The sequence below is a fragment of the Streptomyces sp. NPDC001381 genome, from assembly GCF_042895685.1.
Lineage (GTDB): Bacteria > Actinomycetota > Actinomycetes > Streptomycetales > Streptomycetaceae > Streptomyces.
The window spans coordinates 1,212,010-1,268,205 of the sequence record NZ_JBIAWO010000002.1; the positions used below are offsets into that span (position 1 = coordinate 1,212,010).

Genomic DNA, 56,196 nt, shown 5'->3' on the forward strand with positions numbered 1-56,196 from the left:
GGTGGAGAGCGTCGAGGTGACGCCGTCGGCGTCCTGCGCGAAGTCTTCCAGGGCGACCCCGTACTCGATGTGCAGTCCGAGGCGTCCGAGCAGGCGGTGCAGGATGGCGTCGGTGCGGTGCTGCGGGAGCAGCAGGATGTTCGGGTAGGGGACGTCCGGGGTCGGCTTACTGCGCTGCTGCATCTTCCACGGCGCGGTGACAGGCCCGACGTGCAGTCCCGCCGGCGGGTAGGGACCGCCCTCCGCCAGTGCCTCGCGCAGCACGCCGAAGTCCTCGAACACTTCCTGGGTGCGGGGCTGGACTCCCTTGGCCCGGGAGCCCTCGAAGGCGTGCGGCGCCTTGTCGACGACACGGACCCGCAGGCCGCGCCGCAGCAGGTCGGCCGCGAGGGTGGAGCCGGTCGGGCCGCCTCCGGCGACGAGGACGTCGATGGCGTGGGCTTCTGTCATGGTGATCGACCTCAGGGGACTCTCTCGACCGGTATTACGGCTACGGCGTATCCGTAACTTTCGGATGCACCGTAGCCGTTTATGGAGGAGGGGGCAAGCGCTCGGGCCGTCGGCCGGTGGCACCGCCGACGGGGTCCCGTCGTCAGTCGCGTGCGCTCGTCGCCGGAGCCAGCCGGGGGAAGAGCGCCGCCGCGGCACCGTGCGGCAGCGGTTCCCGTCGATTGCCGGTCAGGCAGTCACTGCCGGCCAGGGCCTCGGCCAACCCGTGGACGACCCAGTCCGGGGTGTACGGGTAGTCGCTGACGTAGAGGAGGTGGTCGGTGTCCGTCAGGGTCAGCAGGGCGGGGAGCAGCCTCGGCAGGGCGAAGCTGGCGCGTCGTAGTAGAGCCCGCGCAGGGCGCCGAGGACATCGACCGGAGGGCCGCCGCTCGCGAGGGCGAACGCGGCGATCCGGTCGGCGAGGGCCGGCAGCGTCCCGCCCGCGTGCGGAACGATGAAACGGATGCCGGGATACCGTTCGAGCACCCCGCCCAGGACGAGGTGGGTCACCGCGCGCGTGGTCTCGAACGGGAACTCCAGCATGGGGCGAGGGCGGCCCAGGCCGGTCGCCTCCCAGCACGGTGGCGAGGTGGGGTGCAGCAGGACGACCGCGGAACGCCGGTCGAGTTCGGCCATCAGCGCCTCGTAGCACGGGTCGCCCAGATGCCGTCCGGCGTACGAGGTGAGCAGGGTGATGCCGTCGGCCCCGAGATCGTCCAGTGCGTGTCGCGTCTCGGCGAGCGCACCCGGCAGGTCCGGCAGCGGAAGCGAGGCAAGCAGTCCGAAACGCCCGGGGTGGGCCTGGACGAGGGACGCGCCCTCGTCGTTCACCGCGCGGGCCAGCGCCCGGGCGTCGTCGTCGTCGCCGTAGTGCACTCCGGGCGAGGACACCGACAGCAGGGCCGCGGCGATACCCGTACGGTCCATCGCGGCCAGGGCCGCCTCGGGGCTCCAGTCGGGAAGGGCGGGCATCCCGTCGGGCTGTCCGTGGCCCGCCGCTTGCATGGCCGCACGCAGTCGCGGGGTGATGTAGTGGGCGTGAACGTCGATGGCTCCGGCCAGGGGTGGCGGCGGGGCCACAGGAGTGGTCGGTGGTGTCATGCGCTGTTCCTCGCCGCCCGCCGTCCGGCGCCCAGACGAGCGAAGTGCGCCAGGAGCTCTGGGCTGTCGACGGCCGCCGGGCTGACGACCTGGTCGGTGGGAACGCCCTGGAGAAGGCGTTTGACGGGGACTTCGAGCTTCTTGCCGGTACGGGTGTGGGGGATGCCCGGGACGGTGAGGATCTCGTCGGGGACGTGCCGGGGTGAGGCGCCGCTGCGGATGGCGTGGCGGATCCTGTCCCGCAGGGCGTCGTCCAGCTCCACTCCGTCCGCGGGGACCACGAACAGGGGCATCCAGTAGCCGCCGTCGGGTTCCTCCGCGCCGATGACGAGGGCCTCGGTGATCTCGGGGAGGCGTTCGACGGCGGCGTGGATGTCGGCACTGCCGAGCCGTACGCCGTTGCGGTTGAGGGTGGAGTCGGAGCGGCCGTGCACGATCACCGAGCCGTGCCCCGTGGCCGTGATCCAGTCGCCGTGCCGCCACACCCCGGGGTACGTGGTGAAGTAGGCGTCCCGGTAGCGGCTGCCGTCGGGATCGTTCCAGAAGTACAGCGGCATGGACGGCATGGGGCGGGTGACGACCAGCTCGCCGACCTGGTCGACGACCGGCCGGCCCTCGGCGTCGTACGCGGCCAGGGCGACCCCCAGGCAGGGGGCGGACAGTTCGCCCGCCCAGACGGGTGTGGTGGGGGTGCTGCCGGCGAAACCGGAGACGACGTCGGTGCCGCCGCTGCTGGAGGCGAGCTGGACGTGCTCGCCCAGGTGGTCGCGGACCCAGGGGTACGCGGAGGCGGGCAGGGTGGAGCCCGTGCAGCCGACGGCGCGGAGGGACGAGAGGTCGTGGACGGACGGATCGATGCCGAACTTGGCCATGCCCAGGAGGTATTGGGGGCTGGTGCCGAAGAGGGTGACACGGTGGCGTGCGGCCAGTTCCCACAGGACGCCGGGGCGGGTGAGCGGGGCCGGGCTGCCGTCGTACGTGCAGATGGTCGCTCCGGTCAGGAGTGTGGAGACGGCCAGGTTCCACATCATCCAGTGCGTGGTGGTGTACCAGAGGAGGCGGTCGCCGGGGCCCAGGTCGGACTGAAGGCCCAGGGTCTTGAGGTGTTCCAGCACGACACCGCCGTGGCCGTGGACGATGCCCTTGGGCAGACCGGTGGTGCCGGAGGAGAACAGGACCCACAGCGGGTGGTCGAACGGCACCGGCGTGCAGACGAGTTGCTCGGTGCGGGTGGACGCGTCCTCCCACGGGACGGTCTGCGCCGGGTGGTCGTCCTGAGACCAGGGCAGCCCGACGTGGTCCACCAGGACGGTGGCCTTCAGGGTGGGCAGCGCGCGGGCCAACTCCCGTACGGCCGGACGCCGGTCGTGGACGGTGCCGTTGAAGAGGTAGCCGTCGGCCGCGACCAGCACCGTGGGTTCCAGCTGGGCGAAGCGGTCGGCGGCGGCCGTGGGAGCGTAGTCCTGGCCGCACACCGACCAGACGGCGCCGAGGCCGGCGGCGGCCAGGAAGGCGACGACGGCGTGCGGGGTGTTGGGGAGATAGCCGACGACCCGGTCGCCCCGGCCCACGCCCAGATCGCGCAGGGTGGCGGCGACGGAGGCGACCTGGGCGCGCAGTTGCTCCCCGGACACCTCGTGGCCGGCCCCGGTCTCGTCCAGTGCGACGATCGCGGGCCGGTCGTCACCGAGGTGACGCAGCGCGTGCCGGGTGTAGTTGAGGGTGGCTCCGGTGAACCAGCGGGCGCCGGGCATCCTCTCCTCGGCCAGCACCTGCTCGTACGGGGTGGCCGCGTCGACGTCGAAGTACTCCCACACCGCGCTCCAGAACCCTTCGAGGTCCGTGACGGACCAGCGGTGCAGGGCGGCGTAGTCGGTGTGGTCGTGGGCGGCTCCGACACCCCGGTGCCGGGCGACCCAGCGACCGAAGTCCGCGATACGGCTGTGGGTGCCGGCCTCCGGGTCAGGGGCCTGGAAGGGCTTCCCCGGCGGGGTGAGCTGGGCTCTGGTCATCGCGGTGCGCTCCTCGACAGGGGGGCGGTGGTGAACGGTTCGGTGGGGGAGGGGAGCCGGGTGCTGCACAGCAGCGGCGCCCAGGCGGCGGTGTCCGTGAAGTCGGCGGCGCCCGCCGGGACGACGTCCACGACGACCCGGTCGGGACGCAGCAGGACGGCGTCCGCCCGGCCGCCGCGCAGCCAGGCGGCGAGGACGCCGTCGTCGCCGAGGCCGTCCGTGGCGACGATCCGTGCGCCGATCGCCTCGGCGGCGGCTCGCAGCCAGGGTGCGGCGGGGACGGCACTCAGGACGGCGAAGGAGTCGCCGAGCAGCTCGTCGAAACGGATCCGCCCGGCACCGACACCCACCCAGGGCTGCGGACAGCACCTGCCCGCCAGATCCCGCCGGCCCGGGCGGGGGCGCCGCCGTACGAGGGCGCTCCGGCTCAGGGCCGGAACGAGGTCGCGGCCGGCCGCCTCCCGCAGGGCGGGTATCCGGCTGGCCGTGCTCATGAGGCTCCGGCGCAGCGCGGCGGCACGGTCCTGGCCGCCGGTCATGGCCCAGCCCATCGCGACGGCGAGGCGGATCATGTGGCGGGCGTGCGGCTTGCGTTCGTTCTCATAGGTGTCCAACAGGCTTTCAGCGGCGCCCTGTCGGAGGACGCGGGCGATCTTCCACGTGAGGTTGTACGCGTCCCGCATCCCCGCGCACAGGCCCTGGCCGATGAAGGGCGGGGTGAGGTGGGCGGCGTCGCCGAGCAGGAAGACACGCCCCCGGCGCCAGCGGTCGGCGACACGAGCCCGGAAGACGTACTCGGCCTGCCGGATCACTTCGACGTCGCCGTCGTACGGCACCTCCACCCAGGGGGCGATCAGCTCCCGTACGCGTCCGGCATCCAGCTCCTCGCCGTCCCGCAGGCGGAACTCCCAGCGGTAGCGGTCCTCGCCGATCCGCATGAACGTCGCGGCCCGGGCGGGGTCGCAGACCTGCTCGACACCCTCCCAGCACCGGACGGGACGGTCCGTGCGGACATCGATGACGGTCCAGCGCTCCTCGAAACGCAGGTCCTCCCATACGGCGCCGATGGCCTCGCGGGTGAGACTGCCGGCCCCGTCGCACCCGAGGACGGCGTCCGCCTCCAGATACTCGGGACTCTCCGTGCCGTCACGGCGGAACGCCACCCGTACGGGACCGTCGCCGCTCTGGTCGATGCCGACCACCTCCACGCCGCCCCGCAGTTCGCACTCGGACCGCCGGGTCAGGGCGTCGCGCAGCAGCCTCTCCAGCTCCGGCTGGTCGAACATGCTGGTCTGCGGGTAGCCGTGGTGTCCGTGCCCGGAGCGCCGGAACTCGCTGATCACCCGGTGCCGGGCGTCGAGCAGCCGCAGGCCCCTGGCCGGGCGGGCGAGTGCGGCGAACTCCTCGTGGACGCCGGCGGCCTGGAGGATCCGCCGGACCTCGTCGTCCGTGGCGACGGCGCGCGGCAGCGGGTAGACGTCCCGGTGACGTTCGAGGACGACGGTCCGCACACCGCGGCGGGCGAGCAGGAGCGCGGCCGTCACCCCCACCGGTCCCGCACCGATGATGACGACGGGTACCCGGGAGACGGCGCTCATCGGGCGTCCGTGACGGGGGTGCGCTGTTCGCCGAGGTCGATGCGCCCGTCCGGGGTGGCGATGGTGGCGGTGACGACGTCGCCCTCGTGCAGGTAGTGCGGGTTGCGGGCCTGGCTGTTGAAGAACGCCTTCCACTTCAGGGCGGGCGGCAGCAGCGCGCCGATCTTCTCGACCGGTTTCGGGGGTGCCTTGAGGGCTGTGCCGCCCGGGGTGCCGGTGAGCAGGAGATCGCCGGGCCCGAGGTTCTGGAAGCGGGCCAGCAGTGTCAGCGCCCGTGCCGGCCGCACGATCATGTCGGCGAGGGTGCGGTCCTGGCGCGGGCTGCCGTTGACCGACAGTGTCAGCCGCAGGTCGAGGAGGTGGGGGAAGTCCTCCGGTTCGAGCAGTGTCAGGTACGGTCCGGTCGGTGTGAAGGTGGGGTACGACTTGCTCTCGTAGAACTGGCCCTTGGTCAGCTGCACGTCACGGGCGCTGACGTCGTTGGTGAGGACCAGCCCGGCGACGTAGGAGGGCAGGTCGGGCTCGGCGACCACGGTGCCCACCGGCAGGGGTGCGCCCATGACCAGGCCGAGCTCGACTTCGTAGTCGAGGAACCTCACGTGCGCGGGCTTGACGACGGTGTCGTGCGGGCCGCTGACGGAGCCGGAGGCCTTGCGGAAGAAGGTGGGCGGGATCTCCCCCGTGAAGCCCGAATCGCGGGCGTGACTGCGGTAGTTGACCATCTGCGCGACCACCCGGCACGGGGTGGTGACCGGGGACAGCGGGGCCAGCTCCGCGACGGGCGTGCCCGTCGCGCCGGAGACCTCGGTCTCCCGTGCGGCCTCCCGTACCGCTTCGCGGTCCGCGAGCAGCTCGGCGGTGGTGACGGCCTTGGTCTCGACACGGACGGCGTGCTCGTCGCGCACCACCCACCAGCCCTCGGCGGTACGCAGGACGTTGGTGCTCATGAGTTCATCGCTTTCAGCAGGCCCAGCAGCCGGGCGGGGTCGAGTTCGTTGTCCTCGCGCAGGGCGCGCAGCAGCTCGCGGATCTTGGCGGGTGACGGATGCGTGCCGAGGAACTCGCGGGTGACGGGCGGCCCCCACTGCGCCAGCCCGCTCGCCGACAGCGGAGCCCACCCCGGCTCGACGTCGCGGGAGAACAGGTCGCCGTCCGCGAAGTGCTCCATCATGAAACGGTCGGGGTCACGCCAGTAGTCGAAGATCTGGCTGCCCTGGATGTGCCGGCCGATCCCCCAGGTGCGCTGGTAGCCGCGCTGGGTCAGGTACTCCCCGCCCGCGGCGATCGCGTCGAGGTCGGTGACCTGGTAGGCGGAGTGGACGTAATGCGTTCCCGGCCCCAGGTGCATCGCCAGCGTGTGATGGTCCACGGGGACGCTTCCCCGGTCACAGCGGAAGAACGCCATGACCGGGCCGCGTTCCCGCTGTCCGTCCAGGAAGTGGAAGTCGCTGACGATCATCCCGAGCGTGTCGAGATACCAGTTCATGCTCCGGGTGAACGTCGGTGTCTCCAGCACCAGATGCCCCAGTCGCTGGATCCGTGACGGCTCCCGCGGCGGACGCTGGGTGGCGTTCGTACGACGGTGATCCGCCCCGAAGTTGAGCAGGAGCGGCCGCTGGTCGGGCAGCGCGGGCAGCTCCTCGGCGCAGTGCACCACCCGGACCGGGAGGCCCGAGGGGTCCAGCAGGTCGACCAGCCTGCCGCCGCCCGGGACGTCGGCGTCCCGCACGGTGGTCCCCGTCGCACGGGCCAGCCGGTCCAGATCCGCCCGCTCGGCCGCGCGGAACGCCTGGCCGATGAAACGGGACGTACGCCCTCGGCGGATCACCGCGCAGGGAGAGCCGGCGAAGGTGCCGCGCAGCCAGAGGGCGTCCGGTGTACGGGCGGCGACGGAGAAGCCGAAGTCACGCGCGAAGACCTCGGCGCGGTCCAGATCGGGCTTCTCGAATTCCAGCCAGGCGATGTCGGCCACCTTGATCACCGGGTTGCGGGCCCGCCCGGGGTGCTCCCCGCGCAGGGCACCCTGCTCGCTGTGCAGGTCCTGATGCGCGGTCGTGACGTCGGCCTGGGAGGCATGGGTTCGGGACATGGCGTCCTCCAAGCAACATTGCTGTAATGAGGGAATCATCAACCCTGTGCATCTCATCGTCAATAGATGGCACCCGGTCACCTGATGAAAAGCTCAGAGATGCCGACCCGGTCGGATGCTGTGGGACTCCGGCGGCCCGCGTTCGTGTGGGCATGGGCATGCCGGACAAGGGCGTCCGGAGCAGTGGTCTGAACCTGAGAGACTGACCGGTATGGACATCGCCCGCAGGAACAACGTCACCGTCCTCGGCAACCCTCGGGGGCGCACGGTGGTGCTGGCCCACGGCTTCGGCTGCGACCAGAACATGTGGCGGCTGACGGTGCCTGCGCTGAGCGAGGAGTACCGGGTGGTGCTGTTCGACTACGTGGGCTCGGGCCGCTCGGATCCGTCCGCGTTCTCGGAGAATCGTTACGCCTCACTGGGCGGGTACGCCCGGGACGTGGTCGAGGTGTGCGAGGCGCTCGATCTGCGCGACGCGGTGTTCGTCGGGCATTCGGTCAGCGCGATGGTCGGGGTGCTGGCCGCCGGCGCGGCTCCCGAGCGGATCGGGGCGCTGGTGATGGTCGCTCCGTCGCCCCGGTACGTCGACGACGAGGGGTACCGGGGCGGGTTCAGCGCCGACGACATCGACGAGCTGCTGGCATCGCTGGAGTCGAACTACCTCGGCTGGTCGGCGGCGATGGCACCGGTGATCATGGGCAACGGGGAGCGCCCCGAGCTGGGGGAGGAGCTGAAGAACAGTTTCTGCGCCGCCGACCCCGACATGGCGCGCGTCTTCGCCCGCACCACCTTCCTGTCGGATTCCCGGGGCGACCTGCACCGGGTGAAGGTGCCGACACTGGTGCTCGAATGCACCCAGGACGTCATCGCCCCCAGGGAGGTCGGCGCCTTCGTCCACCAGGCGATCCCCGGCTCGACGCTGGTCACGCTCGACGCGACCGGGCACTGCCCGCACCTGTCCGCCCCCGAGGCCACGAACGAGGCGATCACCGGCTTCCTGGCGGCCCTGCGGTGATGTGCCGGACCGGGGCACAGCCGGACCCGTACGACGCCGACGACGAGAAGACCTCGGACGCGACCTTCGCCGCGCTGCTCGAGGACAGCGCCGAGGAGCTGTACGACAGCGCGCCCTGCGGATACCTGTCCACGCTGATGGACGGCACGGTCGCGAAGATCAACGCCACCCTGCTGGGCTGGCTCGGCCTCGACCGGCGTGCGGTGGTGGGCCGGATGCGGTTCGCCGACCTGCTGACCGTGGGCGGCAAGCTGTACCACGAGACGCATTTCGCGCCGCTGCTGCGGATGCAGGGGGAGATCGGCGGGATCGCCCTGGAGATCAGACAGGCCGGCGGTGACCGGATGCCGGTGCTGGTCTCCTCCGCGGTCAAGCACGGCAGCACCGGCGAGCCCCAGCTGATCCGTACCACGGTCTTCGACGCCCGGGACCGCCGCGCCTACGAGGAGGAACTTCTGCGCGGCCGGAAGGCGGCCGAAGAGGCACGCAGGCAGGCCGAGGCCGACCGCGCCCGGCTGCAGGACGCCCTCGCCGTGCTCCAGCAGTCGCTGCTGCCGGACACCCTGCCGCCGATATCCGGTGTGGAGACGGCCGCCCACTACCACACCGCCTCCCCGGACCGGCTCGGCGGCGACTTCTACGACGTCTTCCCCATCGACGGCAAGCGTTTCGCGTTCTTCCTCGGTGATGTGTGCGGCAAGGGTCCCCAGGCCGCCGCCGTCACCTCGCTGACCCGCTACACCCTGCGCGCCGCCGCCCTGCACGACCCCGACCCCGTCAGCGCTCTGTCCACCCTGAACAAGGTGCTCCACGAGCGCTACGCCGGCGGCGGCGACCCGCGCTACTGCACCGCCGTCTTCGGCACGCTCGAACCGGACCCGGTGACCGGCCACGTCACCGTCCACCTCGCCTCGGGCGGCCACCCTCCGGTCCTCGTCCTGCGCGCCGACGGCACGGCCGGCTTCCTGCACACCCCCGGGGGTCTCCTCGTCGGCGTCCTGCCGTCCGCGCAGTTCTCCGCCGCCGCCACCGTCCTCGCCCCCGGCGACACCCTCCTCCTCTACACCGACGGCCTCACCGAAGCCCGCACCGGCGAGGACCGCACCACCTTGTACGGCGACGAGGGCCTGCTCGCCTTCGGCACCGCCCACGCGGGCCGACCGCCGCACGCCGTGATCCAGGCCCTGACCGGCCTGCTGGCCACCTTCGGGGACGGTCTCGACGACGACACCGCCCTGCTCGCCCTCGGCGTTCCCCAGCCCCCTTTGGAGACGAAGAAGACGCCATGAGCCCGCTGCGGATCACCACTCGAGACGCTGCCACCGGTCCCGTTCTGGAGATCACCGGCGCACTCGACCACGCCACCGCCCCCCAGCTGCGCGAACTGATCACCACGCTCACCCTCGGTCCAGGACAGCGCCTCGTCCTGGACCTGGCCGGCATGGAATTCTGCGACTCCAGCGGCATCACCGCCCTGATCGCCGCCCGCCACCACGCCCACGCCGCCCAGGCCGACATCGCCCTGGCCGCCGTCCCCGCGAACACCCTGCGCATCCTGCGCATCGTCGGTCTCGACCAGATCTTCCCCCTCCTCCCCGACGGAGGGTCCGCCACCCGGACCTGACCCACGACCGCTGCAAGGGCGCACGCAGGAGCTTTCGAAGCTCGTTACGGGCCGTACGGCGACATCAACGCTCGCGCGCCCCGCCATACGGGTGATGTTCCGTCAGTTCTCTTGTCGCGTCATCACCCGCATGGGCCAATGGGGATGTCCGGTGGGCAGCCCATCCCATTCGGGACAGCGCGTATCGCTGGTACTCGCGACCTGTACGCGCGTCAGCAGCACATGCAGCTGCGCCCGCAGCCCATGCCGAGAGCTGAGCGACGCGTCTTCGACAGCTCAGCGAAGACCGTCACAGCCGACAGAAGTCGTGGCCCTCGCCCGGCACTGTGATCTCTCAACGCCGCACCCGGGCCATCTCCCCCCGCCGCCGCAGCCGTGCCGCCCCGGCACGAAGCCCTGCGGGCATCCGCGCGGGGAGCGGCTGCCGCGCTCCGCACACCGACAACCCGATCCAGGAGGACAGTCATGTCTCAAGCCACTCTGCTCCCCGTCCTGTCGCAGCCGACGCTGATCGCCGCGGTCCCCGGCTTCGGGCCGACCACGGGCGGCAACTCCGTCCTGCTCATCGGCACCAACCTCGGAGGCGCGACCTCGGTGACCTTCGGCGGCACGCCCGCGACCATCGTCTCCCAGGACCTCTTCGGCTTCCTGATCACCGTGACCGCGCCGCCGCACGCCGCCGCCAACGTTCCCGTCGTGGTCACCACCCCGGCCGGCGCCAGCACTCCCGCGAACTACACCTACGTGGGACCCGTCGTGCCCCCGCCCCCGAGCGTCCTCGCGTTCACCCCGCCCGCCGGCCCGACGACCGGTGGCACCCCCTTCACGATCGTGGGGACCAACCTCACCGGCGCGAGCGTCACCTTCGACGGCGTCCCGGCCATCGGGGTGAACGTCATCGCGGGCGTGGTGCTGACCGGTGTCACGCCGCCGCACGCCGCCGGGAACGTTCCGGTCGTCGTGACCACCCCCGCCGGCAGTGCCACCGTCGCCGGCGGATTCACCTACGTCAGCCCGCCGCTGCCCACGGCGGTCTCCATCACCCCGGCCACCGGTCCTGTCGTCGGTGGTACGCCGGTCGTCATCGTGGGCACCAACCTCGCCGGTGCGACCGTGACCATCGGCGGTGTCCCGGCCACCAGCGTGGTCGTCGACGTCACCGGCACCATCCTGACGGCCGTCACCCCCGCCGGGGTGGCCGGGAACGCGGCGGTCGTCGTGACGACCCCGGCCGGCAGCGCGACCGTCGCGGGCGGATTCACCTACATGTGACCGATGCGGGTGCGGGCCGGACGGCGACCGCTGTCCGGCCCGCACCCACGGAGGGACGGAAAAGAAGATTCAAGCGGCATTCGTCACGGCAACGAGCGGGATATAAAAGCATATTCTCGGTCATTATTGCGGTGATTCGCCCGGGAAATACGCTCCTTGGTGCGCCCCCACCGATCGGGTGACAAGAGAGGGAATCTCTTGCGGCATATTCCATGCCCTGCGTTACTAAAAGTATCCAACCGGTGGGCAGCCCAGCCTCTCCGGGGGGCGGGGTATCCGGTCCGGCCGCTGCCTGCCTTGCGCGTAGGGCGGCAGCGTCGAGCTGGTGCCCCGATGGGCACCCCCTCAGAGGCGTGGATCCCCCAGCCGGTGCCATTCCCATGGCGTCGGCTGGGCGGTTGGTTCCCTCGGTGCCGCAGCAGGAGCTCGCGGGCCGGCCGGCGCGTACGTCTACCGGGTGGGCGCGTATCTCTACCGGGCCGGCCGAGAAAAGAAGTCCGGCCGGATGAGGAGCAGGGCGCGGTCGTCCGGATATTCGGTACCGGGCTGGTGGTCGAGAAAAAGCTCGCACAGGTCGTGCACGTCCAAGCCGGTGCCCCGGCGGGCCGTCTCGGTGAGACGCTCCAAGCCCACGTCCAGGCGTTTCCTGCGGCGCTCGATCAGACCGTCGGTGTAGAGCAGCACCGCCGCGCCATCGGCCAGGGTGGTCTCGCCCTGGCGGTAACGGGCGTCGGGGACGGGTCCCACCGGCGGCGAGACGGGTCCGTCGAGATAGCGGCTGGAGCCGTCGGGGCACACCACGAGCGGCGGAGGGTGTCCGGCCTTGACGTAGGTCAGGGTGCGGGTCGGCCGGTGGTGGAGCAGATAGGCGGCGGTGGCCATCTGGCCGCGGTGGTAGATGTGCAGCGCCTCGAGGTACATCTCGTCGATCTGCGTCCCCACCGCCTGGCCGACCAGGCTGATGTAGCCGGACGCCTCCTGGAGTCCGATCACCGACTCCAGCGACGTCGCCAACTCGCGCACCAGCGTCCGCAGGAACACATCACGGTCCAGGTCGATCTTCACATCCACCGGGTGGCCCATGGCGCCGCCCCTCCTCATCTCTGCACGCCCCGTAGACCGCGCGGGCCGTCCGGTCACGTCCGGACGCCCGCGGACGACTCGTGGCAGGCGCTGGAGCGTACCGCGAGCCGGCACCGTCGCGGGGGCGCCTTCGGGCGACTTCGACGGTAAGGGATACTGGCAACCCGGCAGCAGGGAATCCAGGGGTGACGGCGTGGACGGTTCAGGGGAGACGGCTGCGCCGCCCGCAACGCCCACCCGGTCCGCGGGCGCCCTGCGCGTGCACCCGCTGGCGGACCGGCCAGGCTGGCAGGTGGCCGGCGAGATCAGCCTGATCACGCGCCGGGCCTGGGAACAGACGCTGCACCAGCTTGCCCTGAGCGACGAAGAGGCGTGCCACTTGGAGCTTTCCGCGATCACCTTCGTCGACGTGGCCGGTGTCTCGGTTCTGGCGGTGGCCGCCCAGAGCCTTCCGGAGGGACGACGCATCGTGCTCGAAGAGGCGCCCGCCGCCCTGCGGCGCGTGCTGGGCATGTTCTGGCCGGACCTGCCCTCGGTCGAGGTGGTGACGGCGTGACGACCGCTCCGACCGCAGAACCGTTCGTCCATCCAGCCCTCTTCTACCGAGGAGAGGAAGAGTACCTGCGGGGCACCGTGCCCTTCGTCCGTGACGGCCTGCGGGCCGGAGAACCGGTGGCGGTCGCCGTACCCGGACCCAACCTGGCGATCCTCAGGACGGCCCTGGGCGGGGATGCCGCGGACGTACGGTTCCTCGACATGACCGAGGTCGGGCGCAACCCCGGACGCATCATCCCCAAGGTGCTCCGCGCCTTCGCCGACGCCCATCGCCGGACGCGGGTGCGGATCATCGGCGAGCCGATCTGGGCCGGCCGCAGCAGTGTGGAGTACCCGGCGTGCGTCCAGCACGAGGCGCTCATCAACCCGGCGTTCCAAGGCCGGGACGTCACCATCCTCTGCCCGTACGACGCCGACCGTCTCCCCGAGCAGGTCCTCACCGACGCGTACGCGACGCATCCCGTCGTCATCTGCGGCGGGAAGGAGCGCAGCAGCTCTGCCTACGCTCCCGAGCAGGTGATCGCGCGCTACAACGAACCCCTGGCCCACACGGCGCCGGCCGACGAACTCGACTTCGACGCCGACGGACTGCCGGGCGCCCGGCAGTTCGCCGTCGAGCGGGCCGCGCGATACGGCCTGTCCGGTGTCCGCCTGGAGGACGTCGCCCTCGTCGTGGCCGAGCTGACCACCAACAGCGTCGTGCACGGCGGAGGTTCGGGCACCGTGCGGGTGTGGTCCGAAGGCGACCAGGTGGTGTGCGAGGTCCGCGACCGCGGGCAGCTGAGCGATCCGCTCGCCGGACGACGCCCACCGTCACGGGACCAGCTGGGCGGCCGGGGCCTGTTGCTGGTGCACTGTCTCGCCGACCTCGTACGCGTCCACACCGGCCCCGAGGGGACGACCGTCCGCTGCTACGTCGGCCGCTGATCCGCCCGCCGAGGGGTCACTCGGCTCGATCAGTGCGTGCGCGCAGCCGCTGCCAGCAGCGGTGGACGTGGTCCTCGGCCTCGCGTACGGCCGAGAGGGCGGCGTCGGACGGCGCCGCCGCGGAGGGCGCGTACCTGTCACCGCCGGATGCGGTGCGCCGGCCCGCGCGGGCGGCGTGTCCTCGGCAGGCCTGGTGGAGGACGGCGGCTCGGGCGACCAGGATCATGACGATGAGCGCCGCGGCTGTCACCGCCGCGGCCGCCTGCTGGTCCGACATGGCTGTGAGAGTCCTTCGTGCGGGAACGGCGGGGAGGCGGGAGAGCCGGTGACCGCGTCGTGCGGCGCTCCCGCCTCCCGGTGCGCGTCGGGCGGGCGATCCTCGACGCATCTGTCCGGCTCACTTGGTCCGGCGTCGGCAGGCCAGCCACACCACGGCGGCCACCCCCGCTGCGGTCAGCAGCACCTTGCGGTTGTCCCGCGCCATCCGGGCTCCCTCGGCGGTGGTGTGCCGCACCGGCCCGGGCGCGTTCTCCTGCCACGTCCGTCCGGCCCGGGCCGCCTTCGCCCGGGCCTGTTCGGCGGCCTTCGCGGCCGTGTCCCTGACCGGGGCGGGCACCCTGTCCTGCGCCTGGTGCGCCAAGTCGGCGGCCCTCGCCTTCAGTTCCCCGGCCTTGACCGTGGCCCGGTCCTTCAGCTCGTCGGCCTTCGCGCCGGCCTGTTCCCTCACCTGGGCGGCCTTCTCCTGAGTACGGGCCTTGACATCGGTCCTGGCCGCCAGCGCCTCGACCGTCCGCCCGAGCTCGGTCCGGGTCTGTTCGACCTGCTCGCGCAGTTCCTCGGGGCCTTCGGCGGTGGGTTCGTCGTGCGGCGGCTGCGTCATCGGTGTGCGCTCTCCTCGATTTCGGCCACGTCGGCCTTCACGTACTCGGCCGTCTGCTCGGGTGCGAGCGGAGCGGCCCGTTCGGTCTGCTTCCTTCCCCTCATGGCCGGCGGCGGGGGACGGTCATACGTCGTCCAGCCGGCGCACGTCCTCCTCGTCCCACGTCCGGGTGTCGCGGGGCTCGGTGTAGGGCTCGGTCTCGGGCGGCAGGCCGCCCGCGATGGACCGCTGGCGCACGGTCTCGGCGTCGAACTCCAGGCCCAGCAGGATGGCCACGTTGCTGATCCACAGCCAGACGAGGAAGACGATGACACCGGCCATGGTGCCGTAGGTCTTGTTGTAGGAGGCGAAGTTGGTCACGTAGAACGCGAAGGCGGCGGAGGCGATCATCCAGATCCCCAGGGCGAGGAAGCTGCCCGGGGTGATCCACCGGAACCCCTTGACCTTGGCGTTCGGGCTGGCCCAGTACAGGACGGCGATCATGATGGTGACCAGGACGACCAGGACGGGCCACTTGGCGACCGACCACACCGCCAGCGCGGTGTCCCCGACGCCGAGGGCGGCGCCGGCCTGGCGGGCGATACCGCCGGTGAAGACCACGATCAGCGCGCTGATCACCGCCAGCACCATCAACACGACCGTCAGCACGATGCGGAGGGGGACGATCTTCCACGCCGGGCGGCCTTCCGGCATCTCGTAGACCTTGTTCGCCGCGCGGATGAACGCCGCGATGTAGCCGGACGCCGACCACACGGCCAACGCCAGGCCCAGGACCGCCATGACGGACCCGACGCCCGCGTTGCCCTGCAACTGCTCCACGGCCCGGGTGATGATGTCGCGCGCCGAGCCGGGCGTGAGTCGCCTGAGGTTGTCGAGCACCGTGTCGGTGGCCGACTCGCCGGCGATGCCCAGCAGGGAGACCAGCACCAGCAGCGCCGGGAACAGCGACAGCACCCCGTAGTACGTCAGGGCCGCCGCGCGGTCGGTCAGCTCGTCGTCCTTGAACTCCCGCAGGGCTCCCTTGAGCACCGCACCCCAGGCCCGTCCGGGCAGCTTCGTCGGTGCCGCCGGTGCCCGCCGCTCCACCTCGGGCCCGGGCCCGACGTCGTCGGGTGCCGGTACCTCGTCGTGGTGGGACTTCCGCCCTGGAAGATGCAAACTCGCCATGGGCGCCGGGTAACCCGTCGGGCCTCGTCTACGCCACCGGTGTCGCCCGCGGGCGCGGCGTCAGGCCTCCAGGGCGTCGCGGACGGTGGCGTGGCAGTCGATGACCTCGTCGAGTCCGACGAGCCGCATCGTGCGCAGCACGGACTCGGTCGGTGCGGCCAGGCGCAGCCAGCCGCCGGCGCCGCGGGCGGCGTTGTGGGCGGCGACGAGGATGTTGATGCCGCTGGAGTCCATGAACGTCACCCCGCCGAGGTCCACCACGCTCCGCGGGGGCGTCGTGCCCCCGGGGACGATGAGCGCCTGGCGCAGAGAGCCGCCGCTGTCATGGTCGATCTCCCCACGCACGGTGATGACGTGGACGCCGTCGATGGGGGTGCAGGTGACCGTCAGACCGTCTGACCCTGCTGTCCCGCTGTTGTCTGTCACACTTCCCTCAACAACGCTCAGTGACTTCGGCCGGCCGTTTCCCGCCGGAAGGCTGCCTGGATACTACGGGGCGTCCGGCGATGCCGTGCCGAGTGGGGGCAGGCAGGCGTGCACGGGGCGAGGGCGGGTACGCGCGGGCGTATGAACGGGGTGATGAAGACAGTGGGGATGGAATCAGTCCCTGTCGGCGAGGAGGGTCCCATCAGTGTGAACCGGGATCCGTGGCAGGTGTCCGCCGCGCTGGACGGTGACGGAACGTGCATCGCCGAGGCCCGCCGTCTCGCGGTCGATTTCCTGACGCGTCTCCAGGCCGACCGCGGGATACCCGTCTCGTCGCGCGCGATGGACCTCACGCAGCTGGTGGTCAGCGAACTGGTCACCAACGCCCGCAAGTACGCACCCGGGCCGGTGCTGCTCGATCTGCGTGTCACCGGCGCCGTCGTGGAGGTGGTGGTCTGGGACAGCGACCCGGTGCTGCCGGTCGCCCGTGCCGCCGACCCGGGCCGGGTGGGCCAGCACGGGCTGGAGATCGTGATGGCGGTCGCCGAGGGCTTCGAGGCACAGCGCGAGCCGGTGGGCAAACGCATCACCGCCCGTATCGCGCTCCTGGACGATCACGGCGGCGTGGCCGGCCGTCACCGGGCCTGACCCCCGCCCCGGCTCGCGGCGTGGACGTCGGCCACGACCGCCCCGGGCGGGGCCGCCTGGGGGGACGGCCAGGGGAACGCCGCGTCCGGCGGCCGGTTGCCGACGGGCGGCGGGCATGCAATCGCCGCGGCGGTGCAGGCGTGAAGCATGAGGTGTGTCATCTACCGCGAGTCAGCGGACGAGCCGGAACAGGTGGACTGCCGACAGGCCGACGGCGGTCGTGCGGCGGTGCTGGACAGTCTGAAGCGGGTGACGGGAGGCGAGTTCTGCTGGGTGCATCTGGACGATCCCGGTCCGGGGGATGTGCAGGAACTGGCCGGCCCTCTCGGGCTGCATCCGCTGGCGGTCGAGGACGCCGGTGAGGCGCATCAGCGGCCCAAGCGGGAGCGGTACGGGGACGTGCTCGCGGTGGCGCTGAAGACACTGTGGTACGTCGAGGACGGCAGCGAGGTGGAGACCGGCGAGGTCATGGTCTTCACCGGCCCGCGGTTCGCCCTGACCGTCCGTCACGGCGCGGCCGACCCCACCGCCGAGGCGGCCCGGCGGCTCCGTGCGGACCCGCCGCTGCTGCGCTTCGGGCCCGCCGCCGTGCTCCACGCCGTGCTCGACACCGTGGTCGACTCCTACACCGAGGCCGCCGTCCAGATCCGCACCGGGCTTGCCGCGCTGGAGCGGCGCGTGTTCTCCCCGGAGCGCGAGGACCTCACCGAGGAGATCTACTCCCTCAAACGGGAGGTGCTGGAATTCCGGGACGCGGTCCAGCCCCTGGTCCCGGTGGCGCAGGACTTCGCCGGCCCCCACGCCGAGTGGTCCGAGGAGATGCTGCCGTACTTCCGCGACGTCGCCGACCACCTGCACCGGACCGACACCGAGGTGCGCTCCCAGGACGAGCTGCTCAACTCCGCCCTCGACGCCCACCTCGCCCGGGTCGGCACCTGGCAGAACGACGACATGCGCCGCATCTCCGCCTGGGCCGCCATCCTGGCCACCCCGACCCTCGTCGCCGGCGTCTACGGCATGAACTTCGCCCAGATGCCCGAACTGAGCTGGGCCTACGGATACCCCCTCGCCATCGCCGTCATGGTGGGCGCCGCCGCCCTGCTGCACCGGGCCTTCCGCCGCAACGGCTGGCTGTAGACGCCGGGCGACTACGCCGGCCGGGCGGAATCGGCCCGGTGCCGCGGCCGGCGTCGCCCCCGAAGGCGTCAGTCCTGGACGAGCTGAGCGGCCAGACGGCGGGCCTGGGCCAGCAGTTCGCCGTGCGTCGCCAGCGCCTCGGGATCCTCCCGCACGGTCCCGGGCAGCCGCCGCTGGAGCTCGTCGAGGCTGCGCCGCAGCTCCGCGACAGCCTCGCGCAGCGCTCCGTCGGCGGACCGCTCAGAGCCGGTGCCCGCCAGCCGGGTCCCGCCGTAGAGACCGATCGCCCGGGCGGTGTGGCGCAGGAAGTCGGCGTAGGGGCCGGTGATCTGCGGGGCGGGACGGGCCTCGCCGTCCTTGCGGCTCGCGATCTCCAGCACGGTGCGGGTCACGCCCGCGGTGTGCACGGCGACATGGTCCAGTACGGCCAGCGCGTCGTCGTACGCCTTGCCGGGCGGGGAGACGGCAGCCGTACCGCGGCCACGGTGATTGCCCCGCATGCTTTCGCGGCTCCAGCCGATCGCGGAGCGGGCCTGTTCGACCAGACGTCCCAGCCGCAGCGCGCGCTCGTGCCACTCCCCGGCCGCGTGGGTGCCCCCCTCACCGCCGGCCAGCCCCTCGGCCACGTCGGCCAGAATGTCCCGCGCCTCGCGAGCGGCGTCCTGGAGGGCGGCGCGGGTGTCCCGCAGATAGAGCGGGGGCCGGATCAGCGCGTTGACCGCGAGGCCGACCACCGCCCCGAAGACCGCCTCCACGATGCGCGCGCCCGAGGTGAGGACGGTGACCTGTCCGCTGGTCAGGACGAACAGCGCGCCGGTGGCGGCGTAGATGCCCTGGCTGCCGAGGCGCTGCCACTGCGCCAGCAGGAGGACCGCCGGAAGCACGAGGACCATCGTGATCATCGTGCTGTCCAGCAGCAACGCGACGGCCGTGGCCACCACCGTGCCCACCGCGATCGCCGCCAGCTGCTGCAGACCGTGCGCGAGCGACCGGTACACCGTCGACTCGACCAGCACGACCGCCACCCAGGGAGCGACGAACGCCATCGGAGCCTGCAGCCACCACCCCGCCACCGCCCACGCCGCACAGGCGGCCAGCGCCGCCTTGCCGGCCTGCATCACCAGATCGCGTTCACGGCCCGGTTCGCTCCACGCCCGCCGTACCGCCCCCACGACGGCCCAGCCATGCCGCCGAACCGCTCCCGTCGTCCTCGCCCACCACTCCATGGCACAGCAAGTGCCACACCAGGGACGACGGATGCGCCGCTGTGGGCACCCTCACGGCCGGCGGTTCCCCGGCATCGGCGACCGGTGGGCCGGCGCCGTGCGGATCTCCGTCGGCGAGGCGGCGGTCCGCACGGCCGCCGCGGGCATCCATCCGGGTGTGCCGTCGCGCATGGCGGTGTCAGGCCCGGGAGGCGGCCCGGTGGATCAGGCGGGAAACCCGGCCGCCGGGGCCGGTCTGCCTGACCTCGACGAGGTGGGGGCACCGCTCGCGCAGCAGACGTTCCAGGCGGTGCTGGAGAGTGATCCAGGCGGCGGGACACCCGTCACAGGTGCCGCCGAGACGGACGGTGACGACTCCCTCGCGCACCTCGACCAGGTCGATGGTGCCGCCGTGCGAGCGGGCGTACCGGCCCGACGGTCCGGCGAGGAGCTCCCGGGCCGCGGCATACAGCGCCGCGTCGCCGGCGGCGTGGCCATCGCCGGCGGGCTCGGCCGAGGTGCGCCAGTCCGCCGGGTGTTCGAGGGACCGGTGCAGCGCGGTACGGATTCTGGCTCCGTCGCCGGACCAGGACCGGTTCTCGCCGAGATCGGTGACGACGGCGGAGGGCTCGACGACGACCCGGGTGAGGGTGCCGTCGGCCAGCAGTGCCGCCAGCGGTGCGGGCACCGCGGTGGCCGGGCCCGTGCAGGCGAGGGTGCCGGCGGGGACGATCCAGCGCATCTGGCGGGGACGGCCGGGGAGGGGCTGGGGGTGCAGGGGAATCACCGGCGCTCACCCGCCCGTCAGCGCGGCGGTGACGGTGCGCGCCAGAAGGGCCATGAGCCAGGCCGTCACGGTCAGATAGCCGAAGGCGATCGCCGGCCATCTCCAGGTGCCGGTCTCCCGGCGGATGACCGCGACGGTGGCCATGCACTGCAACGCGTAGGCGAAGTAGACCAGCAGCGCGGCGATCGTGGGCGCGGTGAGGACCTGCTGCCCGGCGCGGGGCCCGTCCGGGTAGGTCATGGCGCGCAGGGCCCCGGCCGGATTCTCCGCGTCCTCGGCCGCGGCGACCTGCCCGAGGGTGGCGACGAAGGTCTCCCTGGCGGACTGGGCCGACAACACGCCGACGTTGACCCGCCAGTCGAAGCCCAGCGGATCGAAGACGGGTGCGACGGCCCGGCCCACGGTCGCGGCGTAACTGTGGTCGATGACATAGGCGGACACGGCCACGGAGTTTGTGGTGTCGACACCGGCCGCCCGCATCTGCGCGGCGGAGTGCAGCGGCAGGTTCAGAGCCAGCCACAGGGCGAGGGAGGTGACCACGATGACGGTCGAGCACTTGCGCAGAAAGGCCCGGGCGGACGACCACATCGCCAGCAGCACCGCGCGAGGCGCGGGCATCCGGTAGGGCGGCATTTCCATGAAGAACGGCATCGGCGTGCCATGGCGGTCCGTGAGCTTCTTGACCGCCCAGGCGGCGACCATCGCCGAGACCGCGCCGAGCAGATAGAGGCCGAACATGATCAGGCCCTGCGCGCCGAACGGGCCGATCCGGCTGGACGGGTCCACCAGCAGGCCGATGAGCAGCACATACACCGGGAGGCGCGCCGAACAGGTCATCAGCGGGGCCGCCATCATCGTGGCCAGGCGGTCCTTCGCCGAGGGCAGGGTGCGCGTCGCCATGATGCCGGGGATCGCGCAGGCGAACGACGACAGCAGCGCCACGAAGGCCCGCCCCTCCAGCCCGGCCCGTGCCATCACCCGGTCCATGAGGAACGCCGCCCGCGACAGATAGCCCACGCCTTCGAGCAGTGCGAGGAGCAGGAAGAGCAGCACGATCTGCGGGACGAAGACCAGGACGCCGCCGACGCCCCCGATGACGGCGTCACCGAGCAGTCCGGACAGCCACGGGCTGCCGACATGGTCGGCGACGAGGCCGGACAGCCATCCGAACAGCGTCTCCACACCACCCTGCAGCGGCGCCGCGAGGGTGAACACGGTCTGGAAGAAGACCATCATGACCGCGAAGAACACGATCAGGCCCCACACGGGGTGCAGCAGCACCGCGTCGAGGCGCTGGGTGGCCCGATGCCGCTCGGCCGGGCGGTAGCCGGCGAAGACGAGCACCGACTCCGCCCAGGCGTCCAGTTCGGCGGGGTCGGTGGGCGGGGCGAGGACCGGGGCCGGCCAGGACCGCCAGGAGGCGATGCGCTCCCGCAGCTGCGCGATGCCGAGCCTGCGGTGGCCGACCACGGCGAGCACCGGTACGCCCAGGGCCCGGGACAGCGCGTCGACGTCCAAGCGGCCCTGTCTCAGAGCGAGTTCATCGGTGAACGTCAGCACCACGCAGGTCGGCAGCGAGCGGGCCAGGACCTGCGCGACGAGCAGCAGCGAGCGCCGCAGAGTGGTGGCGTCCACGACGACGAGCAGCGCGTCCGGCCGGGGTGCGCCGTCCAGCCGGCCGTCCAGGACGTCCACGGTGATCCGCTCGTCCGGACTGATCGGCTCCAGGCTGTAGGTGCCCGGCAGATCCTCGATGAGCTGGGCGCGGCCGCCGGCCCGGCAGGTGCCGACGTACCGGGCCACGGTCACGCCCGGGTAGTTGCCGGTCTTGGCGCGCAGACCCGTCAGGGCGTTGAAGACGCTGGTCTTGCCCGCGTTGGGGCTGCCGACCAGCGCGATGCGCGCATCCTCGGTCACGCCCGTGGCCACACCCGCGGGCCCGTGACAGCCCGCGGTCACCGGTCGGCCCCGATGGTGCGCACGTACGCGGCCTGTGCCCGCCGCAGACACACCTCGTAGTCCTTCAGCCGGTAGACGACCGGGTCCCGCAGCGGCGCCCGGCGCACGACCTCCACCACGGTGCCGGGAGTGAACCCGAGGGCGCCCAGCCGGCGTACCGTCTCGGGCTCTCCGTCCGCGACGACCTCGACGACCGTGGCGCGAGCACCGGGCGCCAGGTCGGCCAGGGAACGCGGCGCGCGCCCCACCACAGCCGTCGCCCGGCGACCCGGGGCTCCGGCGTACTCATCACCCATGCTCATCCGCGTCTCCGCCACGCCATGCCGGACGCGTGCCGTCCGGTCACCCAGATGTCAGTGAGGCTAGCCTTGCCTGCTCTCGGTGATGGCTGGAATCCGGCCTGTACGAAGGCACCGTCCGGCCCGGCTCACAGGGCCGTACGGCCCTTGGCCCAGCCGATTCGGTCCCCCCCCGCACGGCGGAGCCGGCCTCGGGCCGTCGTCGAGGCGGCAGGTTCGAGCCGACCACGGCGCCGCTGCGCCGCCGATCCGCCCGCCGGGCTGTTCAGTCCGCGCCGAACGGGACGGGTGGGCCGCCGGTCGCGCCGAACGGAACGGGCAGGCTCCCGGTCGCGCCGACGGGACGGGTGGGCCGCCGCTCGCGCCGAACGGGACCGGCGGGACACCGGCTGGACGGGTCCCGAGGCGGCGGCCGCCGACCGGGCCGTCCGGTTCGGGCGACGCACGAGGGGCGCCCGAGACCGGCGCCCTGGACGCGCGTACCCGATCGTCCCCGGCCTCCCCGGCACGCTGATCCGCCCGCCACGGCCCTCGGACGGTCACGTCCGCCCGCGCAACCGGGGCCGATGGTCCCGGCAGCCGGTGCCGGACGGATCGAGAACCTGCCCTGTACGGCGCTCCCTCGATCAGTCCCGGACGGCGAGCATCGACGGCGAGACGAACGCGCACGAGAGGAACCGTGATGACCACGACCGTGACAGCCGGCGGCCGGACCGCCGCGGCCCGGCGGCAGATCGAGGCCCTGTGCCCGACCGGTTCCACGGACCGTGGGCGGCGGTTCCACGTGACCGGCCACACCCTCGGAGGAACGCTGTGAGTACCGCGACCGACCCGGCGGCGGGCCGCGCCGCGGGATGCGAGCGGGCGACGGCCCCCGCGCCGACCACGGGCCGGATCCACTCCTGGGACCTGTCCACCGGCGTGGACGGTCCCGGGACCCGGTTCGTGCTCTTCGTCAGCGGCTGCCCCCTGCTCTGTCTGTACTGCGCCAACCCCGACACCTGGCACATGCGGGACGGCCGGGAGGCGACGGTGGACGAGGTGATGGCGGAGATCGAGAAGTACCGGGCCTTCGTCACCACCGCCGGGGGAGGGGTGACCGTCACCGGCGGCGAACCCCTGCTCCAGCCGGCCTTCACCGGCGAGGTGCTGCGCCGCTGCAAGGAGGCCGGACTGCACACCGCCCTGGACACGTCCGGCTACCTGGGTTCCCGCGCCACCGACGAACTCCTCGCCGACACCGACCTGGTCCTGCTGGACATCAAGTCCTTCGACGTCCGCACCTACCGGGAACTGACCGGCGGCGAACTCGCCCCCACGCTGGACTTCGCCAGGCGCCTGGACCGGCTCGGCAAGCGGGTGTGGATCCGCTACGTGCTGGTGCCCGGCTGGACCGACTCGCCCGACGCCGTGTACGGCCTCGCCCGCTTCCTCGCCGGTCTCGGCACCATCGACCGCGTCGAGGTCCTGCCCTTCCACAAGCTCGGCGCCGCCAAGTACGACGCCCTCGGCGTGCCCTTCCGCCTGCGGAACACACCCACCCCGGGGCCGGACCTGGTCGGGCGGGTCCGGGACCAGTTCCGCGAGCTGGGCCTGAACGCCTACTGAACGCCCCGCTCACCGGCTCGAATCGAAGAGACGCGGGACCGCGCATCGGGGGCCGGTGGGGCCCAAGGTCCCTCATCCAGGCCCCGTGAGGCCCAAGCCCCACCCGCTCCCGCCCAACAGACTGGCAGCACAACCGGAACACCACCGGGCATCGATCGAGAGGCGACGGACATGACCGTGCGCGTGGGCATCAACGGCTTCGGCCGCATCGGACGGAACTACCTGCGCTGCGTGCTCGAGCGTGCGGAGACGGCGGCGGGCTCGCCGGTCGAGGTGGTGGCGGTCAACGACCTCGCCTCGCCGGCCGCGCTGGCCCATCTGCTCGCCTACGACTCGACCTACGGCCGCCTCGACCGTACCGTCGAGCACGACGAGACGTCGTTCACCGTCGACGGCCGGCGCATCGCCGTGACGGCCGAGCGCGACCCGGCCGCACTGGCCTGGGGCGACCTCGGCGTGGACATCGTGATCGAATCGACCGGCCGTTTCCGCACCCGTGAGCAGGCCGGCCTGCATCTGCGGGGCGGCGCCCGCAAGGTGCTGCTGTCCGTGCCCGGCAAGGACGTCGACGCCACGATCGTGATGGGCGTCAACGAGGGCACGTACGACCCGCAGAGCGACCACGTGGTCTCCAACGCCTCCTGCACCACCAACTGCGTTGCCCCCATGGTGAAGGTGCTCGACGAGAACTTCGGGATCGTCAAGGGGCTGATGACCACCATCCACGGCTACACCAACGACCAGGTGGTCCTGGACGGCCCGCACAAGGACCTGCGGCGTGGCCGCAGCGCCGCCGTCAACATCATCCCCACGTCCACCGGCGCCGCCCGTGCCGTCGGTCTGGTCCTGCCCGAACTGGCCGGCACCCTGGACGGCATCGCCGTACGGGTGCCCGTCGAGGACGGGTCGCTGACCGACCTCAGCGTGGTCCTGGACCGGCCGGTGACCGCCGACGAGGTCAACGCCGCCTACCGGGAGGCCGCCGACGGACCGCTGAAGGGCGTCCTGCGGGTCTCCGACGCCCCGATCGTCTCGCGCGACGTCGTCGGCGATCCCGCCTCGTGCGTCCTGGACGCCCCGCTGACCCAGGCGCACGGCGATCTGGTCAAGGTCTTCGGCTGGTACGACAACGAGTGGGGGTACACCAACCGGCTGCTCGACCTCACCGAGTACGTCGCCGCCCGGCTTCCGCAGAGCTGATCCGGTCCGGCGGGTCCCCGTCCCCCAACGCGTCGGCGGAAGGACCGCCCGGGATCAGGTGATCAGGTGTACGTGTACGGCGTGGGGGACGTCGCCGTGGCTCCCGTGGAGGTCGTCGCGACCACCGCCACGGGACCGGTGGTGGGCATCGGTGGGGTGACCGCCTGGACCTTGACGGCGGACATGACCTTGAACGAGAGGGCCGCGACGCCGCCGAAGGTGACGCCGTTGACCTGGGACAGGAAGGTCCCGTTGAGATTCACGATACGGCTGCCGGCCCGCGGCCCCGAGACCGGGCTGATGCTGGTGATGGTGGGACTGCCGATGTAGGCGTAGGAGAGGCTGTTGGAGACGCCTCCCGGGCTGACCATGTAGACGGGGACGCTGCGGGCGAGGCCGGACGCCGGGACGGTGACCCTGAGCTCGGTGTCCGAGACGACGGTGGCGGGCACCTCCAGGTTGCCGAACCGCACGGACTTGACCCCGACGAACCGCTGTCCGGTCAGGGTGACGACGTTTCCGCCGTTCATCGATCCGGAGGCGGCCGAGAGGTGGCTCACGACGGGCAGCCGGCGGTAGTAGTAGTGGCCGACGATCGCCGTCCCGCCGCTGGCGGTCACGGTGACCGGCACGGCCGACCTGATGGCGGCCGGGGTGACGACGGTGAGCGTGGTGTCGCTGACGACGGCGAAGTCCTTGGCCTGCCGGACCCCGAAGCGGACGTCGGTGGTGCCGAGAAAGCCCCGCCCTTTGATGACCACCGTCGTTCCGCCGCCGCGGGGGCCCGTGTTGGGGGAGATGCCGGCCGGCCTCCGCTGGACGTGGACCGTGTCGTCACCGTGGTCGACGGCGTAGAGATACCCGCCGTCCGGTGTGGTCGCCACCTCGTGGGGCTCGGCCAATCCCGGGATCGTTCCGCTGACGCTGTTGCTGCTCGGGTTGATCACGGTCAGCGAGCCCGCGCCGGTCAAGGAGGCGTAGACGAGCGTCCCGTCCGGGGAGGCGGCCAGATAGTGCGGGTTGGCGGCGACGGAGACCGTGTCGGTGACGGTGTTGGTGCCCGTGCTGATGACGCTCACCTTCCGGGCACCGGAGTTCGCCACGTACACGCGGGTCCCGTCGGGCGTGACGGCCAGGCCCAGGGGCGTGCTGAAGCCGGTCACGGTGGCCACGACGTTGTTGCCGACCGTGTCGATCACACTGACGGTGCCGGCCACGGAGTTGCTGACGTAGGCACGCAGACCGTCGGGACGGAGGGCGACGACCTGGGGGCCGCTGCCCACGGGGATGGTGTTCGTGACCGTGTTGGTGGCCGTGCTGATGACACTCACGGTGTTCGCGCCGGAGTTCGCCACGTACACGCGGGCTCCGTCGGGGGTGACGGCCAGCCCGCGCGGCGCGGTCAGGCCGCCGACGCTGCCGACGAGGGTGTCGGTCACCGTACTGACGATGCCGACGGTGCCCGAGCCGGGCCTCGTCACGTAGAGGCGCAGGCCGTTCGGGGTGACCGCGACGGACCACGGGCCGGACCCCACACCGATGGTGGCGACGACGGCGTCGGCGGCGGTGTCGATCACGCTCAGCGTGTCGGCACCCGAGTCGGTCACGTAGGCGCGCAGCCCGTCGGGCCGCATGACGACGGAGTGGGGTGCCGCTCCCACCGGGATCGTGTCGGCGTCGGCGACCAGGGCGTGCGACGGAGCATTCCCCAACTGCCTTGTCTCCGGCCCGGCTTGACTGACGGACATGCTGGATCCTCTCGACCGGACTCCCGAATTCGGTAAGTGTCAGAGCGAGTCGAGGATTTCATGCCCTGAGATTCAATGACCCGGCGCCCGTGATTTCAGGAGTCGTTTCCCTATGCTTCCTGGATCGTCCCATCAACTGCCCCTCCATATAAGAGGTGCATGGGGGCACTCGGGCGCATATTCCGGTACTGAGGATTAATTCATCTCATCGTATTCACCACTCAGTGCATCATATGGGCCCTACTCCATCCGCGGAATGCCTGCTTCGCTTTTCGTACGAGGGACGCCCTGCGTGAGAGTCCGACTCCACTGAAATGGTGCCGGCGACACAGGCCCATTGCTCCCGCATGCGGGGCCGCCTTCCCGGAGAAGAAAGCACCCAGCGCGGAGGAGAAGCCTCGTGGTCACTCTCAACCCGAACCAGGGACCCACCTCGGGCGGCAACCAGGTCGTCATCACCGGCACGAACTTCACGGGCGCCACCAGCGTGAAGTTCGGAACCAAGTCGGCAAGCTTCACCGTAGACAGCGCCACCCAGATCACCGCTGTGGCGCCGTCGAACAACGCGGCGGTCCAGGTCACCGTCACCACCCCGGGCGGAACGACGGCCCCGGTCTGGTACTACTACATCACGCCCCCGACCAAATCGAGTCTCAGTGAGACCGTGGGGCCACTCGACGGCATCCCGGTCACCCTCACCGGTTCGAGCCTGACGACCGCCACGTCGATGTCCTTCGGCTCCAACTCCGTCGTCCCCACGGTGGTGAACGACACCACGCTGAACGTCACGGTGCCGCCCGTGACCACCCCCCAGACCGTCCCCGTCAGCGTCACGACCAAGGGTGGCACCACCAACGGGCTCACCTTCACCTACGTGGCCGCCCCGACGGTGACCAGCATGGACCCCACCACCGGACCGGACTACGGCGGCACGGCCTCCACCATCACCGGCACCCACCTCAGTGACGTCGTGGACGTGTCGTACGGTCCCGACTCGACCTCCTACAACGTCATCGACGACACCACCATCGTCGCCTACTCGCCAGGCGGCACGGGCACGGTCACCGTCACCCTCACCAGCGCGGGCGGCAGCGACTCCTCGCAGACGTTCACCTACACGGTCACCCCCGGCTGAGCCGCCCGGCCCACACCAGAGTCCGCAGTCCGTCCGACGGAACCGGGGAACAGGCCCGGCTCCGTCGGACGGACCGTTCGGTGAGGCATGCGGGCACCGCGGGGCCCGCGCCGAGTCGGCGCGGGCTACTCGGCGTCGAGCTGGTGGTCGGCCCAGACGTAGCTCTCGGGCAGCAGGTCGGTGATGAGGACGGTGCGGACGCGGTCGCCGCCGCCCACGATGACCTCGAGGGCGGGAAAGTAGTCGAGAAGGACCTGACGGCACCGGCCGCAGGGGGGAACGACTCCCCGGTCGCGGTCGCCCACGGCGACGATCGTGTCCAGTTCGTAGGCGCCCTGGGCGGCCGCCGCGCCGATGAGCACCAGTTCGGCGCAGGGTCCCCCGGTGAAGTGGTAGGCGTTCACCGCGGTGATGATCCGGCCGTCCCGGGCACGGGCCGCGGCCGCCATCGTGTGGTTGTCACCCCGGCAGCGAGTGCCGGCGACGTGCGCCGCGGCCTGGACAAGTTCGTGGTCGACGTGGTGGATCTGCGTGGTCATCTTCTCTGCCTTCGTCGGGTGTCAGCCGACGGTGACCCGAGTGACGGCGGTGTGCAAGCGAATATCGGCACCTCGTGGACGACCCCGTCCCGGACGCTCTGCGCACGACGCTCGACGCTCGTCACCCAAGCCTCACCGAAGGCCGCAGGCGCCGGACTGGTGGGGCGGCTGGAAGCAGGCGGTCACCTCCTTGCCGCGCGGGCAGCGGTAGGCCTGCCAGTCGTCGGCCAAGGCGTCGACCAGGAGCAGACCCCGCCCCCCTGGCGCCCCCTCACCCGGGGAACGCTGCTCGGGCAGCCGGGGCGAGGCGTCGTGCACGGTCACGTGCAGGCACTCCTCGTCCCAGGTGAGGATGAGCTGCGCCGCACTACGGGCGTGGACGTGGGCGTTCGTGACCAGCTCGGACACGGCCAGCAGAACGGAGTCCACCAGATCCGGGGCCGTCCGCGACCAGCCGAGCGTCTCCAGATGCGCACGCGTCCAGTCCCTGGCCGCCTTCACGCCGCTGTTCACCGGCAGGGAGCGTGCCCATCCGACAGCCCTCATCGACGAGTCTTTTGCCACGGTCTCTCCTTGAGCGAACCAGCGGGGGCCTAGGGGGTGTTTCGAAAGTCCCGTGTGCCCGCAAACCGCGTGCTCAATAGGGCGACCTCCGTTCGCGGCCGGACCGTAGCGCCGGCCGGCGCGATCGGGCGATCTGCTCGACGGCCTCGGGGAACTCGGGGAGGCAGGCCCCCGACGGTGCGCCGGGGGCCTGCGACCGGTCAGCAGGTCGAGTTGGTCTGGGTGAGCAGGCCGAGCCGCCACGGGAGGGTGTTGTAGTCACCGGTCGCGTTGGGGTTCAGGCCCTGGTACAGGTACTGGAGCCGGCAGGAGGGAATGGTCAGCGTCTGGTCGTAGCCCGCGCGGATCATCTCCCCGTGGCTGATGTCCCGGGTCCAGGAACCGGCAGGGAACGTCACGTTGCCCGACTTCGCGAACGGGTTGCTCTCGGACGCGGCCAGGGGTGTCCACGACCCGGCGAGACTGCTCGTGGTCCAGGAGCGGAAGTAGCGCCGGCCGTCCGTGCCGATGGCCTCGACGAGGAGCAGGTACTGGTTGGCGCCCTGCACCTTGTAGACGTTGCTCGCTTCGAACAGCGCGTACCTGTTGGAGTCCTGGGCCGCGATGACGGTGTTGGTGAAGCCGTTCGGGAACTGGCCGACGGTGGTCTGGGAGCGGTACAGGTGACCGTTGTCGTCGGAGGAGAACAGATAGCAGTTGGCGCTGTCGCAGATCACCCACATGTCGACCCAGTAGCCGTTGCCGATGTTCTGCCGGATGATGTCCGGCATCGAGGAGTAGAAGTTGCGGGGCGCGCTCCACCCGTTGGGGTTGCTGATGTCGGGGTTGGTGGAGTACGAGGCGTTGCCGGTCTGGTAGACGAGGTACCACAGGCGCTGCGGCGCGTAGTAGAACACCTGCGGCGCGGCCCGGTACCCGGTGCCGACGGCGGTGCGGTCCAGGTAGTGGTGCGTGGCCGAACCCGCCTGCGACCAGTCGGAGAAGTTCAGGTACACCAGGTTGTACCCGGAGGCGCTCGCGGTGCTCGCGAAGACGTGGTACTTGCCGTTGTAGTAGACGACCGACGGGTCCTTGATCCCCGCGATGTTGTGGGTCGCGTCGGACTTCGGGGAGATCAGGGCACCGCTGGAGCTCCAGGAGAAGCGGGAGGGCAGCGCGGCGGCGGACCGGGACGACCGGGTCGTGGCACTCTCGGCGGCGGCTGCGGGACGTGCGGCCGCCGTGCCGCCCAGCGCGGTGAGCGTCGACTGGTAGGCCGACTTCTTGTTTCCGCCGCGGTCGAACAGCAGGGGGTTCTCCCCGCTGCGCCAGGAGTCGCTGTCGCGGATGCCCCAGACCGTGATGCCGGTGCAGCGGGCCACGTTCATGCAGGCCCGTACCGTGTTCGCGTACGCCGTCGTCGGCGCCTGGGCGATGTCCAGCTCCGTGATCTGGACGTCGACGCCGAGGGCGGCGAAGTTCGACAGCGTGGTCTGGAAGTTCGACGGCGGGCCGCCGGTGCCGAAGTGGGCCTGGAAGCCCACGCAGTCGATGGGCACGCCGCGCGCCTTGAAGTCGCGCACCATGCGGTACACGCCCTGGGTCTTCGCGGCGTTCCAGTCCTCGATGTTGTAGTCGTTGTAGCAGAGCTTGGCCGCCGAGTCGGCCGACCGCGCGGTGCGGAAGGCCTGTTCGATGAAGCCGTCGCCCAGCCGGTTCTGGAACACCGAGGGGCGGTGCTGGCCGCTGCCGCCGTCGGCGAAGGCCTCGTTGACCACGTCCCAGGAGTGGATCCGGCCCTTGTAGCGGTTCATCACCGTGGTGATGTGGTTGTTCATGACGCTGCGCACGGTGTTCGCGTCGCCGATGGAGCTGACCCAGGAGGGCAGTTGGGAGTGCCACACGAGGGTGTGGCCGCGCACGCGCTGACCGCGGGCCGCCGCGCGGTTGACGATCTGGTCGGCGGGGCCGAAGTTGAACGCGTTCCGAGAGGGCTCGGTCGTGTCCCACTTCATCTCGTTCTCGGGGGTGACCGAGTTGAACTCGCGGTCCAGGATCGTGGTGTACGTGCCGTCGCCGAGTTTTCCGGCGGCGACCGCGGTCCCGAAGTACCGTCCGGACTGGGCCGCCTGGGCGCCCAGCGTGGAGGCACGGACGGCGTCGGGGGCGGCGGTCGCGGCGACGGGCGTGACCAGGGTGGCCACGGCCAGCAGGGATAACACCGAGGCTCGGCGACGGCCGAGCCGTTTCAGCGGGTTCATGGATCTCCTCGTACGGTTGGCGGGGGGTTGAGGTGGTGCGATCGGTCGGATCGGTCGGTAGGTCGGATCGGTCGGTCGGATCGGGTCAGGGCGTGGACAGTTCGAACCGCGGGACGCGGACCGCGCCGCCGAGCGCCCGGGTGGCGTGGTTGAAGAGGGCGAATCGGTAGCCCATGAAGAACCGCCAGTCGTTGCCCATGGAGAAGGAGGGCCCGAGGCGGATGAAGCTGGTGCCGTCGGTGCTGTAGGAGAAGGTCCCGGGGCGTGCGGCGCCGGGACGGATGTCCGCGGTCGCGCGCAGCCAGACGCGGCTGCCGGAGAGGGGCGCGCTCGCGGCCTCGGTGCCGGTGCCGGTGGTGTTCCAGTTGCTGTCCATGGTCAGCCCGTTGACCATCACCAGCCGCGGTACGCCGCCGTCGCGCCTGACACCGATCCAGGCGGAGGAGTCGCGCAGCAGCGCCAGGCCGGCGCGGTCGCCGTCCCGCATGGCCGAGATGTCGAGCTGGACGGTGGCGGTGGAGGTGGGCCCCTGGATGCGGTGGGTGAGTGTGTTGCGGGCCGCGTACAGGTCGCCGGTGACGGTCGCGGTCCGCAGGGTCAGTCCGCCGCCCGCCGACCACTTGGTGTTGTCCGGGTTGTGGTTCCACTCCCACCGCGGTGAGAGGGCCGTCCCGTCGAAGGAGTCGACACCGGTCATCCGGGTGATCCGGCGGGGCGCAGCGGACACGGCCGGACCGGGATACGACGCGCCCCAGGCGCCGTCCACGAGCTGGACGACGGGCCAGCCGTCCGAGGTCCAGCTGACGGGTGCCAGGACGGGCACCCGGCCGCCGGGGTAGGCGTCCACGAAGGCCATGTAGTACCAGGCGCCGCCCTGCGTCTGCACCAGCCCGCCCTGGTGCGGGACGCCACCGCCGGCGATCGGCCCGCGCAGGTCGAGGAGGACCTGCCGCATCGTGTAGGGACCGAAGGGGCCGCTCGAGGACTTGAGGATGTACTGCCCGTTCGCGGGGCGGGTCAGAAAGATGTAGTACTGCCCGTTGATCTTGTAGAAGCGGGAGCCCTCGAGGGTGCCGACACTCGACGGCGTGGTGAACACCTGCTGCGTGCGCACCTGGTTGCGCCCGTCGGGCGAGAGCTGGGCCACGCTGATGGTGGTGTTGCCGTACGCCACGTACAGGGTGTCGTCGCTGTCGACGAGCAGTCCGGCGTCGTAGTACGGCGTGCTGATCGTCGTGAGCCTGCTCCACGGCCCCTCGGCGGCGGTGGCGGTGTAGACGTAGGTCCGGGCGAAGTCGATCTGGCCGAGCCAGTAGAACGTCCTGTTGCTCGGACGGTAGGCCAGCGACGAGGCCCAGATGCCCCGGACGTAGCCGCGGGCCCCGTTCAGGTCGTACTTGGCGCCGAAGTCGAGGACGGGCACCGAGTGGCCGGCGATCTCCCAGTTCACCAGGTCGTGGGAACGCAGAACGGGTGCGCCCGGCGAGTAGTGCATCGTCGACGCCGAGGCGTAGTACGTGCTGCCCACGCGGATGACGTCGATGTCCGCGAAGTCCTGCCAGATCACCGGGTTGGTGTAGGCCGCGGCGGGCGCGGGGGCCGTTCCGGGGGTGGCGGAGGCGGGGGCGCCGGTGGTCTCGGCGGCCGCGGCCGCCGGAAGGACGGCGCCGGTGACCAGCCCCGTGGCGGCGGCCAGGACCCGGCGACGGCCGAAGTACTGATCAGGGCATGACATATCCATGTGCCGTCTCCTCGTGCTGCCTCGCCGGTGCGGGGGTCCCGTTCGTCGCGTGCCGGACGTCCGCTCGAAACCGTCGGTTCGACATCTCGAACCTCGATCGAGTTATCGAGCATTTTGGATGGTAGGGAACCAGTGGGCTCCGTCAATAGTCCTCGCATTATTCGTCATTCACTTCGAAATATTTCGGAACCGGGTGTGGCTGAAAGCCCCTGTAAAGGCATGTCGGTGGCGATGCGAGGGTCGAGTCGAGGGTGTTGACATGGTCGAGCGCGTCGCCTCATTCTTCGTGAGGCCCGGACCGTTCGAATGGCGTTCGGGATAGAGAACGCAACTTTCGCTGCCCGCAAGAAGGGGCAGATCCAGGGTGGCCGTCGGACCGAGGGTCACGGCCACCTCCCTTCCGGGAAAGGAGCCCCGGTGTCCTTACGCACAGGCAGACGGCTGCTGCGCCTCCTCGCGGCCGCCGCGCTGACGGTCACCGCGTCCGTCACGGCCTCTGTCCAGTCCACCGCTACGGCCGCGCCCGGCAGCCCGGCAGCCACTCCGCCACTGGGCTGGAACAGCTGGAACAGCTTCGGGTGCGGCGTCACCGAGGCCCAGGTCCGCGAGGCCGCCGACGCGATGGTGTCCTCGGGCATGCGGGACGCCGGCTACCGGTACGTGGTGGTCGACGACTGCTGGTTCGACCCGCAACGCGACGCGTCGGGCAACCTGCGGGCCAATCCGGCCAAGTTCCCCAGCGGGATGAAGGCCCTCGGGGACTACATCCACGGCAAGGGCCTGAAGTTCGGCATCTACCAGGTGCCGGGTGAGCGCACCTGCGCGCAGGCCGTGGGGAGCTACCCGGGGTCCACGGGGAGCAGGGGGCACGAGGCTCAGGACGCCGCCGCGTTCGCCTCGTGGGGCGTCGACTACCTCAAGTACGACTGGTGCTCCTCCAGCGGCACCCGCGACGAGCAGGTCGCGCGATTCACGCTCATGCGCGACGCCCTGCGCGCCACGGGGCGGCCCGTCGTCTACAGCATCAACCCCAACAGCCTGCACGCCATCACCGGCGCCACCTACAACTGGGGCGAGGTCGCCGACCTGTGGCGGACCACCGAGGACCTGCTCGACATCTGGCAGAACGGCAACACCAACAGCTACCCGATGGGTGTCGGCAACGTCCTCGACGTCACCGCGCCGCTCGCGGCGCAGTCCGGGCCGGGACACTGGAACGACCCCGACATGCTGGTCGTGGGCCGTCCCGGCCTGTCCCTGACCGAGTCCCGCTCCCACTTCGCCCTGTGGGCACTGCTGGCCGCCCCGCTCATGGCCGGCAACGACATCCGCACCATGTCCGCCGACGTGAGCGCGACCCTGCGCAACCCGCGACTGCTGGCGGTGAACCAGGATCCGCTCGGCGCGGGCGGGCGCAGGGTGCGCGACGACGGCAGCACCGAGGTGTTCGCCAAGCCCCTGTCCGACGGTTCGGTCGCGGTGGGTCTGTTCAACCGAGGGGGCGGTACCGCGACGGTCACCACCACGGCCGCACAGGTCGGCCTGTCCGGCGGAGCGTTCACCCTCACCGACCTGTGGACCGGCGGCACGTCGAGCACGTCCGGGCAGATCTCGGCGAGCGTCCCCGCGCACGGCGTGGCCGTGTACCGGGTGAACGGCGGCAGTCCGCTGGCCGCCACCACGTCGCGTCTGCGCGGCAACGGGTCGGGCCGCTGCCTGGACGTGGACAACGCCTCCACCGCGGCCGGCGCCACCGTACTGATCTGGGACTGCCACACGGCCGCCAACCAGATGTGGACCACGTGGGCGGGCGGCGAGATCCGCGTCTACGGTGACAAGTGCCTGGACGCCTACAACCAGGGAACCAGTGACGGCACCCGCGTCATCACCTGGCCCTGCAACGGCCAGGACAACCAGAAGTGGACCGTCGGCTCCGACGGGTCGGTCCGCAACGTCCGTGCCGGGCTGTGCCTCTCCGTCGACCGTGCCGGAACCGCCAACGGGACCCCGCTGGTCCTGGGGCGCTGCGACGGCCAGGCCGGCCAGCGGTGGACCCGGGTGTGAGGGGTGCGGCGCACCCACTGAGGACCGGGTGGCGGACGGGCGGAGGAGCGGGGTCAGTCGTCGACCGTTCGCACCTGATCGCCGGACAGACTGGCGGCCAGCCACTGCTCCACGGCCGTGATGTGGACGGTCGCCGCGGAGGCGGCGAGCAGGGCGTCGCGTGACCGGAGCGCGCTGAAGATCTGCTCGTGGTCCTGGTGGGCGCTGTCCAGGGCGCGACGGGTCTGGCTGCCGCGGACGATGCGGACGCGCTGGGTGCGGGTGGAGAGCACCTGGAGCAGCATCGACAGCACGGGGTTGCCGACGGCTTCCGCGATCCTGAGGTGGAAGGCGATGTCGTGGGCGACGAACTCCTCCACGGTGGTGGCGGTCCGGGACCGGTCGAGGATGCCGCGCAGTTCCTGAAGGTCCTCCGGTGTGAGCAGCGCGGTGGCCAGTCCGGTCGCCTGCGGTTCGAGCAGCCGCCGTACCTGGAGCAGTTGCAGAGCCGTGCGGCCCTGGGACACGTCGGCGGCGAAGGAGAGGCTCTCCAGCAGGAGGTGGGGCTCCAGGCTGGACACGTAGGTGCCGTCGCCCTGACGGGTGATCAGGATGCGCATGGCGGTCAGCGCGCGGACCGCCTCACGCAGCGAGTTCCGGGACAGGCCGAGCTGTCCGGCGAGGATCTCTTCCTTGGGCAGCCGCGAGCCGGGCGCGAGTTCACCGTCGACGATCATCGCCTTGATCTTGTCGATCGCGTCGTCCGTCAGTGCCACGGGCGTGCCTCTCCGTGCTGGGGTCGTGGGGGGCGTGGGGGGCGGCTCCGCCGGGTCCGACGCGGAGCCGCCGGAGCCGCTTGTGGGCCGCGGCTATTCCTGCTTCTCGCCGGAGGCGAACCGGGAGATGATCAGGGCGACGATGATGATGGCGCCGTTGAGGAACTGGTTCCACAGCGGAGGCACGCCCGCCAGGGTCATGACGTTCACGACCAGCTGGAGGGTGAGGACGCCGGTGAGGGCGCCGAACACCGAACCCTTGCCGCCGTTGAGGCTGACCCCGCCGATGACGGTCGCGGCGAAGACCTGGAAGATCCAGCCGCTGCCCTGGGTGGCGGAGATGGAACCGTAGTGGCCGCTGTAGAGGATGCCGGCGAACGCGGCGAGGACGCTGCCGAGGACGAGGACGATCCACACGATGCGGTCGACGCGGATGCCGGCGGTGCGGGCCGCCTCCGCGTTGCCGCCGATCGCGTACAGCGCCCGGCCGTGCCGGAGCCAGGCCAGCGCGCTGCCGCCGATCGCGAAGAGCAGTGCGCACACCCAGATGGCGGCGGGCACGCCCAGCCAGGACGCCTTGCCCAGGTAGGTGAAGGAGGAGGGCAACTCGACGATGGACTGGCCCTCGGAGAGGGCGACCTGGAGGCCGCGGAGCATGGTCAGGGCGCCGAGCGTGACGATGAAGCCGTTGAGGCGCAGCTTGAGGATGAGGAAGCCGTTGACGGCGCCGATCAGCGCGCCGACCAGCAGGCAGAGCGGTACCGCCGTCCACTCGGGGAAGAGCCCGAGGCCGTTGAACCGGCCGCCGCCGGCCGGCAGGACGAGCCACACGGCGATCACGGGAGCCACGCCGATGGTGGACTCCAGCGACAGGTCCATCCGCCCCGCGACGAGGATGAAGGTGGTGGCGAGCACCAGCAGGCTCAGCTCGGTGGACTGCTGGGCCACGCCGATCAGGTTGTCGGCGGTGAGGAAGGCCGGCGAGACGATGAACCCGATCAGGCCCAGAACCAGGATCGCCGGGACCAGGGACAGTTCACGGAAGCGCCCGAGGTCGACCCGGCGCCGGGTGGTGTGCGCGGCGGTCGGCTCGGCCGGGCTCTTCGCGGCCCCGGTGAGATCTGTGGTGGCGGACATGGCTACCTTCCGTGCTCGTCCGCCCCGGATGAGGCGGGTACGGCGGTTACGGGGGATGCGGGGGCGGGGACCGGGTCACCGGCGACGCCCTCGATGGCCGCGACGAGGTGTTCGTCCTTCCAGCCGCGGGGGAACTCGGCGACCACCCGGCCGTGGAACATGACGACGACGCGGTCACAGACCCTCAGGTCGTCGAGTTCGTCGGAGACGAGCAATGCGGCCTTGCCGCCGTCCGCGACCTGGCGGATGCGGCCCAGGAGGAACTCCTTGGACTTGACGTCCACCCCGTTGGTGGGACGGATCGCTATGAGTACATGAGGGTCGGTGGCCAGGGCCCGGGCGACGACGACCTTCTGCTGGTTGCCGCCGGAGAGCGCGGAGACCGGGGTGGCGGATCCCGGGGTCTTGATGTCGAGGTCCCGGATCATGCGCCCGGCGAACGCCCTGGTACGGGCGGGCAGCACCGTGCCGAACGGGCCGAGTTGGCCGGTGACGGTCAGTGTCGCGTTCTCCGCCACGCTGCGGTGGTTGACCAGGCCCTGGAGATGGCGGTCCTCCGGGACCAGGCCGACTCCGGCGGTCAGCGCGGAGGGCACACTGCCGGTGCGCACGGCCTTGCCGCCGACCGTGATCCGGCCGTCCTTGGCACGGTGCAGACCGGCGATCGCCTCACCCACCTGCACGTTGCCGCTCGCGGTGGCTCCGGCGAGCCCGACGACCTCGCCGGAGCGGACCGACAGGGACAGGTCCTCGCAGACGCCGGGCAGGGTCAGACCGTCGATCGCCAGCAGTTCCCTGGAGTCGGACGGCGGCGCCGGGGCCCCGTCCGGGGCGGCGGTGACCAGGGAGGCGGACTCGCCGGTCATGGCCTCGACCAGCGCTCGGTGACCGAGCTCGGCCACGGGTGCGGTGAGGATGTGGGCCGCGTCGCGGTAGACCGTGACCGTGGCGCAGAGGTCGTACACCTCTTGCAGGTGGTGGGAGATGAAGAGGAAGGCGACACCCTGACGCCGGAGGTCGCGGAGCTTGTCGAACAGGCGGTTGATGCCGCGGGCGTCGAGCTTCGCGGTCGGCTCGTCGAGGATGATGAAGCGGGCGCCGAAGGACAGCGCCCGGGCGATCTCGATGAACTGCCGCTGCTCGACGGTCAGGTCCTTCGCCCGCGCGGCGGGGTCGACGGCGACGCCGTACTCGCCGAGCAGCTCCTCGGCACGCCGGCGCAGCCGCTTCCACCGGATGGGCCGCGCCGCGCCGGTGCTCTGCCGGTTCAGGAAGAGATTCTCGGCGACGGTCAGGTCGCCGATGATGGTGGAGCGCTGGTAGACGCAGGCGACGCGGGTGCGCCAGGCGTCGATGTCGCCGAAGGCGGGCGCCGGCTCGCCCGAGAAGCGCAGGGTTCCGGTGTCGGGCGGCTGGAGGCCGGTGAGGACGGACACGAGCGTCGACTTGCCGGCGCCGTTGCGTCCCACCAGGGCATGCGACTCGCCCGGGGCGACGGTGAGGCGGGCGTCGCGCAGCGCGACGGTCGCGCCGAATCGTTTGCTGATGCCGGTCGCCTCGGCCACCGGGGCCGGGGTGCCGGGGCCGGTCGCCGGGGCGGTCGCGGTGTCCGCCATGGTGGATACCGTCCTTCGTGTACGGAGGCTGGGGCCGAGGGGCGCGGGCGCGCACCCGGGGCGGGGCGGGCGTCGGGGGACGGGGGCGGTCCTCCCCCGACGCGGAGGCGGGAACCGACGGCCGTCAGCCGACGTTGTTGCCCCACAGGCTCTTGTCGTCGACGTTGTCCTTGGTGACCAGCGGAGCGGGCAGCTGGTCCTCCAGGCCGTTCGCCAGCTGGATGATGGTGGAGCCGTGGTCGGTGGCGCCCGGCTTGAAGGTCTTGCCCGCGGCCGCGGCCCGGGCGTAGTACAGCGCGTACTTGGCGTAGAGGTCGGCGGGCTGGGAGATGGTCGCGTCGATCTGGCCCTTGCGGATGGCCTCGAACTCCTGAGGGATGCCGTCGTTGGAGACGATGCTGATGTGACCCGGCTGCCCGGCGGGCTTGAGCAGGCCCTTCTGCTCCAGCAGCGACAGGGTCGGCTGCAGGAAGACACCGCCGGCCTGCATGTAGATGCCGTTCAGGTCCGGGTGCTGGGCCAGCAGCGACTGCAGCTTGGCGGAGGCGACGTCGCCCTTCCAGTCAGTGGGCAGCTCGAACACCTTGATCTTCGGGAACTTCGTCTTCATGCACTCCGCGAAGGCCTCGGAGCGGTCCCGTCCGTTGATCGAGTCCAGCGCGCCCTGGAACTCGGCGACCTTGCCCTTGCCGCCCATCTGCTTTCCGAGGAACTCGCAGGCCTTGGTGCCGTACGCCTTGTTGTCGGCGCGGACCACCATGTAGACGTCGCCCTTGTCGGGTCTGGTGTCGACACTGACCACGGGGATCTTCTTCGACGCGAGGGTGTCGAGGGTGGAGGCGATGGCACCGGTGTCCTGGGGGGCCATGACGACGGCCTTGGCGCCGGTGTTCTGGAACACCTGGACGTTGGCGACCAGCTTGGTCACGTCGTTCTGCGAGTTGCTCAGGGGCAGCGCGTTGACGCCGTCGGTCTTGATGTCCTTCTTCAGGTACTGGGCGTACGAGTTCCAGAAGTCGGAGTCGGAGCGGGGCAGGTCGATTCCGATGGCGGGCTTGTCTCCGCCCGAGGCGGCGGAGGCGGTGCTCTCGCGGTTGCACGCGGTGGCGAGGGCCAGAACCGCGAGGACGGCGGTGGCGGCTGCGGCGGTGGAGCGGGTGCGAGCGAGATTCATGGCCGTGTTCTCTCCTTAGCCAGGGGCGCAGGCCCGCAGGGCGACGGTGGGAGGGGGCGCACCTGCCTGCGGGACGGGGCGAGGTCGCCGGACGGGCAGGTGCCGATCCGCTGCGGAAGAAGCGCGGGTCGTGCCCGGAAGGGGTCGGACGTGAGGGTCAGCCGGGGACCGGGATGCGAAGGCGGATCGGCCCGCACGGATGCGGGTCGATCGGACGCACTGGATGGTGGCGCCATTCCTCCGATGTATCTCGGGACGTCGAGGACGTTACGACGGCGTTGCCGACGTTGACAAGAGTTCGCCGCCAGAGATTTGCGCGGCGGTGCGCCGCGGGCCGCCCAGGCGTCCTCCCGGCCTCGGGCCCACCGTGCCCACACGCCCACGACCTGCACCTTCACCTCCCTCGTGGCGGGCGGGCGAGGTGCAGCGGCAGCTCACGATTCGGCCACGGGCCGGCCGGGCCGGTGATACGGCACGCGGGCGGGCCGACCCCGGAGGCGTTTTTCCGCCTCGGGGCGGTCGGTGCGAGGCTCGCTCACCCCGCTCGCGTCAGGGACGGTGACCCTTGGGGCTCGACCGGCGGATTCATCGGATGGTGGCCCGTGTGCCCGGCCCAGGGCGGGGCGGGACCGTGGACAATCCGTCCTTGTGGGCGCGCGAGCGGCAGGGCGGAAGCAAATACATCCGAGGAATCCATTGCCAGGTGCAGTCTCCGGACCTATCGTCGCTGTGCCGTCATACATCCGATGACTGGCGAGGTGGATGCGTGTGGCCTTCCCGAACACTCCGGCCCGGCACAGCGCAGCGGCCGGTCCCACGCCCCATCACCCCTCAGACGAAGCCCGCATGACAAGGGAGCTCCCCCAGTGAAACTGCTACGAGTCGGCGCCCCCGGCGAGGAGCGGCCCGCCGTCCGCACCGACGACGGCCGGCTGCTGGACCTGTCCTCCGTCACCCCGGACATCGACGGTGTCTTCCTCGCGTCCGGGGGAGTGGACCGGGCCCGCGCGGCCCTCACGACGGGAGAACTGCCCGAACTCGACCAGGACGGCCTGCGGATCGGCGCCCCCGTCACCCGCCCCGGCAAGGTCGTCTGCATCGGACTGAACTATCGCGACCACGCCGCCGAGACCGGCGCGGCGATCCCCCCGCGCCCGGTGGTGTTCATGAAGGACCCGGGCACGGTCGTCGGCCCGTACGACCAGGTGCTGATCCCCCGGGGCTCGGTCAGGACCGACTGGGAGGTCGAACTCGCGGTCGTCATCGGCCGGCGTGCCCGCTACCTCGACGGACCCCGGGCCGCACGCGACGTCGTCGCGGGGTACGCGATCAGCCATGACGTCTCCGAGCGCGAGTTCCAGTTGGAGTACTCGTCGCAGTGGGACCTGGGCAAGTCCTGCGAGACCTTCAACCCGCTCGGGCCGTGGCTGGTCACCGCCGACGAGGTCGGCGACCCGCAGAACCTCGGCCTGCACCTGAGCGTCAACGGCGTGAAGAGGCAGGACGGCCACACCAGCGACATGATCTTCCCGGTGGACCACATCGTGTCGTACCTGAGCCAGTACATGGTTCTGGAACCGGGCGACGTGATCAACACCGGTACACCCGCGGGCGTGGCTCTGGGGCTGCCCGGCACCCCCTTCCTGCGCCCCGACGACACCGTGGAGCTCTCCGTCGACGGACTCGGCGGCCAGCGCCAGACCTTCGGCCAAGCGTGAAAGGCAGCGTCACCTTGACTGCAACCTCCGCCCGGATCACCGCGGTCGACACCTACGACGTCCGCTTCCCCACCTCGCGGGAACTGGACGGCTCCGACGCGATGAACCCGGACCCCGACTACTCCGCCGCCTACGTCGTGCTGCGCACCGACGCCGGCGACGGACACGAGGGCCACGGCTTCACCTTCACCATCGGACGCGGCAACGACGTACAGGTCGCCGCGATCGACGCACTGCGGCCCCATGTCCTGGGCCGTGGCGTCGAGGAACTGTGCGCCGACCCCGGCTCGCTCAGCCGCGACCTGATCGGCGACAGTCAGCTGCGCTGGCTCGGCCCCGAGAAGGGCGTGATGCACATGGCGATCGGCGCCGTGGTCAACGCCGTGTGGGACCTGGCCGCCAAACGGGAGGGCAAGCCGCTGTGGCGGCTGCTCGCCGATGCCTCGCCCGAGTGGCTGGTCTCGCAGGTCGACTTCCGCTACATCGCCGACGCCCTGACCCCCGAGGACGCCCTCGCCCTCCTGCGCGAGGGCCGGACGGGGCGCGCGGAGCGCGAGACGGTCCTGCTGGAGCGCGGCTACCCCGGGTACACCACGTCACCGGGCTGGCTCGGCTACTCCGACGACAAGCTCACCCGGCTGGCCAAGGAGGCCGTCGCCGAGGGCTTCACCCAGATCAAGCTCAAGGTCGGCGCCGACGTGCGGGACGACATCCGCCGGCTGCGCACCGCCCGTGCCGCCGTCGGCGGCGACATCCGCATCGCCATCGACGCCAACCAGCGGTGGAACGTGGGCGAGGCGATCGAGTGGACCAAGGCGCTCGCCGAGTTCGACCCGTACTGGATCGAGGAACCCACCAGCCCCGACGACATCCTCGGACACGCCGCCGTACGGCGGGCGGTCACCCCCGTGAAGGTCGCCACCGGCGAGCATGTGCAGAACCGCGTCGTCTTCAAGCAACTCCTCCAGGCCGGCTCCATCGACGTCCTGCAGATCGACGCGGCCCGGGTCGGCGGGGTCAACGAGAACCTCGCGATCCTGCTGCTCGCCGCCAGGTTCGGGGTGCCGGTGTGCCCGCACGCCGGCGGAGTGGGACTGTGCGAACTCGTGCAGCACCTGTCGATGTTCGACTACCTGGCGCTGTCCGGCACCACCGAGGACCGCGTGATCGAGTACGTCGACCACCTCCACCAGCACTTCACCGCTCCCGTGGTGATGCGCGACGGCCACTACACCGCCCCGCTGACCCCCGGCTTCTCCGCCACCATGAGGCAGGAGTCCATCGAGGAGTACCGCTACCCGGACGGCGGCTTCTGGGAGGCCGACCGCGCCATGCAGGGAGGACAGTCATGACCGGTCTGTCGGGTCTCAGGGCCCTCGTCACCGGGGGTGCGTCCGGCATCGGGCTCGCCACGGCCCGGGCGCTGGCGGCACAGGGCGCGGCGGTGGCCGTGCTCGACCTCGCTCCCGCCGGTGTACCCGAACCCCTGACCGGCCTCCAGGCCGACGTCACGGACGACACCTCGGTGCGCGCCGCCGTCGAACAGGCCGCCGAGCGACTCGGCGGCCTGGACATCCTCGTGAACAACGCGGGCATCGGCGCTCAGGGGACCGTCGCGGACAACCCGGACGAGGAGTGGCACCGGGTCCTGGACGTCAACGTCCTCGGCATGGTCCGCACCACCCGCGCCGCCCTGCCCCATCTGCGGCGCTCGTCCCACGCGGCGGTCGTCAACACCTGCTCGATCGCCGCGACCGCGGGACTCCCGCAGCGCGCCCTGTACAGCGCCAGCAAGGGTGCGGTCCTCTCGCTGACGCTCGCCATGGCCGCCGACCACGTCCGCGAGGGCATCCGTGTCAACTGCGTCAACCCCGGCACCGCCGACACCCCCTGGGTGGCCCGGCTGCTGGCGGCCGCCGACGACGCGGAGGCCGAGCGCGCCGCCCTCGACGCCAGGCAGCCGATGGGCCGCCTGGTGACCGCCGACGAGGTGGCGGCCGCCATCGTCTACCTGGCGAGTCCGGCCGCGGCGTCCGTCACCGGCACCGCGCTCGCGGTGGACGGGGGGATGCAGGGGCTGCGGCTGCGCCCGGTGGACCGCTCGTGAGGACCACCCGGCTGGGCGGCAGCGCGGTACCGGTCTCGGAACTGGCGCTGGGCTGCGCCGCCCTCGGCAACCTCTACCACCCGGTCACCGACGAGGCCGCCCACGCCACGGTGGACGCGGCCTGGGACTCCGGCATCCGCACCTTCGACACCGCGCCCCACTACGGTCTGGGCCTGTCGGAACGGCGGCTCGGCGCCGCGCTGCACGACCGCCCGCGCGACACCTACACCCTCTCCACCAAGGTGGGCCGGCTTCTCGTGCCGAACCCGGACGGTGGTTCCGGCGACGACCTCGCCCACGGCTTCGCCGTCCCGGCGACCCACCGCCGGGTCTGGGACTTCAGTGCCGACGGCGTGCTGCGCTCCCTGGAGGCCAGCCTGCGGCGTCTCGGCCTCGACCGCGTCGACGTGGCCCTGCTGCACGACCCGGACGACCACGCCGACCAGGCGTTGCGCGAGGCGTACCCGGCGCTGGAGCGGCTGCGCGGCGAAGGCGTGATCGGGGCGATCGGCGTCGGCATGAACCAGTCCGCGCTGCCCGCCCGGTTCGTGCGCGAGACCGACATCGACGTGGTGCTGCTGGCCGGCCGCTACACCCTCCTGGAACAGGACGGGCTCACCGAACTGCTCCCGGAGGTCGCCCGCGGCCGGAGCGTGATCATCGGCGGGGTGTTCAACTCCGGGCTGCTGACGGCCCCTCGGCCGGGCGCCACCTACGACTACGCGCCCGCCCCGCGGCCGGTGCTCGACCGGGCGCTGCGGCTCCAGGCGGTCTGCGAACACCACGGCGTGCCGCTGCGGGCCGCCGCGCTGCGCTTCCCGTTCGGTCATCCCGCGGTGGGGAGCGTCCTGACCGGCGCGCGGTCCCCTCAGGAGGTGCGCGACACGGTGGAACAGCTGCGGCGCCCGATCCCGGACGCCCTGTGGGACGAACTGCGCGCCGAGGGCCTGCTGGACCCTGCCACCCCCGTCCCCGCCGCCGCCCCCGCCGGGGAGGCCATGCCGCCGAAGGAGCCGTCATGAGGGTCGCCCTGCACACCAAGGTCCGCGCCGACCGCGTCGAGGAGTACGAGGCGGCGCACCGGGAGGTGCCCGAGGAACTCACCGCCGCCATCCGCGCCGCGGGGGTGAGGGAATGGACGATCTGGCGCAGCGGCACGGACCTCTTCCACGTGCTGGAGGTCGAGGACTACCGGGCGATGATCGCCGAACTCGACAAGCTGCCCGTCAACATCGCCTGGCAGGCCCGGATGGCCGGACTCCTCGACGTCGTCCACGACTACTCCGCGCAGGGCGCGGACGCCTCGCTGCCGGTGGTGTGGGAGCTGTGACCGGAGCGGGAACCGCGCCCGGCGTCGTGGACGCCCACCACCACGTGTGGGACCTGTCCGTCCGCGACCAGGACTGGATCACCGGAGACGAACTCTCCCCACTGCGCCGTGACTTCACCCTCGCCGACCTCGCCCCGGAGGCCCGTGCGGCCGGTGTCGCCGCCACCGTGCTGGTGCAGACGATCACCGTGCCGGAGGAGACCCCGGAGTTCCTGGCCCTGGCCGCGCGCAGCGACCTGGTCGCCGGGGTCGTCGGCTGGACCGACCTGACCGCCCCCGGCGTCGCCGACACCCTCGCGGAGCTGCGCGCGGGCCCCGGAGGGGAGCAGCTGGTGGGCATCCGCCACCAGGTGCAGGGCGAGCCGGACCCCCGCTGGCTCGTACGTCCCGAGGTGCTGCGCGGCCTGTCCGCGGTCGCCGCTGCGGGGCTCGTCTACGACCTCCTGGTGCTGCCCCACCAGCTCGCGGCGGCCGTCGAGGCCGCGCGGCACCTGCCCGGCCTCACCTTCGTCCTCGACCATCTCGGCAAGCCGCCCATCGCGTCCGGCGAACTCGCCCCCTGGGCGCGGCAGATCCGCCGCCTCGCCGCCCTGCCCAACACCGTCTGCAAACTCTCCGGCATGGTCACCGAAGCCGACTGGGCGTCCTGGTCCGTCGCGGCCCTCATGCCGTACGCCGAGACCGTGATCGACGCCTTCGGCCCCGGGCGGCTGATGTTCGGCTCCGACTGGCCGGTCTGCCGGCTCGCCGCCACGTACGCCGAGGTGATCGCCGCGGCACGCGCGCTGACGACCGGGCTGGGCCCCGCCGAGCGCCACGACGTCTTCACCGGCACGGCCGTGCGGACCTACCACCTGCCCGTCACCGCACGGCCGGCCCCGCCCCAGGAATCCCCATGCGCATAGCCCTCTTCATCACCTGCTTCAACGACACCATGTTCCCCCGCACCGGTCAGGCCGTGACCACCCTGCTGGAACGCCTCGGCCACCGCGTGGAGTTCCCCCAGGGCCAGACGTGCTGCGGCCAGATGCACTTCAACACCGGCTACCGCCCCGAGACCGTCCCCATGGTCCGCCGCTTCGCCGAGGTCTTCGCGGGCTACGACGCCGTCGTCGCCCCCTCCGGGTCCTGCGCCGGCATGGTGCGCGACCACCACCGCGTGGTGGCGGCCCAGTACGGCGACGCGGACCTCGCCGAGGCGGTCGAGCAGGTGGTCCCGACGGTGTACGAGCTGTCGGAACTCCTCGTCGACGTCCTCGGCGTCACCGATGTCGGCGCGTACTTCCCGCACCGCGTCACCTACCACCCGACCTGCCACTCACTGCGCATGCTCCGCGTCGGCGACCGGCCGCTCGGGCTGTTGCGCGCCGTGAAGGGGATCGACCTCGTCGAACTGCCCGCCGCGGACTCCTGCTGCGGCTTCGGAGGCACCTTCGCGCTGAAGAACGCCGACGTCTCCAACGCCATGCTCGCCGACAAGATGCGCCATGTCCAAGACACCGGGGCCGAGTTCCTGTGCGCCGGCGACAACTCCTGCCTGACGCACATCGGCGGCGGCCTGTCCCGGCTCCGTACCGGCGTCGGCACGGTGCACCTGGCCGAGATCCTGGCCTCCACGGAAGGGGACGTACGGTGAGCGGTGCCGGCAACGTCGTATGGCTGGGCACCCCGGCCTTCCCCGAGGCGGCACGCGCCGCGCTCGCCGACACCCGGCTGCGGGCGAATCTGCGCCGGGCGACCGGGACCATCCGGGACAAGCGGCTGGCGGTCACCGCCGAACTCGACGACTGGGAGGAACTGCGGGAGACCGCCGCGACGATCAGGCGGCACACCCTGCGCCACCTCGACCACCATCTCCTGCGCCTGGAGAAGGCGGTGACCGCCGCGGGCGGAGTGGTCCACTGGGCGGCGGACGCCGCCGAGGCCAACCGCATCGTCACCGCCCTGGTGCGGGCGACCGGCGAGGACTCGGTCGTCAAGGTCAAGTCCATGGCCACCCAGGAGATCGGCCTCAACGAGGCGCTCGCCGAGGCCGGCGTGCGCGCGTACGAGACCGATCTGGCCGAGCTCATCGTGCAGTTGGGCGACGACCGACCCTCGCACATCCTGGTGCCGGCCATCCACCGGGGCCGCTCCGAGATCAGGGACATCTTCCGGCGGCGGATGGGGGAGTGGGGCAGGCCGGCACCCGAAGGGCTCACCGACGACCCCCGCGCCCTCGCCGAGGCGGCCCGGCTCCACCTGCGGGAGAAGTTCCTGCGGGCCAGGGTCGCCGTCTCCGGCGCCAACTTCGCGGCGGCCGACACCGGCACGGTGGCGGTCGTGGAGTCGGAGGGCAACGGGCGGATGTGCCTGACCCTGCCGGAGACCCTGATCACCGTCATGGGCATCGAGAAGGTCCTGCCGTCCTTCGCCGACCTGGACGTGTTCCTCCAGCTCCTGCCCCGCTCGTCGACCGGCGAGCGGATGAACCCCTACACCTCGCTGTGGACCGGCGTCACCGAGGGCGACGGCCCCCGGAACTTCCACCTGGTGCTGCTCGACAACGGCCGTACCGCCACCCTCGCCGACGAGGTGGGCCGCCAGGCCCTCGCCTGCATCCGCTGCTCGGCGTGCCTGAACGTCTGCCCGGTGTACGAGCGCACGGGCGGCCATGCCTACGGCTCGGTGTACCCCGGTCCGATCGGCGCCGTACTGACCCCGCAGCTCGTCGGCGTCGGGAACGCGGCCTCGCTGCCCTTCGCGTCGACCCTGTGCGGCGCCTGTTACGACGCCTGCCCCGTGAAGATCGACATCCCGGAGGTACTGGTCCACCTGCGCGCCGCGGCCGTGGAGGCCGAACGCGGGGGCCGGCTGCTCCCCACCTCCGAGGCACTCGCGATGAAGGCCGCGGGCGCCGTCCTGTCCTCACCGCGGCGGCTGGCCGCCGTACAGCGGCTGGCGGCGGCGGGAGCCCGGCTGGTGGCCCGTGACGGCCGGATCGGCGCCCTGCCCGGCCCGTTCGCCGGCTGGTCCCGCACCCGGGACACCCCGGCGCCGGCCCGCGAGTCGCTGCGCGCCTGGTGGCGCCGTACGCGACCACCCGGGGGCGAGGACACCGGTACGACGGCGGAAGGGAAGGGACGACGATGAACGGCCGGGAGACCGTCCTGAGCGCGATGCGGAGGGCGCTGGCCGGCGTTCCCGATACCGAACGCCCCGACGCCGTCCCCCTTCCGCACGGCCGCCGCGCCGGCCACGCGGGACCCGACGTCGTCGGGCTGTTCGCCGAGCGTGCCGCCGAGTACCGCGCCACGGTGGTCCGTGTGCCGGCGGCCGGCGCCGCGGCGGCCGTGGGCCGCGCGCTCGCCCGCACCGGAGCACGGTCCGTGGTGGTGCCGCCCGGGCTCGCGGAGGACCTGGTCCCGGACGGTCCGTGGTCGTGGCTGGCGGACGACCCGCCGCTGTCCGTCGGACAACTCGACGCGGCGGACGCCGTGGTCACCACCGTCGCCACCGCCATCGCCGTCACCGGCACCGTGATCCTCGACCACGGTCCGGGCCAGGGGCGGCGGGTCCTGACCCTGCTGCCGGACCAGCACATCTGTGTGGTCCGGGCGGACCGGATCGCCCCCGACGTGCCCGAGGCACTGTGCCTGCTCGATCCCCACCGCCCGCTGACGCTGATCTCCGGCCCCTCGGCCACCAGCGACATCGAACTGGACCGTGTCGAGGGCGTGCACGGGCCGAGGACGCTCGACATCGTCGTGGTGGGAGACGCCTGACCGACGGCACCGGGCTGGTACGGCTTCGACCCGCCCGGAAATCGGCGGCAACCTTTGTGCCACCTGTGGCCACTGAGCAGTGAGACACCGACACGCTCTTCCGAACGGATGAACATGCAGGAAACACGCCGGGCCGCCCGGCAGCGCAGGCGCAGACGCGGGCTGATGGTGGGCACCACCACGGGGCTTGTCGTCACAGGTCTTCTCGTCTGCCTGGTCATGACGATGCGACCAGACGGCGAGGAGGACGCCGGGCGGGCCCCGGCCACCGCCGTCGCCCAGGCACAGGAGAGGCACTCGCCGACATCGGCAGGGAGGAAGTCCTCCACGCCTTCCCCGTCCGCCGCCTCCGCGTCTCCGTCGGCCGGGGCCAAGACCCCGAAGACCTCCCCGACCCCGTCCGCGGCACCGTCGTCGGCGTCCCCGCGGAAAGCTCCTGCCACGTCGTCCCTGGCCGGACGGATCAGGCCCAAAGTCACCTACCGAGGAGTCGCCACCGTCTACCAGGCCGGGGTGGGGGACGGCGCCTGCTCCTACGGCCCCAGCGCCGACATGATGATCGCGGCGATGAACACCACCGACTACGAGACGTCCAAGGCCTGCGGGGCGTACGTGCGCGTCCACGCGGCGAACGGCGCCTCGGTCACGGTCCGGATCACCAACGAATGCCCGCTGCCCTGCGCGCCCGGGCAACTGGACCTCAGCGAGCAGGCCTTCGCCGAACTGGCCCCCACCTCGACCGGCCGGCTCGCGATCACCTGGAGCCTGCTGAGCCCCGACACACCGGGCACGATCTCGATCCGCTACAAGAACGGATCCAGCCGCTACTGGTGCGGCATCCAGGCGATCGGCCACCGCAATCCGCTCGCCCGTCTGGAGGTCCGCACCAGCGGCGGCTGGCGCCAACTGGCCCGCACCGACTACAACTACTTCCTCTCCCCTGACGGCAGCGGATGCGGCGGCGCGATCAGGATCACCGACATCTTCGGAGAACGGCTGACCGTCGAAGGGATCGCCTTGCGGCCGGAAGCCGTGCAGCCGACGCGGGTCCAGTTCGCCCGGCACTGACCCCGCCGTCCCGCCACGCCGCCCCTGCGAACGGAACACCCGCAGGGGCGGCAGCAGCCGGACCATGGATCATGAATCGGCGTGGGGCACGCGGCAGGACACGGCGGTGCCTCCTTACGGAGCGGGCCGGCGTATCACGTCAGGCCGTGGTGCAGGCGGTGCCGTTCAGGCTGTAGCCGGAGGGCTTGGCGAAGGCGCCGCCGTAGGTGCCCTGGAACCCGAAGGACACCTGGCCGCCGGCCGCGATCTCCCCGTTGTGGGCCACGTTGCCCGCCGTGACGGCTCCCGACGACGGGGAGACGTTCGCGTTCCAGGCCTGGGTGATCTGCTGCCCGGAGGGCAGGGCGAAGGCCAGTTTCCAGCCGCTCACCGGGGAGGAGCCGGTGTTGGTGACGGTGACGTCGGCGGTGAAGCCGCCCTGCCAGACGTTCGTCGCGTACGACACCTTGCACGCCGTGGAGCCTCCGGGGCCGCCCGGGTCACCGGACGAGCCCGTGTTCACCGTCGAGGAGAACGAGGTCACGGCGAGGCCCGTGCCGTTCCGCCACGGCTCGAAGCCGGCCTGAACGCTCGTCAGGTACCAGCTGTTCTGCGCCAGTCCCCGGGAGACTGCCTGCCGGGCGAAGTCCATGACGTCGAACGTCCAGCTGGTGATCGACGAGGGCGCCACGAACGACAGTACGTCGTTGGAGCCGTTGTTGCCGGACCACACCTGCCACTGGCGCCCGCCCACGGTGGCGGTGCCGACCTCGGAGCCCACGGGCTGGACCGATCCGACCTTGTTGAACCAGATCATGATCTCGGTCCGGTTCACACCGTCGGTGCGGGGCGTGGGGTCGAGCCAGATGTCGTACGCGGCGTCGTACGCCCCGTCGCTCACATAGCTGTACGAGATGCTCGTGGGCGCGGTGGAGATGCTGCGGAGCTGGGCGGGGAGGTTCGTACCGGGCGAGCAGTTGGTGTAGTGACAGCCGTTGTACACGGACGGGTAGGACTTCGGGGCACCGTTCGTGGGGACGGACCCGTCGGCCTGGGTGATCCTGAACCCCGAGTCGGTGACGGTGATGCACTGGGTGTCGCCGGTGCCCCAGCGGTTGTTCTGGACGACGTAGCGGCCCTGGATCGTCGTCGACCCGAACTGTTCGCAGATCGTGGTGTCGGCATGCGCCACCGACGCCGTGGTGAGGAGTGCGGCGAGCGAGACGAGCGAGGTGAGCAGCGCGCCGAGCAGTCCACGCGCGCGGTGGGCATGGTGCGTTGAAGGTCGCATGCGAATCCTCTGAGAGGGATGGGGGGAGGGGAGCACTCCTGCACCTCTCGAATGGGAGCGCTCCCATTGCCTCGTTCGCAGGGGACTGTAGGGAGGGATCAGGTCCCTGACAAGACTTCCGGCGGGACGCCGTCGAAGGGATTTCGAAGACGCAGGTGGGGAGAGGGGCGCGGCGGCACACCGCACCGGGACCGGGGGCGCTCCCCGGAACATCACCAGGCGACGGTCAGGTCGACTCGCGCACGACCAGCTCCGTACGGAGGATGACGTGCCGCCACGCCACGGCGCCCTCCTCCATCTCCTCCAGGAGCAGCCGGACCATCGCGCGCCCGATCTCCTCGATCGGCTGACGCACCGTGGTCAGCCGCGGTTCGGTCCGCTGCGCCAGGGGGAAGTCGTCGAATCCGATCACGGCGACATCCTCGGGCACCCGGCGTCCGGCCGCGCGCAGCGCCTCCAGAGCTCCCGCGGCCGTGGTGTCCGACGCGGCGAGGACGCCGTCGATGTCCGGATGCCGTGCGAGGAGCTCGGCCATGGCACGGCGTCCGCTCTCCGCCGTGAAGTCGCTCTCGGCGACACGGGTCTGCTCGCCCTTCAGGCCCGCCACCGCGAGGGCCTCCTGGTAGCCGCGCAGCCGGCACTGGGCGACGTACATGTCGAGCGGCCCGGTGATGGTGGCTATCACCCTGCGGCCGTGTCGCAGAAGGTGCGAGACGGCGCTGCGGGCTCCGCCGATGTTGTCCGCGTCGACGTAGCTGACGTACTCGTCGCCCGACCGGCGCCCCAGCAGCACGGTCGGCAACCGGGCCTCGGCGAGCATGTCCGGCAGCGGATCGCCGGCGCGCACGGACATCAGCAGGACACCGTCGACCCGGCCGCCGCGCGCGTATTCGAGGAAGCGCTGCCGGTCCGCGTCCGACCGGACCAGGGTCAGCAGCAACTGCATCCCGGTGTCCGTCAGCGCGTCCCCGAGTGAGCGGACGATCTCGGAGAAGAAGGGCTCCGCGAACGACCGCCAGTCCGGCTCCGTCACGACCAGGGCGACGGCGTCGGCCCGGCGCCCGGCCAGTGAACGGGCCGCGAGATTGGGCACGTACCCCAGTTCCTCGATGGCCCGCCGCACAGCCCGGCGCGTCGACTCCTTCACCCCGGCCGCGTTGTTGATGACGCGGGAGACCGTGCCCCGTCCCACCCCGGCACGGGCGGCCACCTCCTCCAGCGTCGGCGTCACCGGGCGTCGTCTTCCCATGACCACCTCCCCCCCACGAGATCACCGATCCTACGGGCCGGAGGTAATCGAACACACGACTCTTGAGCAGCACGCGGGCGGTGCCCGGGCCGACCGCATGGATCAGGCCTGGCCGGGGGAGGTGCGGCAGGCCGATTCGGGGGCGACAGGGCGCGTCGGGAACTGGGAGCGCTCCCATCAGGGAGACCGTACGGCGGCAACCCTCGCTACGGCAACAACCCCACAGGCGCGCTGCCGGATCCGTCCCTGCTCAGCGGCTTCGGGGGACGGAACCCGGCGGACCCCTCACCCGCAGCCGCGGGCAGGGCACCCCCGCAGCCGCCGTCGGCACCCCGCACCCCGCACCCCGCGGGGCCTGCGCCGACGGCGGCCCGTTGGCCGCTGAGGTCCCCTGCGTGGCCGCCCGGGTCAGTTCGCGCCCTGCCCCCGTCTCCGTAGGTTCCTCGCAACGCCTGTTACGTCAGGGAACGGAGTCGCAGGATGAGCGAGAACCAGTACGACACGTGTGTCATAGGGGCGGGTCCCGCGGGGCTGGCGGTCGCGAGGGCGCTGGCGGAGCGCGGCCTGCCGTACACGCACATCGAGCGCCACACCGGGCCGGGCGGCCTGTGGGACATCGACAACCCGGGCAGTCCGATGTACGAGTCCGCCCACTTCATCTCCAGCAGGACGCTGTCCGGATTCGGCGGATACCCCATGCCGGACCACTTCGCCGACTATCCGCCGCACGGGCAGATCCTGTCCTACCTGACGTCCTTCGCCGAGGCGTACGGTCTGACCGAGCGGATCGAGTTCGGCACCGAGGTCCGCGGCGTGGAGAAGAACGAGGGCGGCACCTGGACCGTCACCCGGGCCGACGGGAGGCGGAGCGTGCACCGGCAGGTCGTCGTGTGCACGGGCGCACAGTGGCATCCCAACGTGCCCGACCTGCCGGGTGACTTCTCCGGCGAGGTCCGCCACACGCTCACCTACCGCAGCGGCGACGAGCTGCGCGGAAAGCGGGTCCTGGTGGTCGGCGCGGGGAACTCCGGCCTGGACATCGCCTGCGACGCGGCCCGGTCCGCCGACCGCGCGGTGATCAGCATGCGACGCGGCTACTGGTTCATTCCGAAGCATCTGTTCGGCCGCCCGGTGGACACCATCGCGGCGGGCGGACCGCATGTACCCGTGTGGCTCCAGCAGAAGCTGTTCGGCGGCCTCCTGCGGATCCTCAACGGCGATCCGCGCCGCCTCGGCCTGCAGAAGCCCGACCACAAGCTGTTCGAGACCCACCCCGCCATCAACTCGATGCTGATCCACCACCTGCAGCACGGGGACATCACGGCCAAGCCCGGGATCGCCGCCACCGACGGCAGGACGGTGCACTTCACCGACGGCACGAGGGAGGACTTCGACCTGATCCTGCTGGCCACCGGATACCTCCACAAAGTGCCCGTGGCGCAGCAGTACTTCGGCGACCAGCAGCACCCGGACCTGTACCTGTCGGCGTTCTCCCGCGAGCACGAGGGCCTGTTCGGTGTCGGCTTCGTCGAGACCAACTCCGGCGCCTATCAACTCTTCGACACCCAGGCCCAGTTGATCGCCTCCTTCATCCACGACGGGAACAGCGGGCTGCCGACCGCCGAACGCTTCGCCCGCATGGTCCGCAGCGACCGTCCCGACCTCTCCGGCGGCCTGAAGTTCGTCGACTCGCCGCGCCACACCGGGTACGTCCACAGCGAGGCCTTCGCGAAGTACCTCCTCAAGGTCGCCGCATCACTGGGCTGGCGCACCGAGGGCCGGCCGCCTCGGCTCACGTCCGTGCCGCGCGAGGCGGTGGCGTCGTGACGTACGACTTCCGCGACAAGATCATCGTGGTCACGGGCGGTGCCGGGGGCATCGGCGGGGCCCTGTGCCACCGGTTCGCCAGGGGCGGTGCCCGCCTCGTCGTGGTCGACATCGACGAGGCGCGGGCCCGGCGGACCGCCGCCGCCCTGCACGGCAGCGGGCACCTCGGACTGGGCTGCGACCTGCTGGAGCGCGCCGCCGTGGAGGAGATGGCGGACCGCGTCGCCGCCGCCCACGGCCGGATCGACGTCCTGGTCAACAACGTCGGCATGACCAGTTCCGAACGCTTCGACGTGCGCAGCCTCGAAAGCATCGAAAAGGAGATCAACCTCAACCTGGTCTCGCCGCTGATCACCACACGGGTCGCCGTCCCCCTGCTGAAGGCCTCCGATGATCCCCGGGTCGTCACCACGGTGTCCCTCGGCGGGATCTTTCCGCTGGGCGAGACCCCCATCTACACCGCGTCCAAGTTCGGTCTGCGCGGTGCGATGCTCGCCATCGGGCTGGACCTGCGGGACAAGGGCATCCAGGCCGGTTCGGTGCTGCCGTCGGCGACCGACACGCGGATGCTGCGTCAGGAGGCGGTGGACGGCGGGAACTCCCTGCAGTTCCAGGAACCGCCGCAGCAGCCGTCCGACGTCGTCCGGGCGGTCGTGAGCCTGCTGGACAAGCCACGCCTCGAGGCCTACGCCCGGCCCCGCGAATCCCGTCTCGTACGGGTCGCGATGCTCGCCCCGAACCTGCTCCCGAGGCTCTTCCCGCTGTTCCGCAAGCGCGGTGAGCGCGGGATGGCCCAGTACCTGGAGGACCTGCGCCGCAGGGGACTGGCGCGCCGGACCGGAGGACGCTGGGAACTGGTGGAGGAAGCATGAGCGGGGAGAAACTGCGCCTCGTCAACCCGGCGACGGGCGAGCTGATCGCGACGATGCCGACCGCGAGCGCGGCCGAGGTGGCGGAGGCGTCCGCACGCGCGCACCAGGTGTTCGCGAGCGGCGTCTGGTCGGGGAGGTCGCCGCGCGAGCGCGCCGCGGTACTCCTGCGGCTGGCCGACCTGATGGAGTGCCACGCCGAGCGGCTGGCGCGGCTGGACAGCGAGGACGCGGGAAAACCGATCACGGAGTGCCGGTCGGGCGACGTCCCCGGAGCCGTCGAGTCGATCCGGTGGTTCGCGGAGGCGGCCGACAAGGTCTTCGGGCGCGTGGCACCCACCGGCCACGAGAGCCTCGGGCTGACGGTCCGGGAACCGGTCGGAGTGGCGGCCGCGATCCTGCCCTGGAACTACCCCCTGGCCATGGCGGCCTGGAAGGTAGGACCGGCCCTCGCGGCGGGCAACAGCCTGCTGCTCAAACCCGCCGAGGCCACCCCGCGCTCCGCCCTGCACCTGGCCGAGCTGGCCGCGGACGCGGGCCTGCCCGACGGCGTCCTGACCGTGCTCCCCGGGTACGGCTCCGTCACCGGTACGGCCCTCGCCCGCGACCCGCTGGTGCGCGCGCTGTCGTTCACCGGCTCCACGGCCACGGGACGGCGCGTCCTCGCCGACGCGGCGGAGACCAACTTCAAGCGGGTCTCCCTGGAGATGGGGGGCAAGAGTCCCCAGATCCTGATGCCGGACGCGCTGGGCTTCGGCGACGAGCTGATCGACAACATGATCGAGGCCGCGTTCCTGACCATGGGACAGAACTGCACGGCGGGCTCCCGCGTCCTGGTCCATCACAGCATCGCCGAGGAGGTGCTGCACCGGTTCACCACCGCCGCGAAGGGCCTGGTCATCGGCGATCCGGCCGACGCACGCACACAGGTGGGGCCGCTCGTCAGCCGGGCCGCGTTCGACCGGGTGGCGGCGGCGGTGGACGCGGCCCGCTCCGCCGGAGCCAGGATCCACAGCGGTGGCCTGCCCCACGGCCTGCCCGCACGGGGCGCCTACTACCCTCCCACCGTGATCAGCGGGGCCCCGGAGGACAGCGATGTGCTCACCAAGGAGCTGTTCGGCCCCGTCGTCACCGTCGAGACCTTCGGCTCGGAGGACGAGGCGATACGCCGGGCCAACGCCACCGAGTACGGGCTCGCCG

The 56,196-nt window shown here is 71.6% G+C and carries 52 protein-coding genes (2 of these 52 cut by a window edge); 26 read left to right on the plus strand and 26 right to left on the minus strand.

What is annotated here, in order from left to right; translation table 11 throughout:
• The 6 genes from ACFY2L_RS12365 to ACFY2L_RS12390 all read right to left on the minus strand — a co-directional run.
• Window positions 1-450 carry the 5' end (the start) of an FAD-dependent monooxygenase gene (locus tag ACFY2L_RS12365; RefSeq protein WP_390822224.1) on the minus strand. Its footprint begins 1,053 nt before the window's first position, so the window shows 450 of its 1,503 coding nt (coding positions 1-450); its start codon is at window positions 448-450; its stop codon lies beyond the left edge, outside the window.
• A 333-nt stretch (window positions 451-783) separates the two neighbouring features.
• A complete protein-coding gene (locus tag ACFY2L_RS12370) occupies window positions 784-1,590 on the minus strand; it encodes an amidohydrolase family protein (RefSeq protein ID WP_390822225.1) in 807 nt (268 codons plus the stop codon).
• Window positions 1,587-3,602, minus strand: coding sequence for an acetoacetate--CoA ligase (locus ACFY2L_RS12375; protein WP_390822226.1), 2,016 nt, complete (start codon window positions 3,600-3,602; stop codon window positions 1,587-1,589). The genes ACFY2L_RS12370 and ACFY2L_RS12375 overlap by 4 nt, the downstream gene beginning before the upstream one ends.
• Window positions 3,599-5,200, minus strand: coding sequence for a bifunctional 3-(3-hydroxy-phenyl)propionate/3-hydroxycinnamic acid hydroxylase (locus ACFY2L_RS12380; RefSeq protein ID WP_390656884.1), 1,602 nt, complete (start codon window positions 5,198-5,200; stop codon window positions 3,599-3,601). Before ACFY2L_RS12380 ends, ACFY2L_RS12375 begins: the two co-directional genes overlap by 4 nt.
• Complete coding sequence (locus ACFY2L_RS12385) at window positions 5,197-6,147, minus strand: fumarylacetoacetate hydrolase family protein (RefSeq protein WP_390822227.1); 951 nt, start codon at window positions 6,145-6,147, stop codon at window positions 5,197-5,199. The genes ACFY2L_RS12380 and ACFY2L_RS12385 overlap by 4 nt, the downstream gene beginning before the upstream one ends.
• Window positions 6,144-7,289, minus strand: coding sequence for a VOC family protein (locus ACFY2L_RS12390; RefSeq protein WP_390822228.1), 1,146 nt, complete (start codon window positions 7,287-7,289; stop codon window positions 6,144-6,146). Before ACFY2L_RS12390 ends, ACFY2L_RS12385 begins: the two co-directional genes overlap by 4 nt.
• Window positions 7,290-7,500: 211 nt before the next feature.
• On the opposite strand from ACFY2L_RS12390, the gene ACFY2L_RS12395 reads away from it, so the two are divergent.
• The 4 genes from ACFY2L_RS12395 (at window position 7,501) to ACFY2L_RS12410 (ending at window position 11,200) form a co-directional block, all read left to right on the plus strand.
• Window positions 7,501-8,304, plus strand: coding sequence for an alpha/beta fold hydrolase (locus tag ACFY2L_RS12395; RefSeq protein WP_390656887.1), 804 nt, complete (start codon window positions 7,501-7,503; stop codon window positions 8,302-8,304).
• Window positions 8,304-9,593 (plus strand): PP2C family protein-serine/threonine phosphatase, encoded by a 1,290-nt coding sequence (locus ACFY2L_RS12400; protein ID WP_390822229.1) that lies wholly within the window; start codon window positions 8,304-8,306, stop codon window positions 9,591-9,593. Before ACFY2L_RS12395 ends, ACFY2L_RS12400 begins: the two co-directional genes overlap by 1 nt.
• Window positions 9,590-9,928, plus strand: coding sequence for an STAS domain-containing protein (locus tag ACFY2L_RS12405; RefSeq protein ID WP_390656889.1), 339 nt, complete (start codon window positions 9,590-9,592; stop codon window positions 9,926-9,928). Before ACFY2L_RS12400 ends, ACFY2L_RS12405 begins: the two co-directional genes overlap by 4 nt.
• Before the next feature lie 465 nt (window positions 9,929-10,393).
• Window positions 10,394-11,200 (plus strand): IPT/TIG domain-containing protein, encoded by an 807-nt coding sequence (locus tag ACFY2L_RS12410; protein ID WP_390822230.1) that lies wholly within the window; start codon window positions 10,394-10,396, stop codon window positions 11,198-11,200.
• Window positions 11,201-11,671: 471 nt separating this feature from the next.
• Here the strand turns inward: ACFY2L_RS12410 and ACFY2L_RS12415 are convergent, their stop codons facing one another.
• Complete coding sequence (locus ACFY2L_RS12415; RefSeq protein WP_390822231.1) at window positions 11,672-12,283, minus strand: PP2C family protein-serine/threonine phosphatase; 612 nt, start codon at window positions 12,281-12,283, stop codon at window positions 11,672-11,674.
• A 193-nt stretch (window positions 12,284-12,476) separates the two neighbouring features.
• Here ACFY2L_RS12415 and ACFY2L_RS12420 point away from each other — a divergent pair, with 193 nt between their 5' ends.
• Together ACFY2L_RS12420 and ACFY2L_RS12425 are read left to right on the plus strand one after the other, a co-directional pair.
• Window positions 12,477-12,839 (plus strand): STAS domain-containing protein, encoded by a 363-nt coding sequence (locus tag ACFY2L_RS12420; protein ID WP_390822232.1) that lies wholly within the window; start codon window positions 12,477-12,479, stop codon window positions 12,837-12,839.
• On the plus strand, window positions 12,836-13,765 hold the full coding sequence (locus tag ACFY2L_RS12425) for an anti-sigma factor RsbA family regulatory protein (RefSeq protein ID WP_390822233.1): 930 nt from the start codon (window positions 12,836-12,838) through the stop codon (window positions 13,763-13,765). Before ACFY2L_RS12420 ends, ACFY2L_RS12425 begins: the two co-directional genes overlap by 4 nt.
• 16 nt (window positions 13,766-13,781) lie before the next feature.
• Here ACFY2L_RS12425 and ACFY2L_RS12430 read toward each other — a convergent pair whose 3' ends face one another.
• The 4 genes from ACFY2L_RS12430 to ACFY2L_RS12445 all read right to left on the minus strand — a co-directional run bounded on the left by ACFY2L_RS12430 (window position 13,782) and on the right by ACFY2L_RS12445 (window position 16,238).
• Window positions 13,782-14,042: a hypothetical protein gene (locus ACFY2L_RS12430; protein WP_390656894.1), complete on the minus strand. Its 261-nt coding sequence runs from the start codon at window positions 14,040-14,042 to the stop codon at window positions 13,782-13,784.
• A 120-nt stretch (window positions 14,043-14,162) separates the two neighbouring features.
• Window positions 14,163-14,645 carry a DUF3618 domain-containing protein gene (locus ACFY2L_RS12435; RefSeq protein ID WP_390822234.1) on the minus strand — a complete coding sequence of 161 codons (483 nt, stop codon included), beginning with the start codon at window positions 14,643-14,645 and terminating at the stop codon, window positions 14,163-14,165.
• Window positions 14,646-14,768: 123 nt separating this feature from the next.
• Window positions 14,769-15,812, minus strand: coding sequence for a YihY/virulence factor BrkB family protein (locus ACFY2L_RS12440; RefSeq protein WP_390822235.1), 1,044 nt, complete (start codon window positions 15,810-15,812; stop codon window positions 14,769-14,771).
• 60 nt (window positions 15,813-15,872) lie between these two features.
• The gene (locus ACFY2L_RS12445) at window positions 15,873-16,238 is read right to left on the minus strand and encodes an STAS domain-containing protein (protein ID WP_390822236.1); all 366 of its coding nucleotides are present in this window, start codon (window positions 16,236-16,238) and stop codon (window positions 15,873-15,875) included.
• Between the two features lie 168 nt (window positions 16,239-16,406).
• On the opposite strand from ACFY2L_RS12445, the gene ACFY2L_RS12450 reads away from it, so the two are divergent.
• Together ACFY2L_RS12450 and ACFY2L_RS12455 are read left to right on the plus strand one after the other, a co-directional pair.
• Window positions 16,407-16,886, plus strand: coding sequence for an ATP-binding protein (locus tag ACFY2L_RS12450; RefSeq protein ID WP_390656898.1), 480 nt, complete (start codon window positions 16,407-16,409; stop codon window positions 16,884-16,886).
• Window positions 16,887-17,033: 147 nt separating this feature from the next.
• A complete protein-coding gene (locus tag ACFY2L_RS12455) occupies window positions 17,034-18,023 on the plus strand; it encodes a magnesium and cobalt transport protein CorA (protein ID WP_390822237.1) in 990 nt (329 codons plus the stop codon).
• 68 nt (window positions 18,024-18,091) lie between these two features.
• Here the strand turns inward: ACFY2L_RS12455 and ACFY2L_RS12460 are convergent, their stop codons facing one another.
• From ACFY2L_RS12460 to ACFY2L_RS12475, 4 genes are all read right to left on the minus strand, one after another.
• Window positions 18,092-19,141, minus strand: coding sequence for an aromatic acid exporter family protein (locus ACFY2L_RS12460; RefSeq protein WP_390822238.1), 1,050 nt, complete (start codon window positions 19,139-19,141; stop codon window positions 18,092-18,094).
• A gap of 286 nt (window positions 19,142-19,427) precedes the next feature.
• Window positions 19,428-20,015 (minus strand): NifU family protein, encoded by a 588-nt coding sequence (locus tag ACFY2L_RS12465; RefSeq protein WP_390822239.1) that lies wholly within the window; start codon window positions 20,013-20,015, stop codon window positions 19,428-19,430.
• A 6-nt stretch (window positions 20,016-20,021) separates the two neighbouring features.
• Window positions 20,022-21,932 (minus strand): ferrous iron transporter B, encoded by a 1,911-nt coding sequence (locus ACFY2L_RS12470; protein WP_390822240.1) that lies wholly within the window; start codon window positions 21,930-21,932, stop codon window positions 20,022-20,024.
• A gap of 38 nt (window positions 21,933-21,970) precedes the next feature.
• Complete coding sequence (locus ACFY2L_RS12475) at window positions 21,971-22,276, minus strand: ferrous iron transport protein A (RefSeq protein ID WP_390822241.1); 306 nt, start codon at window positions 22,274-22,276, stop codon at window positions 21,971-21,973.
• Window positions 22,277-22,955: 679 nt separating this feature from the next.
• On the opposite strand from ACFY2L_RS12475, the gene ACFY2L_RS12480 reads away from it, so the two are divergent.
• The 3 genes from ACFY2L_RS12480 to gap all read left to right on the plus strand — a co-directional run bounded on the left by ACFY2L_RS12480 (window position 22,956) and on the right by gap (window position 25,081).
• Window positions 22,956-23,090, plus strand: a complete 135-nt coding sequence (locus ACFY2L_RS12480) for a hypothetical protein (RefSeq protein WP_390656904.1) — start codon at window positions 22,956-22,958, stop codon at window positions 23,088-23,090.
• Entirely contained in the window at window positions 23,087-23,881 is a 795-nt protein-coding gene (gene pflA, locus ACFY2L_RS12485; protein ID WP_390822242.1) for a pyruvate formate-lyase-activating protein, read from the plus strand. The genes ACFY2L_RS12480 and pflA overlap by 4 nt, the downstream gene beginning before the upstream one ends.
• A gap of 171 nt (window positions 23,882-24,052) precedes the next feature.
• Complete coding sequence (gene gap, locus ACFY2L_RS12490) at window positions 24,053-25,081, plus strand: type I glyceraldehyde-3-phosphate dehydrogenase (protein ID WP_390822243.1); 1,029 nt, start codon at window positions 24,053-24,055, stop codon at window positions 25,079-25,081.
• 62 nt (window positions 25,082-25,143) lie between these two features.
• Here gap and ACFY2L_RS12495 read toward each other — a convergent pair whose 3' ends face one another.
• Entirely contained in the window at window positions 25,144-26,829 is a 1,686-nt protein-coding gene (locus ACFY2L_RS12495) for an IPT/TIG domain-containing protein (protein WP_390822244.1), read from the minus strand.
• Between the two features lie 400 nt (window positions 26,830-27,229).
• Here ACFY2L_RS12495 and ACFY2L_RS12500 point away from each other — a divergent pair, with 400 nt between their 5' ends.
• Window positions 27,230-27,964 carry an IPT/TIG domain-containing protein gene (locus ACFY2L_RS12500; protein WP_390656908.1) on the plus strand — a complete coding sequence of 245 codons (735 nt, stop codon included), beginning with the start codon at window positions 27,230-27,232 and terminating at the stop codon, window positions 27,962-27,964.
• Between the two features lie 125 nt (window positions 27,965-28,089).
• On the opposite strand, the gene ACFY2L_RS12505 is transcribed toward ACFY2L_RS12500, so the two are convergent.
• The 4 genes from ACFY2L_RS12505 to ACFY2L_RS12520 form a co-directional block, all read right to left on the minus strand.
• Complete coding sequence (locus tag ACFY2L_RS12505) at window positions 28,090-28,503, minus strand: cytidine deaminase family protein (RefSeq protein ID WP_390656909.1); 414 nt, start codon at window positions 28,501-28,503, stop codon at window positions 28,090-28,092.
• A gap of 132 nt (window positions 28,504-28,635) precedes the next feature.
• Window positions 28,636-29,067 carry an ATP-binding protein gene (locus ACFY2L_RS12510; RefSeq protein ID WP_390656910.1) on the minus strand — a complete coding sequence of 144 codons (432 nt, stop codon included), beginning with the start codon at window positions 29,065-29,067 and terminating at the stop codon, window positions 28,636-28,638.
• A gap of 200 nt (window positions 29,068-29,267) precedes the next feature.
• Window positions 29,268-31,307, minus strand: a complete 2,040-nt coding sequence (locus tag ACFY2L_RS12515) for a non-reducing end alpha-L-arabinofuranosidase family hydrolase (RefSeq protein WP_390822245.1) — start codon at window positions 31,305-31,307, stop codon at window positions 29,268-29,270.
• Window positions 31,308-31,392: 85 nt separating this feature from the next.
• Window positions 31,393-33,042: a glycoside hydrolase 43 family protein gene (locus ACFY2L_RS12520; protein WP_390822418.1), complete on the minus strand. Its 1,650-nt coding sequence runs from the start codon at window positions 33,040-33,042 to the stop codon at window positions 31,393-31,395.
• A 423-nt stretch (window positions 33,043-33,465) separates the two neighbouring features.
• On the opposite strand from ACFY2L_RS12520, the gene ACFY2L_RS12525 reads away from it, so the two are divergent.
• The gene (locus ACFY2L_RS12525; RefSeq protein ID WP_390822246.1) at window positions 33,466-35,112 is read left to right on the plus strand and encodes a glycoside hydrolase family 27 protein; all 1,647 of its coding nucleotides are present in this window, start codon (window positions 33,466-33,468) and stop codon (window positions 35,110-35,112) included.
• Between the two features lie 53 nt (window positions 35,113-35,165).
• On the opposite strand, the gene ACFY2L_RS12530 is transcribed toward ACFY2L_RS12525, so the two are convergent.
• From ACFY2L_RS12530 to ACFY2L_RS12545, 4 genes are all read right to left on the minus strand, one after another.
• Window positions 35,166-35,867: a FadR/GntR family transcriptional regulator gene (locus ACFY2L_RS12530; RefSeq protein WP_390656914.1), complete on the minus strand. Its 702-nt coding sequence runs from the start codon at window positions 35,865-35,867 to the stop codon at window positions 35,166-35,168.
• A gap of 93 nt (window positions 35,868-35,960) precedes the next feature.
• A complete protein-coding gene (locus tag ACFY2L_RS12535) occupies window positions 35,961-37,004 on the minus strand; it encodes an ABC transporter permease (protein ID WP_390656915.1) in 1,044 nt (347 codons plus the stop codon).
• A 2-nt stretch (window positions 37,005-37,006) separates the two neighbouring features.
• Entirely contained in the window at window positions 37,007-38,620 is a 1,614-nt protein-coding gene (locus ACFY2L_RS12540) for a sugar ABC transporter ATP-binding protein (RefSeq protein ID WP_390822247.1), read from the minus strand.
• Window positions 38,621-38,744: 124 nt separating this feature from the next.
• Window positions 38,745-39,794, minus strand: a complete 1,050-nt coding sequence (locus ACFY2L_RS12545) for a sugar ABC transporter substrate-binding protein (RefSeq protein WP_390656917.1) — start codon at window positions 39,792-39,794, stop codon at window positions 38,745-38,747.
• 866 nt (window positions 39,795-40,660) lie between these two features.
• Here ACFY2L_RS12545 and ACFY2L_RS12550 point away from each other — a divergent pair.
• The 10 genes from ACFY2L_RS12550 to ACFY2L_RS12595 all read left to right on the plus strand — a co-directional run bounded on the left by ACFY2L_RS12550 (window position 40,661) and on the right by ACFY2L_RS12595 (window position 49,781).
• Window positions 40,661-41,512, plus strand: coding sequence for a fumarylacetoacetate hydrolase family protein (locus tag ACFY2L_RS12550; protein ID WP_390656918.1), 852 nt, complete (start codon window positions 40,661-40,663; stop codon window positions 41,510-41,512).
• A 14-nt stretch (window positions 41,513-41,526) separates the two neighbouring features.
• Window positions 41,527-42,864 (plus strand): L-fuconate dehydratase, encoded by a 1,338-nt coding sequence (locus tag ACFY2L_RS12555; RefSeq protein ID WP_390822248.1) that lies wholly within the window; start codon window positions 41,527-41,529, stop codon window positions 42,862-42,864.
• A complete protein-coding gene (locus ACFY2L_RS12560; RefSeq protein WP_390822249.1) occupies window positions 42,861-43,619 on the plus strand; it encodes an SDR family NAD(P)-dependent oxidoreductase in 759 nt (252 codons plus the stop codon). The genes ACFY2L_RS12555 and ACFY2L_RS12560 overlap by 4 nt, the downstream gene beginning before the upstream one ends.
• Window positions 43,616-44,641, plus strand: a complete 1,026-nt coding sequence (locus tag ACFY2L_RS12565; RefSeq protein ID WP_390822250.1) for an aldo/keto reductase — start codon at window positions 43,616-43,618, stop codon at window positions 44,639-44,641. Before ACFY2L_RS12560 ends, ACFY2L_RS12565 begins: the two co-directional genes overlap by 4 nt.
• A complete protein-coding gene (locus tag ACFY2L_RS12570) occupies window positions 44,638-44,949 on the plus strand; it encodes an L-rhamnose mutarotase (protein WP_390656922.1) in 312 nt (103 codons plus the stop codon). The genes ACFY2L_RS12565 and ACFY2L_RS12570 overlap by 4 nt, the downstream gene beginning before the upstream one ends.
• Complete coding sequence (locus ACFY2L_RS12575; RefSeq protein ID WP_390822251.1) at window positions 44,946-45,854, plus strand: amidohydrolase family protein; 909 nt, start codon at window positions 44,946-44,948, stop codon at window positions 45,852-45,854. Before ACFY2L_RS12570 ends, ACFY2L_RS12575 begins: the two co-directional genes overlap by 4 nt.
• Window positions 45,845-46,585: a (Fe-S)-binding protein gene (locus ACFY2L_RS12580; RefSeq protein WP_390656924.1), complete on the plus strand. Its 741-nt coding sequence runs from the start codon at window positions 45,845-45,847 to the stop codon at window positions 46,583-46,585. The genes ACFY2L_RS12575 and ACFY2L_RS12580 overlap by 10 nt, the downstream gene beginning before the upstream one ends.
• A complete protein-coding gene (locus ACFY2L_RS12585) occupies window positions 46,582-48,081 on the plus strand; it encodes a LutB/LldF family L-lactate oxidation iron-sulfur protein (protein WP_390656925.1) in 1,500 nt (499 codons plus the stop codon). Before ACFY2L_RS12580 ends, ACFY2L_RS12585 begins: the two co-directional genes overlap by 4 nt.
• Window positions 48,078-48,713 (plus strand): lactate utilization protein C, encoded by a 636-nt coding sequence (locus tag ACFY2L_RS12590; RefSeq protein WP_390822252.1) that lies wholly within the window; start codon window positions 48,078-48,080, stop codon window positions 48,711-48,713. The genes ACFY2L_RS12585 and ACFY2L_RS12590 overlap by 4 nt, the downstream gene beginning before the upstream one ends.
• 108 nt (window positions 48,714-48,821) lie before the next feature.
• Window positions 48,822-49,781: an expansin EXLX1 family cellulose-binding protein gene (locus ACFY2L_RS12595; protein ID WP_390822253.1), complete on the plus strand. Its 960-nt coding sequence runs from the start codon at window positions 48,822-48,824 to the stop codon at window positions 49,779-49,781.
• Between the two features lie 139 nt (window positions 49,782-49,920).
• Here the strand turns inward: ACFY2L_RS12595 and ACFY2L_RS12600 are convergent, their stop codons facing one another.
• Both ACFY2L_RS12600 and ACFY2L_RS12605 read right to left on the minus strand, forming a co-directional pair.
• Window positions 49,921-51,051: a cellulose binding domain-containing protein gene (locus ACFY2L_RS12600; protein ID WP_390656928.1), complete on the minus strand. Its 1,131-nt coding sequence runs from the start codon at window positions 51,049-51,051 to the stop codon at window positions 49,921-49,923.
• A 226-nt stretch (window positions 51,052-51,277) separates the two neighbouring features.
• Window positions 51,278-52,300 (minus strand): LacI family DNA-binding transcriptional regulator, encoded by a 1,023-nt coding sequence (locus tag ACFY2L_RS12605; protein ID WP_390656929.1) that lies wholly within the window; start codon window positions 52,298-52,300, stop codon window positions 51,278-51,280.
• Window positions 52,301-52,780: 480 nt separating this feature from the next.
• Between ACFY2L_RS12605 and ACFY2L_RS12610 the strand changes: the two genes are divergently transcribed.
• The 3 genes in view from ACFY2L_RS12610 to ACFY2L_RS12620 are tightly spaced (each overlapping or abutting the next) and all read left to right on the plus strand, a layout consistent with a single transcriptional unit that may run on beyond the window.
• The gene (locus ACFY2L_RS12610) at window positions 52,781-54,127 is read left to right on the plus strand and encodes a flavin-containing monooxygenase (protein WP_390822254.1); all 1,347 of its coding nucleotides are present in this window, start codon (window positions 52,781-52,783) and stop codon (window positions 54,125-54,127) included.
• Window positions 54,124-54,999: an SDR family NAD(P)-dependent oxidoreductase gene (locus ACFY2L_RS12615; RefSeq protein WP_390822255.1), complete on the plus strand. Its 876-nt coding sequence runs from the start codon at window positions 54,124-54,126 to the stop codon at window positions 54,997-54,999. The genes ACFY2L_RS12610 and ACFY2L_RS12615 overlap by 4 nt, the downstream gene beginning before the upstream one ends.
• Window positions 54,996-56,196: the 5' portion of an aldehyde dehydrogenase family protein gene (locus tag ACFY2L_RS12620; protein WP_390822256.1), read on the plus strand. It continues 209 nt past the right edge of the window; the window shows 1,201 of its 1,410 coding nt (coding positions 1-1,201); its start codon is at window positions 54,996-54,998; the stop codon falls past the right edge of the window. The genes ACFY2L_RS12615 and ACFY2L_RS12620 overlap by 4 nt, the downstream gene beginning before the upstream one ends.

Excerpts from the sequence above, each read along its gene's own strand:
- ACFY2L_RS12370 (WP_390822225.1), bottom strand. The coding sequence starts at position 1,590 with ATGACACCACCGACCACTCCTGTGGCCCCGCCGCCACCCCTGGCCGGA.
- ACFY2L_RS12375 (WP_390822226.1), bottom strand. The coding sequence starts at position 3,602 with ATGACCAGAGCCCAGCTCACCCCGCCGGGGAAGCCCTTCCAGGCCCCT.
- ACFY2L_RS12380 (WP_390656884.1), bottom strand. The coding sequence starts at position 5,200 with ATGAGCGCCGTCTCCCGGGTACCCGTCGTCATCATCGGTGCGGGACCG.
- ACFY2L_RS12385 (WP_390822227.1), bottom strand. The coding sequence starts at position 6,147 with ATGAGCACCAACGTCCTGCGTACCGCCGAGGGCTGGTGGGTGGTGCGC.
- ACFY2L_RS12390 (WP_390822228.1), bottom strand. The coding sequence starts at position 7,289 with ATGTCCCGAACCCATGCCTCCCAGGCCGACGTCACGACCGCGCATCAG.
- ACFY2L_RS12395 (WP_390656887.1), top strand. The coding sequence starts at position 7,501 with ATGGACATCGCCCGCAGGAACAACGTCACCGTCCTCGGCAACCCTCGG.
- ACFY2L_RS12400 (WP_390822229.1), top strand. The coding sequence starts at position 8,304 with ATGTGCCGGACCGGGGCACAGCCGGACCCGTACGACGCCGACGACGAG.
- ACFY2L_RS12405 (WP_390656889.1), top strand. The coding sequence starts at position 9,590 with ATGAGCCCGCTGCGGATCACCACTCGAGACGCTGCCACCGGTCCCGTT.
- ACFY2L_RS12410 (WP_390822230.1), top strand. The coding sequence starts at position 10,394 with ATGTCTCAAGCCACTCTGCTCCCCGTCCTGTCGCAGCCGACGCTGATC.
- ACFY2L_RS12415 (WP_390822231.1), bottom strand. The coding sequence starts at position 12,283 with ATGGGCCACCCGGTGGATGTGAAGATCGACCTGGACCGTGATGTGTTC.
- ACFY2L_RS12430 (WP_390656894.1), bottom strand. The coding sequence starts at position 14,042 with ATGTCGGACCAGCAGGCGGCCGCGGCGGTGACAGCCGCGGCGCTCATC.
- ACFY2L_RS12435 (WP_390822234.1), bottom strand. The coding sequence starts at position 14,645 with ATGACGCAGCCGCCGCACGACGAACCCACCGCCGAAGGCCCCGAGGAA.
- ACFY2L_RS12440 (WP_390822235.1), bottom strand. The coding sequence starts at position 15,812 with ATGGCGAGTTTGCATCTTCCAGGGCGGAAGTCCCACCACGACGAGGTA.
- ACFY2L_RS12450 (WP_390656898.1), top strand. The coding sequence starts at position 16,407 with ATGGAATCAGTCCCTGTCGGCGAGGAGGGTCCCATCAGTGTGAACCGG.
- ACFY2L_RS12455 (WP_390822237.1), top strand. The coding sequence starts at position 17,034 with ATGAGGTGTGTCATCTACCGCGAGTCAGCGGACGAGCCGGAACAGGTG.
- ACFY2L_RS12460 (WP_390822238.1), bottom strand. The coding sequence starts at position 19,141 with ATGCAGGCCGGCAAGGCGGCGCTGGCCGCCTGTGCGGCGTGGGCGGTG.
- ACFY2L_RS12475 (WP_390822241.1), bottom strand. The coding sequence starts at position 22,276 with ATGAGCATGGGTGATGAGTACGCCGGAGCCCCGGGTCGCCGGGCGACG.
- ACFY2L_RS12480 (WP_390656904.1), top strand. The coding sequence starts at position 22,956 with ATGACCACGACCGTGACAGCCGGCGGCCGGACCGCCGCGGCCCGGCGG.
- gap (WP_390822243.1), top strand. The coding sequence starts at position 24,053 with ATGACCGTGCGCGTGGGCATCAACGGCTTCGGCCGCATCGGACGGAAC.
- ACFY2L_RS12495 (WP_390822244.1), bottom strand. The coding sequence starts at position 26,829 with ATGTCCGTCAGTCAAGCCGGGCCGGAGACAAGGCAGTTGGGGAATGCT.
- ACFY2L_RS12505 (WP_390656909.1), bottom strand. The coding sequence starts at position 28,503 with ATGACCACGCAGATCCACCACGTCGACCACGAACTTGTCCAGGCCGCG.
- ACFY2L_RS12515 (WP_390822245.1), bottom strand. The coding sequence starts at position 31,307 with ATGAACCCGCTGAAACGGCTCGGCCGTCGCCGAGCCTCGGTGTTATCC.
- ACFY2L_RS12520 (WP_390822418.1), bottom strand. The coding sequence starts at position 33,042 with ATGTCATGCCCTGATCAGTACTTCGGCCGTCGCCGGGTCCTGGCCGCC.
- ACFY2L_RS12535 (WP_390656915.1), bottom strand. The coding sequence starts at position 37,004 with ATGTCCGCCACCACAGATCTCACCGGGGCCGCGAAGAGCCCGGCCGAG.
- ACFY2L_RS12540 (WP_390822247.1), bottom strand. The coding sequence starts at position 38,620 with ATGGCGGACACCGCGACCGCCCCGGCGACCGGCCCCGGCACCCCGGCC.
- ACFY2L_RS12545 (WP_390656917.1), bottom strand. The coding sequence starts at position 39,794 with ATGAATCTCGCTCGCACCCGCTCCACCGCCGCAGCCGCCACCGCCGTC.
- ACFY2L_RS12560 (WP_390822249.1), top strand. The coding sequence starts at position 42,861 with ATGACCGGTCTGTCGGGTCTCAGGGCCCTCGTCACCGGGGGTGCGTCC.
- ACFY2L_RS12570 (WP_390656922.1), top strand. The coding sequence starts at position 44,638 with ATGAGGGTCGCCCTGCACACCAAGGTCCGCGCCGACCGCGTCGAGGAG.
- ACFY2L_RS12580 (WP_390656924.1), top strand. The coding sequence starts at position 45,845 with ATGCGCATAGCCCTCTTCATCACCTGCTTCAACGACACCATGTTCCCC.
- ACFY2L_RS12590 (WP_390822252.1), top strand. The coding sequence starts at position 48,078 with ATGAACGGCCGGGAGACCGTCCTGAGCGCGATGCGGAGGGCGCTGGCC.
- ACFY2L_RS12595 (WP_390822253.1), top strand. The coding sequence starts at position 48,822 with ATGAACATGCAGGAAACACGCCGGGCCGCCCGGCAGCGCAGGCGCAGA.
- ACFY2L_RS12600 (WP_390656928.1), bottom strand. The coding sequence starts at position 51,051 with ATGCGACCTTCAACGCACCATGCCCACCGCGCGCGTGGACTGCTCGGC.
- ACFY2L_RS12605 (WP_390656929.1), bottom strand. The coding sequence starts at position 52,300 with ATGGGAAGACGACGCCCGGTGACGCCGACGCTGGAGGAGGTGGCCGCC.
- ACFY2L_RS12610 (WP_390822254.1), top strand. The coding sequence starts at position 52,781 with ATGAGCGAGAACCAGTACGACACGTGTGTCATAGGGGCGGGTCCCGCG.